Here is a 55337-nt window from a genome sequence, read left to right on the forward strand (position 1 = left end):
TACTAAACCATCATTGCTAGCAACTGAAAGGAGCGTGGCAATCTCAAGATTTTGGTCTGAGATTGCTTTGTCAAAATTTTCAATTTTTCCTCGCAATGACGACTTGGGTATCCGCACAACAAAGCTTTGAGTCACTTAGCGCATAACCACTCGCTACTAAGTTGCTTTAAAGCTTAATTAAGCATCGTGATGATGGTGTCCATGTCCAGGCCCTTCAACGCCTAAACTTGCTTCATATTCAAGAACCTATGATTGATGAAACGCCATGCCGGTATCAGTGACTATCCATCTTTCTAAAAACACGCGAAATCCTGCTTCTCTTCCCAGAAGAATTATTGAGTGATCCGTAGACACAGGTAATGGATGGCTCCAAAATGGTTTTTCTTGGCTTATATTTTCAAAAAATGTCTTAAGCTCATTAAAAGTTAGTCTTTGAGAAAAGTCAGTAGGATGATCAGTGATCGCATATGTATAACCACGTGTTTTATGTGCCATGGTATAACCCCAATGTATATCAAACTTGTCACCGGCTTTTACTTTATGAACATGATGGCACTTGCTTCCATCTCTCCAATCAAATGTTTTGTCAGATGAAAATTGTCACATTTCTGCATTAGTATAATTAACAGAATCTCTCTCATCTTCTTTTCCACCACTAAGAAGATGTCCCTTCTTTAATTGTTGGTGCACTTAGAGTATCATCAGGAAAGTCAACATCACCAGGAAAGGATTTTTTCCTCCTTCCATCTCATTTTTCTATGAGCTATCCTTTAACAGCTTTAATTCTTTGTAAACTCAAGCCATTGTCTTCGGTAAGGTTACTGCCCCATGATATGGGGTAATACCTAAGACATGCGAAAATTTCTTATCGTACTCTGCTTTATTAGGAGCTATTTTGTGATCAACTAGTTTTTCAGTCATAATTTACCTTTAATTTAAATTGTATTGCAATATATATAAAAATAGATTAAATAATAATCTATCTTTATAATTAACAATGCTTACTAAATTTTTAATACATTACAAGAAGTTATAAACCACTAAAGTGAAAAAATATTTGAGAATAAATAAAAAATGCTTTTCTTTCTTTTAAAAGAAGTTTAAATAATTAGTAGGTTTATGGAAGATATTGATATTTAGCAGAAAAAAATTTGAGGTTTGTGATTATAGTAAAGAATTAATTGATCGAATTAAATATTTAAATATTATAGTAGACTCAACTATATATAACAGAAATTGAAAAAGGTCTTTATTATACTCATAAATATCATACTGCTCAAATGTGTCAATCAGGGGAGCCTGATTATTCTCATCCTATAGAAGCTGCAATCATACTTGCAGATTTTACAGCTCTTGAAGCGCCTAAACTTTACAAATCATATATGATAAATATTGCCCTGCTTCATGATACTATAGAGGATACAATACTTACATATACTGATATTAGCAAAATTTTTGATAAGAATATTGTCGATAGCGTAGGACGTTTAACCAGAATTAAGCCGTACGGCAAAATTAGCTCCGGTGAAATGTTAAATTTACTAATCCAAGCACAAAGATATGATATCGCACTTATTAAAGTATTTGATCGCCTACATAATTTATAAACTATAAATGCTAAATCTACGGACAAGGCTTTAGAAACAGTAAAAGAAACTATAGCAAGCTTCTTACGCATAGCAAAAGAAATATTTCAAAAAGTCGGTTTACGCAATTTCTTTTTTCAACTTCAAAATAATACAAAATAAAAAAATAAATTAAATTTGTATCCAAGATAGAAGCCGTCTTTCATCTTAGATATTCATTATTTCAAACTTCTTCCTAAAGGAGTAGGCATATACTTTAGAAAAAAAGAAGTGTATATCAGCTAAAAACTATTTCAGCTTCACCGCTCTCTGCATGATAATGCATCTTATGATCACGTATTTGTATCTCTATTTTATCATTATCCTCAGTTATGATAATAGTATGCAAAGATTGATAGCCGTTTGGTTTAGGATTAAGAATATAATTTTTAAATTTATCCTTTTCATACTCATAAAGATCATGAACTACTTTTAAAGCTTTATAACATTTCTCTTCATCTATTACCACTATGCTTATCACAAAAATATCTGTTAATTCTTCTAACTTTATACCCTTACGATATAATTTATATAAAATTGATATTGGATGTTTGATCCTACCTGTTATTTGAGCAGCAATATCATGTTTAGATAAATTATGACTTAAATGTTTAATAACCCTTTGAAGCAAAACTACCTCTTTAATTTATACTAATTCAGTTAATAGTTATACTTACGAATAACTAAACACCAATTAAAGCAATAAACTTGATTAAGTTCTATTAATATTTCTAATTAATTTGCTATTTTTAGTAAATATTAATAAAACCCAGCTTTAGTTGATATTAATAGGAAAAATTAAGTTTGTGGCGAGCTTCGCGCTACCCGATTTTTTTTTAAAATAAGAATAGTAATTTTTCTAAAACCTTACTAATTTTAGTTAGCATAGTTTAACCGACCAAAAGCTAGAAATTGTTATTACTAATTTTTAAATTAAACGAATATATACATTATAGATTAACCTTGCCTATAACTGCAACAAGAAATCTATTCTTAATAATTAAAGCGTAAAACCGCTTTAAACCTTTTGATCATCCTATATAAGGCTGTTAACAAAATAACTTTAATTGATAATTAAAGAGATTTTTAAACAAAAATTAATAAGATTTTTACAGTAATAAATATATCCCTATTTCAAAAAAATCTTATAATTTGCAGTTAACAAAGAATTTAATGCGCTTTAAAATTATTTTGTTAACAGTCTCATAAGATAAACACCAAAGGTTGAATTATTATAATTAATTAAAAAATATTTGCAATCACTTATTGAAATAATTACAAGAAATTCTATATTTTATTTTTTGAGGAAGAGTTTTATTAAAAAGTTTATTTTCAAATTAAGCAAAGAATCGCTTTAAAACCCATTTGTTGCATAAATCAGTTTTTCAGTGCCCTACTCGACTTAATAATGTGTTGTACGGCACATTGTTAAAATCGTCATTGCGGAGCAGGCATTGCCTGCGTGGACCAGTTTCTTAATTGTCATCCTGCGCGAGCTTATAGCAGGATCCAGTTTAAAATACTAATATTATATTTTTAGTTGTTTTCTGGATACCATAGTCAAGCCACAATATGACATTGAACAGGTTTTGCAGTCCACGCAACAATGCCTCTTTACAATGAGGGGAACGAGCAATACAACAAAACGGGTTTATTAGATCTATTGCATAACCTATCTTATAAGAAATATAGACTTAGAAATCCATACCGCCCATACCTCCCATACCGCCACGCATTGGCATTGGCTCTGCCTTATCAGAAGGTTCATCAACAATTAAAGTTTCTGTGGTAATAATTAACGAAGCAACGGAAGCAGCATCTTGAAGCGCAGTACGCACTACTTTAGCCGGATCAATAATTCCTGCTTTAATCATATCAACATATTGCATATCTTGAGCATTAAAACCATAATTTTTATCCTTATGTTCTAGTAATTTACCAACTACTACGCCACCGTTTTCACCAGCATTTTCAACAATCTGTTTTAGCGGATCCTTTAAAGCTTCTATTACTATTTCAATACCTGCTTGTTGATCCTTATTCTCTACTTTAAGCTTTGTTAAAGGTTGTGATGCATGCAGTAATGTTACACCGCCACCGGCAACAACACCTTCCTCAACTGCCGCTCTTGTAGCAGCAAGTGCATCTTCAACACGATCTTTACGCTCTTTCACTTCAACTTCCGTAGCACCGCCAACCTTTAATACGGCAACACCACCGGAAAGTTTAGCTAAACGCTCTTGTAGTTTTTCTTTATCATAATCAGAAGTAGTTTCAGCTATTTGAGATTTAATTTGTAATACTCTATCTTCAATATTTTTCTTATCACCGTTACCGTCAACAATTACGGTATTTTCTTTAGAAATTGTTACTCTTTTTGCCGTCCCTAAACTCTTAATACTCACATTTTCAAGCTTCATACCTAAATCTTCAGTAATAAGCTCACCTTTAGTTAGGATAGCAATATCTTCCATCATTGCTTTTCTTCTATCACCAAAACCAGGAGCTTTTACTGCCGCAACTTTTAAACCACCACGTAATCTATTAACTACAAGCGTTGCAAGAGCTTCGCCCTCAACATCCTCAGCAATAATTAATAGCGGGCGTTGTGATTGTACTACAGCCTCAAGTATAGGTAACATCGGTTGTAAATTTGATAATTTTTTCTCAAATATTAAGATGAAAGGATTTTCAAGCTCAGCAACCATTTTCTCAGAATTCGTTACAAAATACGGTGATAGATAACCTCTATCAAACATCATACCTTTAACTACTTCAACATCGAAGCTAAAATTCTTTGCCTCTTCAACGGTTATCACACCTTCTTTACCGACTTCTTCCATTGCCTTAGCAATTTTCTCACCGATTTCCTTATCACCGTTTGAAGAGATAGTACCGACTTGTGCGATTTCCTCTTGGCTATTGATTTTGTGACTGGATTTTTTAATTTCTTCTACTACTGCGTTTACCGCTAAATCCATACCACGCTTTAAATCCATAGGATTATAACCGGCAGCTACTAGCTTATTACCCTCACGAGCCAAAGCTCTAGCAAGTACCGTAGCTGTAGTAGTACCATCACCGGCTACTTCTGCAGCTTTTGTAGCAGCTGATTTTAATAGCTGAGCTCCCGCATTTCTAATTTTATCTTTTAACTCGATCGATTTTGCAACCGTCACACCGTCTTTGGTAATTTTCGGTGAACCGAATGATTGCTCGATAAGTACATTTCTGCCTTTTGGACCTAAAGTAACTTTTACTGCATCTGCAAGTATATCAATGCCTTCTAGCATTTGCTCACGAGCTTTTGAGCCATGTGTAATAAGTTTTGTTGTCATATTTAATTTCTCCTTAAAACAAATAATTAATTAATAATACCAAATACGTCGCTTTCTTTCATAACGATCAGTTTTGTACCTTTAATTTCAATTTCGGTGCCTGCCCATTTACCGTATAAAACTTTATCGCCTACTTTTAGCTCTAAAGGATGAATTTCGCCTTTTTGATTACGAATACCATTACCTACGGCTACTATTTCACCTTGCATCGGCTTTTCTTTTGCAGTATCCGGAATAATAATTCCACCTTTAGTTTTTTCTTCTTGTTCGATAGGCTTTATTGCAATTCTATCATGTAATGGTTTAAAAGACATTTTAACCTCCAATTATTAAATCTTTAATATGTACATACTATATATATTTTATTTTTGTTAGTTCAAGGGGTAAGAATAAAAAATTTTTTATTAGAGGTCTATTCTTTCTCAAAATCCTCTAAACTAGTGCCGTGTTTAGTTTTATTTCAAATTCAAAGGGCAGAAAATTATTTCAAATACTGCTTTATATGAAGCTACAGTATATAATATAAAATAACTAGCCCATAAGATCAAAGCTACTATATCCTGAAATTTTACTTTTCCGCTTTTTAAAGAATTGTTTAATATATACAGAGCTGTACCATATAGATATAAAAGCGAAAAGTACTATTAATAAGCCATAAATAATTAATTATAGAATTTTTATTTATAACAATAGAAAATATTATAAAGGGTAAACTCCAAAAATTATAAGTAGATAAGCCGATGAAAATATAAATTGTTATTACTTGCAATAAAGTAAACTTTTGGCATTTATCTTTCTGTGCTTTAAATACCAAAAATGTTTGCAAAAAGCCTTGAATCCAACGTGATCTTTGATTTAGCAAATTACCTAAACTATTCGGAGCTTCTTCTAGAGTATATAGGAATCACGAATAGCTACTTTATAGTTCTGTGAGTCAATTCTTATACCAAGATCGGCATCTTCTGTTACATTATAAGCATCCCATATATCCACCAAGCTTATTTAATATATCCGTTTTAAAATGATTACTATTACTAATTGCTAGAGCTTTAAGTAGCTGTGCAGGTTTATCCTCAGCATCATATACTACTAGATACTCGCCACGTGAATATTCTAGAGCACAATTAAGGGCTTTCAGCTTGGTGTTTGGTAGACTTTTCGGAACAGATATAACATGAAAATAAGATGGTAAATTATATAATACTATTTCTTTAATCATTAGATAATCGTCATCTTCAATAATAATTTTAACGCCTAGCTTATCTTTTGAACAATTAATTAATGAAATATTTTTAATTATTGACCTTAACTTACTTAATTTTTTATATAACGATACTAAAACTGTATAAATCGGTAAAGCTTTCTCCTCATTTTGAAAAATTTGTGATTCCACCGAATGATTTTTAGTACTACTTGTTTTGTGAAGCGATTCCACCTCTGTCATCCCGCGGCTTGATCGCGGGATCCAGTTAAAAATACTAAAATATTAGTATTTTTAATTATTTTCTGAATACCGTGGTCAAACCACGGTATGACACCGAATACGCTTTTCAATCCATGCAACCCCACCGAAGGCGATTCTCTTACTGCCCTTATAAATAACAAAGATTTTAAAATATTGTGCAAACAATAGCTTATATTATTAGCAACATGAAATAAAACCGGCAGATAAATCAATGTGGCTATAAACACGACGAACAATATTATTATTTTATTGGTATAATTAATATTCTTAGCAATAATCGGTCCAACTTTAAATTCAAGAGCATATTTTGCTTTGATACTAGTTAAATGGGCGAAATTTTTTTCTAATAATTTATAAAAATAATATCTCTTGATCAGCATTATAGATCTAAAAATATTATTACTAAACAATATTTTTAGATCATTTATAGCAGTTATTGTATTACCGTGAACATCTTCATATATACAATAACCATTCATTACATAGGCTTGTATATAAGAAATATTGCTTATTAGCGGCAATATTCTATTTTCATATAATATATCAATCATTATCTCATTATCGATAATTGCTTCTTCGGTCATAGCTTTTAAACTATTAGTTTGTTTTTACCTAATAAGTTTTATCTCTGATTATTTGTAATATTATATCTTCATTTATACATCTAACCATGCTGAAAAACTTATACCTGATATTTTATATTTCTTATTTGAAAGACTGCGATCCCAAAAATAACCGATTTGAACAGTTAACAAGTTTCTATTCTATTTACCAAAATTAATTATCTTTGCAATTCCTAACTGCTCATAAACTGAACTATTATATACATAGCCATAATTTTGCCGAGTATGGTATTTTGTAAAACTTGTAAGCATTATGCCGTTTTAAAATTAATCCCTTCACAAGTAGAAAAATTATAATACATCTTCTTAGAACTAATATTAATTGAATGTCCAAAGCTAAATATATTTTGATTAAAAATAGTAACAGGACGGATATTTTTAGACATTCCCATTAGTAAAGATATCTCGCCTAAAAAATCTTCTTTAAGTTTTTTACTCTTACTCATTAAAATTTTAGGCTGAGCCACAATAACAAAATCTTATCTTCAAATAGCTTCAATTTATAGTAAATAGAAGTATCCGTGCTTATGTTTTTTTCATTCAAAAATTTATCTTCTTTGTACAAAAAATGTACTCCAATATTTTGATTATCAGTAATACCGTATTCTACAGTACTACTTACAAAGTGCTCATATTGATCAGAGGATAATTCTACTATCTTCTGCTCTAATCTTTTTATTTGTCGTAAGATTTTTGCATGCAGACTCGGCTGATCGCTTACTTTTTTGAGGCATCCCCATAGATAAGCTATTCTTGCTCTTATGTATAAAATGGCTTCTTCTCTTTGCTTTTTCTCATTTTTTGATATCTTATTAACTTTATTACCCCCTACAATATATCTATATCTTCCCTGCTCTAACAACCATACCGAAGCATGTACCTTATTAATATCAAAAATAATTATAAGGCATACTAGACAATAATATAATCTTAATACCATAGCCGCTTAAATTTAAAAAATACACTATAACGACAATTATAAATTAAGTAGAGAGCTAGGTTAAAAAATTTTTAATTGAAGTAGTATATGGAATACTTGTAGTAATGATTTTATAACTTAAAATTCATTCAAAGAGGGAAATATGAACGACCCAAAATATAGAACTATTACTTTTACTGAAGAAAGTAGAACAGCAAATATTAATATATCATCCGATAAAATAACCATTGGAGCTAATCAGCGTGTTAAGTTTGAAAGCCTAGGCAATGTTGCAGAATTAATCTTAGGACCACATAGTAGTGTTAAAGTAACAGATCTTAATCATAAGGTATTTATAAATAATACCAATCGAGATAAGATAATTATATTATCAGGTGAACATATTGCTTTTGATGATAATCCATACGCTTAATCAATACGTCATTCTGGAAGATTGGTTGCGTGGATACATGCACCATCATTGCGAGGAGTAAAGCGATGCAGCAATCCAGAGAAATAATAAAAAAATGCTATAAATTATTGCAATGACGGGAAAACTGATCTACTTAGCAACTTTCTAAGACCCAAGCAGTACCTGATTTTGTAGTTTAAATAATTCCGCAGCTCCGCCTCTAGCAAGTTTTAACATTGCTAAAAACTGCTCTTCGGAAAAAGGATTTTTCTCTGCTGTGCCTTGTACTTCGATTAAATTACCGTTACCTGCAAACACAAAATTACTATCCACGTCCGCATCACTATCTTCTAAATAATCCAAATCTAGTACCGCCTCACCTTTATATATACCACAAGAAATGGCTGCAATTTGACTAATTAACGGGTTCACCTTTAAAACTCTCTTTTTCATCAAGGACCTAATAGCTAGGTGCAATGCTACGTAGCTCCCTGTTATTGCTGCAGTTCTAGTACCGCCGTCAGCATTAATAACATCACAATCTATGATAATTTGCCTCTCGCCGAGTTTCTTCACGTCAATTACACATCGCATCGCCCTACCTATTAAACGCTGTATCTCTTGCGTTCTCCCGCCTTGTTTCCCGAGTGCCGTTTCTCTTTTAATACGCTGTGATGTAGAACCGGGAAGCATACCGTACTCGGCAGTAATCCAACCTTGATTTTGTCCCCTCAAGAATGGCGGTACGGTAGTTTCACAAGTAGCACTACACATGACATGTGTATTACCGATTTTAATAAGACATGAACCTTCCGCATGAATAAGCGGGGATAATTCTAATGAAATAGGACGTAATTGTTTGCTTTTTCTTCCTGACTGTCTCATAATACAATTTGTACTCCATAAGTAAAAATAAATAGTAGACGAAGTTTAATTTGGAAAAGAGCAAGGCGTTTCATATTTTGGGACCGCAGCGTACATACTAGTACGTGAGGATAAAAAAATACGAAACAACGACGCCAATTTTTCAAATTAAACGAGTATACCATTGAAAAAATTTTTATTATATCTATATATATCTCAAAAAAGAATATAAATATTATAAATATAAAGTAAATAATATGGTAGACGATAATATAGAAAATAATGAACAAACAATAAATGATATTGCTGAAGAGATAGTTGAAACGGCAAATCCGGAGATAACAGCGTTAAAAGCCGAGATTGAAGAGCTAAAAGATAAGCTAATAAGAACTACTGCCGAAATAGACAATACAAGAAAGCGTTTAGAAAAAGCACGTGACGAAACAAAAGATTATGCAATTGCTACATTTGCTAAAGAACTACTAAATGTTAGTGATAATCTTTCAAGAGCATTAGCACATAAACCGACAAATTCTGATGTAGAAGTCACAAATATTATTGCAGGCGTTCAGATGACTAAAGACGAGCTAGACAAAATCTTTCATAAACATCATATTGAAGAAATAAAGCCGGAAATAGGATCAATGTTCGACTATAATTTACATAATGCAATTGCGCAGATAGAACATCCTGATTATGCACCAAATAGTATTATTACTTTAATGCAATCAGGATATAAAATTAGAGATAGACTACTTCGTCCTGCTACCGTACAAGTAGTTAAAAAACCTTAATACTCGATCAACTTCAAAAATTGGCGTCGTCGTTTTACAAGAGCTTCAGTTCTCACGTATTAAGTACTGTGATCTTCGCCTTGTGAACTCCTAGCTCTTTTTGAAGTTGATCTTCGTATAGAAAATGAGGAAATATGAATAGAACCGTTATATTTTGGCTAGTTTTTTTAGGGCTTTTTATAATCGGTTTTATGCTAATTTCAGACGCAGTAAAACCATTTTTTATCGCATTTATAATATCTTACTTACTACAACCTGCTATAGGTTTTATCGAATCAAAATTTAAAATATCAAATAAATTTGCATCAAGCATAATTTATCTGATATTTTTGAGCATATTTTTCTTAAGCTTAACTATTTTAGTACCGATAACTTATGGGCAAATTTGTACTTTTATAAATAATATTCCAAAATATAACAATTATTTACAGGCAGAAATATTACCGCCTATAATGGTAAAAATTTATTCGATAGAACCTGATATTGCCGATAAAATCAAGAATTCTTTAAGCAATTTTATAAATAGTATATTTACTATACTTGGCAGTATTGCTAATAATTTTTGGCGTTATACTATAATAACTATTAACATATTTGTTTTATTTTTACTTATACCTATAATATTATTCTATTTCCTACGTGATTGGGCTAAAATTATTGCAAACATGAAATCATTATTACCTATAAAAACCCGACCGAAAATCCTTGAAATATTATCGGCAATTAATAATCTGTTATCTGCTTACATAAGAGGACAGCTAAATATTTGCTTATTATTATCTACTTATTATAGTATTGCATTTACCATAATAGGTATTGATCTCGCTCTTTTACTTGGCATTTTAACAGGATTTTTAGTTATTATTCCTTTCCTTGGTACTTTTATATCGTTTCTTTTAACTCTAATTATCGGCTATTTAACTTTTGGTGTAACTACCAAATTACTATATATAATGATAATTTATCTAGTTGGAAATATTTGCGAGTCTTATATTTTTACCCCTAAAATTATCGGTGATAAAATAGGGTTGCATCCTCTTTGGATTATATTCTCAATTTTTGCCTGCGGCAGTTTATTTGGAATTATTGGAATATTTTTTGCTATACCGATTGCAGGGATTACAAAAATTTTACTTTTGCATCTAATTAAATTTTATAAATCTAGCAAATTCTATCGAATAGACAGCTAAAAAATTCTTATAACAGTGCAACAATATATATTTCGTTTTACTACTTCTAATCAATATCATCCTGATGAATTTATTGTTTCTAGTTCTAACGATCAAGCTTATAATATTATAAAAAATTGGCAGTATGGCTTTGGTGTTAACCCTTATAAATTTACTTTATTAATTCAAGGACCTTCTTCGTCAGGCAAAACTTATTTAACCAAAATATGGCAAAATTTAAGCAATGCCTATATTATTAAAGATATTTTTTTTAATGAAGAAATTTCAGAAAAATATAATGCTTTCATCATTGAAGATATTGAAAACTGGCAAGAGCCGACATTACTTCATATATTTAATATTATTAACGAAAAACAAAAATATCTTTTACTTACCGCATCTGATAAAAACAGAAATTTTACTTTACCCGATTTATCTTCACGTATTAAATCAGTACTTAGTATTCTATTAAACTCACCTGACGATGAATTAATCAAAATTCTAATATTTAAGCATTTTGCTATTTCTTCGGTAACAATATCCGAACAAATAATAGATTTTCTTTTATTAAATTTGCCTAGGGAATATTCTAAAATTATAGAAATATTAGACAATATTAACTATTTTGCTTTAATTTCCAAAAGAAAAATAACAACTTCATTAGTCAAAGAAGTTTTAAATAAGTATGATCATAAAACATTGTAACTTTTTCCTTGACTTGAAATCTTCTCAATATAACCTTTCTATAAATTAACTGTTTAGACCACAAATTGTGTTGGGATACGAAAAAAACAAGAAAGTTTAAACAGAGAACAAAAACAGACTATAGGCATAGGCTTACTATCTATAGGTACTTTTGTAGAATATTTTGATCTCATGCTCTATGTACACATGGCGGTACTAATTAATGAGCTTTTCTTTCCGCAATATGATACTCATGTTAATCAACTTCCTGCAGTTTTTTCTTTTTGTTCTACTTTTATTTTTAGACCCTTAGGAGCTTTATTATTTGGCTGGACAGGAGATAATATAGGTTGGAAATCTACAATCATTATTACCACTATTTTAATATCATTTTCTTGCATCGTTATGGCTAATCTTCCTACTTATGCCCAAGTAGGTGCTAGTGCCGCCTGGATAGTAACAATATGCCATATAGTGCAAGGTATGTCATCCATGGGAGCAAGAGTAGGAGCAAAATTATATTTAACGGAATCTGTTGGAGTTCCTAAACACTTTCCTGCCGTAGCATTTGTAGGTAGGGGCGTGTGCTAGCTTAGGATTAACTGTGGCCCTTGGCGTAGCAACCTTAGTTACATTTTTGGCTAGATGCAGGAATTGCATTAATAGGTAGTGCTGCTAGGACTACTTTGCGAGAAACACCGGATTTTGTTGATGCTAAGCGTAGAATACAAGAAACGATAAAAGATAGTAATATAATTGATGTAGCAAAGATAAAAAATAATCCTGTATGGCAGGAAAAAGTTAATAAGAAGACTGATCTATTATTTTTTAATACAACTAGCACAACCAGTATGGTTTTATTTTGTTTATATTCATTGTAGTAATATACTTAAAGATTTGTTACACTATACCACTGAAGCAGTAATACATCAAAATTTCATTATTTCTATAGTAGAATTTTTTTTAACTTTTCTTCTATCTAGTCCATTAATATTAGAGAATACAATGCAAGGTTGGCAAATTCTCTTAATTCCACTAATTGTAGTTACTTTTTCTCCAAGTGAATTCCCGGCCAGTCCAATATTTTATAAAAGTTTTCCGGTTTTAAAACGATTTACCTATGCTAGCTTTATATATGCTTATTCAAGAGCTGCTATGTATGTAATTAGTTCTTTTGGGCTTGTTTATTTAACAGAACGTTTTAATAATTTAGGATTGTTGATGATAGCAATTCCTATTATTATAGGGTATAGCCTATCATATTTTAAAAAGCTAGAAGTTGAAGCAGGAAATTATTATTGAATATAAAAGGCGCAATGTGGCTTGCACCTTTTATATCAATTAAATTAGTTATATACTTTATCTTCTTCAGCTAATTCGGTTTTAATTCTTTCAAGCAGAGCAAAAACCTTACAATATTCTTCAAGCTTTTCGTTTATTTTTTGCAGCTCATCTAAAGTACTACTAAAATCTTCTTGTATTAAATAGTTTTCTACAGTTTTATTCTGCTCTAATGTTTTAAGCATAATATCTTGTAACAATTTATTATAGTGATTTTCTAACTTAGGTGTATTTGACATAATGATTAATAAATTACTTTGTATTTTAATTAATATATGAATTTTTTAATAATACAATCACTTTTAGTTAGTTTATGTTATTATTTATCTCTCTTTGCTCTATTAACACTAATTCATGATAAAGATTTACCTTAAATTTGCATTTTAAGTAATTTATATTAACAAATTTTATAATGTCACCCTAAAACAGATTAAAGGCATACAAATAGAGCGAATAAAATGGCAAGACCTATAGAAAACATAAATATGCACAATCACTAGAAAAAGATTTAGATATTGTAAAGGCATCATCCAATAATATAGACACAGTAATAATTTTTTTAGCTTTCTCAGGTGATTTAGCTCCTAAAGTCTGTATATTATGGACTCTATCAAAAAGTTATTATAAGTGCCGTATTATATCTTTTCTGTTTAATTAAGAGATTTAAGCTTTCTTCAGCAGTGATTTTCCCGTAAGGTTTAATTCTAGTTCGGTCTTCTACATATTTCGCTACCTCTGCTCCAAAAATGCCGTTAATCATTTCTTCAGTTAATTCTGTATCCTCAATAGTATCATGAAATAACGCAGCTTGTAGCATTATGGTCGTAAAAAGCTTAGGAACTTGCTTCAGCTACAAACTCCGCAAGCATAGTTGTCACCTCAATCGGATGGGAGTAATAAGGATCACCTAATTGACGCATTTGAGAACCATGATATTTGCGAGCGTAGTAAATGCCTTCTTTAACCTCCTCTATATCAATAGGATTTTTTACTTTAGTGTTTAAATTTTCGAGTTTATCAAGTAATTTTTTAGCGTAAACGTATACTTCAAACTTTTTTTCCCAGAGCCTATATCTTTCATAAAAGTTATTTTTTGTTAATAATAGTTGATTACAATTAAAGCAAAAATTAAAAAATTGCAATAACAAATGTTTTTTTAACTTTAAATAAATTAATAGCTTTTGGTTACATTCTATTTAAACAACTATCATTTTACTTTATTAGCTGCTTTAACTTCCATTTCCTCATGCAATTTATACTTTGCTATTTTTTTTGAAAATCTAGTCAAAATAACGGCAAAAGTAACAAATAATGTGGAAAAGAATTACAGTAGAATTCAGAAAGGTGCCGACAAGATAAATTTAAAGGCGAGCGAACTAGGCGATTAATATGTGAGCAAAGGCGATAGTACAAAATTCGCTTGTATCAAGCTTTATGAATTATGCTATATATGAAAGATTCTAAAAACTCGTATGGATCAGGAAATTTATTCAGTGTCATACCATGGCTTGTTGACCACGCTATAGCATTATTACGCGGATCGATTCCGCCTATGTCATCCTAGTTCGCTTGACCGCAGGTTCCAAAAACAATAGCCAAGTAATGTAGTAATTATTAATACGTAACTATGGCTAAAGCGAGATAAAAAAGATATAAACTGTCATACCGGGACTTGTTCCCGGTATCCAGACAACCTTAAAAAGTTTTGGATTCCGTGGTCAAGCCACGGGATGACAAATTAATAGCATACCATTTTTATTTAACCCTAGCTATATCAATCTCTAAATGGACAATCTCTTCTCGTTTTCTTCTTGTCAACGAATTAACATAAACTTTATTAGACTTCTTCAGAAATAAGGATTTAGAGAGGAATTTGAAAGAGACACTGCACTTTGAACCGGAGCGTACATACTAGTATGTGAGGATGAGTGGTAAGGATCGACGTACAAATTACCTCTAGAAGTAGAATTTCTGAAGAGGTCTATTGTATGACACTGAACGTGTTCCCTGATTTACACAATAAAAAACTATAACTATAAAGAACCTGGGAATTTAGAAAAAGTATTAAAAAATGCTAAAATTTAGTATTTTTGTACTGGATTATTTCGTCAATTACTTTGTAATTTTCTAGCAATGGCATTAAATTATTAACTAATATATACTTAGTTAGCATTGCACAAAGATACTGTTTTTCTTGATAGGTTTAACTATTGTAACATTTAAAACTGCAAAGCTTAAGTTTAAGCTTCATTCATTGTTTGATATTTTCGTTGAAATACTAAAAACTTTTGATTGGTGGGCGATGACGGACTCGAACCGCCGACACTCTCGGTGTAAACGAGATACTCTACCAGCTGAGCTAATCGCCCATATTTTTTATTAATTAGTAAAATAACATCATTTATAATTAATAAGAAGTATATAAATAATTTAGCGAAATTTTATTAGTTTTTGCTTTTAAATTACTATAAAGTGTTATTTACTTTCGTTCAAACTTTTTATTTGCCTTGATAGTCTGCTAATTTTTCTTGAGGCGGTATTTAATTTAATTATATTTTTTTTCACACCTTGCATTATCTTAGACTGAGCAATAGATAAAGCTATGTTAGCATTTTCTTTATTACCAAGACTGATTTCATGTACAACTTTCTTTATAAAAGTTTTTATTGCACTAGATCGTTTTTTATTGATTAGAGTTCTTTTTACTGTTTGTCTAGCAGCTTTTTTTGCTGAAGAATGATTAGCCATCACCGAGTCCCTTATATTTTAATTTTTAATTTCTTCATTAGCATCTTGTTGTATATTGCCTTTAGCATTAATATCTCTATCTACAAATTCAATATATGCTATCGGTGCTAAATCACCATAACGGAATCCGGCTTTTATTATTCTAGTATAACCGCCAGGTCTATCTTTATATCTGGTACCTAAAATATTTATAAGCTTTTCTACTGCTGTTTTATCTTTTATTTTTGATAAGACGCTTCTTCTTACCGTTAAATCAGCTTTTTTAGCTTTAGTAATTAGAGTTTCAATATAAGGTCTTAATTCCTTAGCTTTTGGTAAAGTAGTTTTAATTTGCTCATGAGTTACAAGTGCTACAGCCATATTAGCGAGCATTGCTTGCCGATGACTACTTGTTACATTTAACTTTCTGCCTTTAATTTTATGTCGCATTTTTTAGTCCTTAATTATAAGAATCTTCATAACGTTTAGATAATTCCTGAATATTTTCCGGTGGCCAATCCGGTATATCCATACCAAACCTTAAATTAAATTTTGCCAATATTTCTTTAATCTCATTTAAAGATTTTCTACCAAAATTTGGAGTTCTCAGCATATCGGATTCCGTTCTTTTTACTAGATCCCCTATATATATTATATTATCATTTTTCAAACAATTTGCCGATCTAACCGATAATTCCAATTCATCGACTCTCTTAAGTAAATAAGGTGAAAATGGTAAAGCATCAGTTTTAACTTGCTTATCTTCTTCCTGTTCTTCAAAAGAAATAAATAATTGTAATTGCTCCTGTAAAATACGTGCAGCTAAACCTACAGCCATTTCAGGTAATAAATCACCGTTAGTTTCTACCAACATAATTAATTTATCATAATCGGTAACCTGACCTACCCTAGTATTTTCTACCTTATAAGTAACACTCTTTACCGGATTAAATAAAGCATCTATAGCTATTTCACCAATAGGTAAATTATCCTCATAACTATTTGTGCTAAGTACATATCCTTTACCAACCTTGCAAGTTAATTCCATTTCAAGCTGCTTGTCCTTAGCTAGATCACAAATTACATGATCCGGATTCAGTATTTCTACATCATGACCTGTTTCAATCATACCGGCCGTTACAACACAAGGTCCTGTTGCTTTTAATTTCATGATACGTTTTTCCGCAACATGCATTTTTACTTCAATACCTTTAATGTTTAAAATCATTTCCGATACATCTTCTTTTACACCGGGTATAGAAGAAAATTCATGTTCTATAGCAGGGATCTTTATAGAAGTGATAGCTGCTCCTTGTAAAGAAGAAAGTAATACTCTTCTCATAGCATTACCGAGTGTTAAACCAAAACCTCTTTCTAAAGGTTCAACTACAATTTTAGCTTTATTATTGGTTTCTGGGAAATTTTCATAAGCGACTTTATTCGGCTTTATTAAAGTATTCCAATTTTTACTTAACGATAACATTTAATACCTATGATTCTCTTATACTCTTCTTCTTTTTGGCGGTCTTACTCCATTATGAGCAATTGACGATACATCTAAAATTGATGTAACCACAAAATTTTGTCCGAATAAAGCTCTCATGGCTGATTCACGCTGAGCCCCCGGTCCTCCAATCCTAATAGAAATAGTTTTTAGACCATATTCTTTTGCTTTTTCCGATGCTCTATCAATTGTTACTTGAGCTGCATAAGGCGTTGCTTTTCTTGCCCCTTTAAACCCATTACCTCCTGCCGATGCAGAAGAAATAGTATTACCTTGGATATCAGTAAATGTTACTATAGTATTATTAAATGATGCTCGGATATGCACAACACCAAGAGTGATAGTTTTTTTCTTTTTCTTAACTTTAACCGTCTGATTCATTATTTATACTCTATACTTAAACTATTATTTTACAGCTTTTTTCTTTCCGGCTATCGCAATAGCTTTACCTTTTCTAGTTCGAGCATTAGAATGCGTGTTCTGTCCTCTCACCGGCAACTTATGTATATGTCTAAGTCCTTGATAACATCTTATATCTTTCTTTTTCTTAATATTAAGCGTAACTTCTCGTCTTAAATCACCCTCAACTTTATACTCATTTTCAATAATATTGCGTAAGCTTATTAACTCTTGATCTGTCAATTCTTTTACTTTTTTATCTTTTGATATTTTTGTTTTATTACAGATCTCTGCTGCAATAGTAGGCCCAAGACCGTAAATGTAAGTTAAACTCACAACTAAACGTTTATTATCAGGAATATTAACACTTGCAATTCTTGCCACAAATAATCTCCAAAATTTTACTGGTAACTAAAAAATAATATAAAAATCTTTGATAAAGTCAATTTATTTTTAGTATTTTCTGTATATCAATTTCTATTTCTTGTTCATTTTTACTTCCATTAACTATATAAAAATTACCACTATTTTTATAATAATCTATTAACGGATATGTTTCTGTTTTATATACTTCAATTCTTTTTTTTATTACTTCTTCATTATCGTCTTTTCTATAATCAAATGTACTTGAACCACAAATATCACATACATTATCAGTTTTAGGCTGCAAGAAGTAACTATTATATATTTTACCACAATTTTTACAATTATATCTTCCTAAAATTCTTTTAATTAATAATTCATCTGAAACATCAAAATATATTATTTTAATTTTTTCTTTAATAAATGATTCAAAAAATTTTGCTTGCTCTAAATTACGCGGATATCCATCTAATATGTAGCCGTTTTTATATTCAGAGGATAATAAAAAATTTTTGATTACTTGATTAACTATTTCATTAGGGATAAGCTCCCCTTGCTTAACATAATTATTAATTAACTCTGCTTTACTAGTTGATGTTTTAATAATTGTTCTAAATATATCACCGATTGCTATATGTGGTAAATCAATTTTTTTAGCTATCTTTTTTCCTTGTGTTCCCTTTCCTGCTCCTGGAGGACCTAAAAAAATTACTACCACTATTTAAACTCATTTTTAATTTTTTAATTTTACTTTCTTCATTAAACCTTCATACTTACTACTAAATAAGTAAGTTTGAATCTGAGTCATAGTATCAAGTACCACGTTCACTACAATTAAAAAACTCGTACCTCCTAAAGAAAGAGAGATTACATATTTATTCATTAATAGCTCCGGAATTACACATATTACACTTAAATATATCCCACCTATAACCGTAAGCCTTGTAAGTATATAATCAAAATAATCAGACGTATTTTTTCCTGGCCTTTTACCTGGAATATAAGCACCGTATTTTCTTAAATTATTAGCAGTTTCTTCAGAATTAAATACTATTGCAGTATAAAAAAAACTAAAAAACATAATTAATGCTACATATAATAGAATATATACAGGTTTTCCATGCCCTAAGTAATAAGTAAGCATGCCCATAGTTTCTGCATTACTATCAGAAAAATTAGCAAGCGTAGCAGGAAATAGTAAAATTGAACTAGCAAATATTGGAGGTATTACACCAGAAGTATTTAACTTGAGCGGCATATGGGTTGCTTCGCCTCCATAAATTTTATTTCCTACTTGTCTTTTAGGATACTGCACCAATAACCTTCTTTGGGCTTTTTCAAAAAAAATAATTATAGCTATTAATACAACTACTCCAATACAAACAGCTATCGCTATTAAAGGCGATAATGCTCCTTTTCTTGATAATTCAAACATACTAATAATAGCACTAGGTACTCCCGAAATTATACCTATAAATATAATTAAAGACGTACCATTACCTATTCCGCGTTGTGTAATTTGTTCTCCTAACCACATTAATAGCATCGTGCCTACAACTAAAGTAATTACGGTTGTAACTCTAAAGAAAAAACCTGCTAAAATTACTACAGGACCGGTATTTGTTACAATCGATTCTAAACTTATAGCAACTCCATAAGCCTGAAAAGAAGCAAGCAGAACTGTTAAATATCTCGATAGCTGATTTACCTTTCTTTTGCCGACTTCCCCTTCTTTTTTTAAATTTTCTAAAGGTTTATATGCAACCGACATTAATTGGATAATAATTGAGGCGGTAATATACGGCATAATTGCTAAAGCAAAAATGGACATTCTACCTAGCGATCCTCCGGATAGCATATTAAACATTCCGAGTATTCCGGATTGATTCTTTGCAGCCACACTACTTAAAGCAATTGAATCTATACCAGGTATAGGTATAAAAGCCCCAAATCTACATACTATAAGAATGAGAATAGTAAAAACAATACGACTAACTAAATCATTACTGGATTTTTTAGAAAAATTCTGCCCCATATACTATAATAATTTTCCACCTACTTTCTCGATTAAATCCTTAGCTTTAGAAGAATAAGCATCTAATTTTAATGATAGAGGAGCAGCGAAATCATCACTACAAATAGATAATAATTTCACTAATTTCTTATTATTTTTATTATTAACTACTCCGGCTTCTACCAATTTTTCTTTCGTAATAGTATCATCAGCACTTAAACGCCCATCGGCTAATGCTTCTTCAATATTATAAATATTTATTATATTGTATTTTTTAGTTGAAATACAATTAAACCCTCTTTTAGGTAGTCTTTTGATCATAGGTGTTTGACCACCTTCAAAACCTTTTATTGCAACGCCGGATCTAGATTTTTGACCTTTAATTCCTCTACCGCCGGTTTTTCCTTTACCACTACCAATACCGCGTGCTATTCTTTTCTTATTTTTTTTAGCACCTATATTATTATATAATTCATTTAATTTCATTGAAAAACTCTAATTACATATCCTCTATTTTTAACAAATGCTTTACTTTTTCAACCATCCCTTTGATTGAATTAGTATTTGCAAGAATAACGCTCTTATTAATTTTGTTTAAACCAAGCCCAATTAATATCAATCTTTGATCATACTTACGACCTATAGCACTTTGCACTTGAGTAATTTTTATATTATTGATCTTATTATTCATAACTTCACCTTACTTACGCAACATTATTCATTAACTCGAATGTCAGCAGATTTTACAGATATTTCATTTACTTTTTTATCTCTTCTCATAGCAATAGACTTTGGTGATGCAAGTTTATTTAATGCATCAAATGTTGCAGAAATCATTGCGTAAACATTCGTTGAACCTATTGATTTAGCAACAATATCATGAACGCCTAAAGAGTCAAAAATTGCTCTCATAGATCCTCCGGCTATAACACCTGTACCTGCTTTAGCTCTTCTTAAAATCACTTTAGCAGCTCCACTTTTACCAACAACATCATGGTGAATAGTCCTATTTTGATATAACGGCACTTTCATCATTCTCTTTTTAGCGGCTTGTTTTGCCTTTCCTCGAGCCTCATTTACTTCTTTAGCTTTTCCGTGCCCTGCTCCGACTCTGCCGGCTTTATCACCGACAACTACATAAGCAGAAAAAGCAAAGCTTCTACCGCCTTTTACTACTTTTGTAACTCTATTTACATCAACTAAAACTTCACTTAAAGTCTCGTCATTTTTTTTAACTTTAGACATTACTACAACCTTATAACCTAAAATTTTATTTTCTCTCTAGCTGCATCAGCTAGAGCTTTTACAATACCGTGATACTTATATCCGCCTCTATCAAACACTACGTCTTTTATCCCTGCAGAATCAGCTTTTTTTGCTATTTCTTCGCCTACTTTGATAGCATTTTCAATATTACAATGAGATTTTTTTAATTTTTTTATTTTCTCATCTAAAGTTGAAGCAGAAGCAATCGTTATAGACTTAGAATCATCAATAATTTGTGCATATATATGTCTACCTGACTTAAATATTGATAATCTAACTCTATTAGATGTTTTAAATATTTTATGTCTTATTCTACTTTTTCTTTTTTCAAATTTTAGCTTAGCACTACGCATATTTAACTCTTAAATTTAATTTTTCTTACCTTCTTTACGTGGTATAAATTGATTTTCAAATTTAATTCCTTTTCCTTTATAAGGCTCGGGTGGTCTCTGTTTTATAATAATTGAAGCAAATTGTCCTAACTTTTCTTTATCTGTTCCCTCAAGAATAATAATATTTTGCTTAGGCATCTCTATTTTAATATCTGAAGGTATTTCAATTTTTGTATTATGGCTTTTAGCAAGCATTAAATTTAAATATTTACCTTTTACCATCGCCCTGTAACCAACTCCGTTAATTTCGAGTTTAAGCTTAAAACCTTCTTTAACGCCGGTAACCATATTGGATATTATGCTTCTTGCAGTACCCCACATAGCACGTGCATTTTTATTTGCGGCTAAAGGTTTTACTAAAAGCTTATTTTCTGCCAATGAAATTGCTATATTACCTTTAAAAGTTTTTGATAATTCGCCTTTAGGTCCGGATATTTTTACTTCTAAATCATTTAAACCAATTTTTACACCTTCAGGTATAGTAACCGGCAATTTTCCAACACGTGACATTTTTTTACCTTAAAATACTTTACAAATTACTTCGCCGCCAACATTTTTAATATGAGCTTCTCTATCAGACATAACACCGTAAGGAGTAGAAAGAATATATATACCCATATTATTATAATATCCTTTCAAATCTTTAATAGCAGAATATACTCTTTTTCCAGGCTTTGATACTCTATGAATTTCGCATATAGAAGCATCGCCATTAACAGAGTATTTTAAAGCTACCTCAGTATAACTAATATTATTTTTGTGAGTAGTTATATAATCTTTTATATAACCTTCTTTTTGCAAAACATCTAAAATTGAAGTTTTAATTTTAGAACAAGGAAAAGAAACACTTATCAATTTGCTTTTATAAGCATTTCTAATTCTAGTTAACATATCTGCTACATTATCTGTCATTGACATATGATTTACCTATTGACTTTTACCAACTTGACTTAACTACACCAGGAACTAAGCCTCTGCCTATTAATTCTCTAAGCTTATTCCTCGATATACCAAACTTTCTTGTAACACCTCTTGGTCTACCTGTAAGCTCACATCTATTTCTTATTCTAGTAGATGATGAATTTCTAGGTAATTGTGCAAGTGACATTACCAAAGAAAAACGCTCTTCTAATGAAATATTTTTATCATAAATTTTACTTTTTAGTGCTAAACGTTTATTATGTAAACTTTGTGATTTTTTTTTCCTACTTTCGTTCTTTTTTATAGAACTTACTTTTGCCATTATATATACCCTAAAAATTAATTATAAAAAGGTAAATTAAACCCTGATAACAAAAATTTACTTTCTTGATCTGTTTTAGCAGATGTAACGATTGTAATATCCATACCCCTTATTATATCGATTTTATCATAATTAATTTCAGGGAAAACTATCTGCTCTTTTAATCCAAAAGTAAAATTCCCTTTACCATCAAAACTTTTATAAGAAAAACCGCGAAATTCCTTAACACGGGGTAATGCAACAATTACTAACCTCTCTAAAAAATCATACATTCTATCTTTACGTAATGTAACCTTGCAACCTATTTTCATATTTGCACGTAACTTAAAAGTTGCAATAGATTTTCTTGCTAACGTTACAACCGGCTTCTGACCGGAAATCAAAGTAAGATCATTTACTGCATTATTAATTACTTTAGAATCGGCTGTTGCTTCCCCTACTCCCATATTTATAACAATTTTCTTAATTTGCGGTATTTCGTGTTTATTTTTATAAGAAAAATTTTTTTGTAAGTTTTCAATAATTTTTTGCTGATATAATTCTTTAAATCTTAACATTATTTACCTTCCTTACCGATAATTTCCCCTGATTTCTTTGCTACTCTAACCTTAGAACCGTCTTCTAAGAATTTAAAAGCTACCTTGGTAGGGTTACCGGTTTTTGGATCAATGTGTGCAATATTTGAGATATGTACAGGTAATTCTTTAGTTATTATCCCGCCTTCACTCATTTGATTAGATTTAGTATGCTTTTTTACTAAATTTACTCCAGAAACAATTACTTTACTGTCCTCCGGGAAAACTTTTAATATTTTACCTTTTTTTCCTTTGTACTTTCCGGTAATAACAACAACTTCATCACCTTTTTTTACTTTTAATTTAATCATTTATAATACTTCCTCTGCAAGCGACATTATTCTAACATATTTTTTCGCTCTAAGTTCTCTTGTAACAGGACCGAAAACTCTAGTACCGATAGGTTCATCTTGTTTATTCAAAAGCACTAATGCGTTTTTATCAAATTTTATTGTACTACCGTCAGGTCTTACTACCCCAGTCTTTGTACGAACAATCACGCCTTTATAAACATCACCCTTTTTAACCTTACCGCCGGGTATAGCGTCTTTAACAGATACAACTATAACATCACCCAGCTTTGCCACCATATGGTGAGAGCCACCTAAAACTTTAATACACATAACTTTTTTAGCACCGGAATTATCTGCAACTTCCAAGATGCTCTGCATTTGAATCATAAACTACTTCCAATTTTTTATACACGAGCAATAAAATAAATAATCTACCTTATAAAGTCAAAGATTAAAAAACTTTATTCCCCATTTACCACTAACCATGTTTTGGTTTTTGAGATAGGACGACTTTCAATTATACTAACTTTATCTCCTTCTTGATATTTATTTTCTGAATCATGAGCAGCATATTTTTTAGATACTTTCACGAATTTTTTATAAATAGGATGCTTAAACTTTCTTTCTACTTTTACTGTAACCGTCTTATCAGCTTTTGAACTTATAACCACGCCTTGTAACATTCTTTTCGGCATTTTAATATTCCTCACTATTAGCTCTTTTTGTTAATTCAGTTTTAATACGTGCTATAGACTTTTTGACTAACGAAAACCTACTAGTATTTTTTAACTCACCTAAAGCTTGTTGAAATCTTAAATTAAACAATTCTTTTTTTAAAAGATTAAGGTTTTTATAAAGCTCTTCTATTGTTTCAGTAGATAACTTACTTCTTAATAATTTTAAATCATTCATAACGTCTCACTATCCTTGTTCTAACAGGTAATTTTGCACTTGCAAGCTCCAAAGCTCTAAGTGCAACATTTTCTTCTACCCCTTCAATTTCAAACATAATTCTTCCAGGCGAAACTCTAACTGCAAAAAATTCAGGAGAACCTTTACCTTTACCCATTCTTACTTCAGCAGGCTTTTTAGAAACGGGGACATCTGGAAAAATGCGAATCCATAATCTTCCTTGCCTTTTCATACATCTAGTAGCAGCTTTTCTTCCTGCTTCTATTTGTCTTGCAGTAACACGCCAACCGTCTATAGATTTTAGACCAAATGATCCAAAAGCAAGCGTCGTACCTGCTTTTGCTTTTGAAGCAACTCTACCCTTATGAGTTTTTCTAAATTTTTGTTTTTTGGGAGCTAACATTTTAATACTTAAAATTAATTATATCTTTTATTTTCTGTACCTTTATAAATCCACACTTTAACCCCTATAACTCCATAAGTAGTTATAGCCTCAGCTGTTGAATAATCAATATCAGCTCTTAAAGTATGTAACGGCATTCTTCCTTCTATATACCATTCGGTTCTAGCAATTTCAGCACCTCCAAGTCGTCCTGAACAACTAACCCTGATACCTTGTCCACCTTGTTTAAATGAAGCCTGAATTGCTGTTTTCATGGCTTTTCTAAAAGAAACTCTTTTTTCAAGCTGTAGTGCTATAGTTTGAGCTACTATAGCAGCATCTATATTAAATTTTCTGACTTCGTGAATATTTATATAAACTTCTTTTAAAAAAGTCATTTTCTCGATAGCTTTTTTTAGCTTATCAATTTCACTACCATTTCTACCGATAATGAGATTTGGTTTTTTGGCATTAATATTAATTATAATACTTTTATTAGAAGGGCGTTCAATTAAAACTCTGCTAATTTGAGCTTGATTAAAACCCTTATTTATTAAACCCCTAATTTTTAAATCTTGTATAAAAAGAGTTTTATAATGTTTTTCTGCATATAACACGGAATCCCAACCTTTAATTAAAGTCGGTCCAACTCTAAAACCATGTGCACAAACTTTCTGCCCCATTTTAATTATCCTCTTTTTCTGTAACAGTTATATAAAGATTACTAAAAAACTTATTTATTCTAGTTGCTCTTCCTTTGGCTCTTGGCATAACTCTTTTCATTACTAAAGCCTTACCTACAGTCGCTTTAGTAATAACCAATCTATCTATATCTAGACCTAAATTATTTTCAGCATTTGCAACAGCAGATTGTAAACAATCTTTTACAACTTTTGCAATTCTTTTAGGAGAAAAAGTTAATTGTACCAATGCTTCAGATACTTTCATATTTCTAATAAAGGCGGCAACTAAATTGAGCTTCCTTGAACTTACTCTAATAGATTTAGCTTGTGCCGTAGCAAAATTCTTATTTTCCTGTACCATATAAATCTTTACTTTCTTTTGACTTTTTTATCTGCTCCATGACCGTGAAATGTTCTAGTAGGAGCAAACTCACCTAATTTTCTTCCAACCATTTCTTCATTTACAGAAACCGGAATAAATTTATTGCCATTATGAACAGAAAAGGTAAACCCTACAAAAATAGGTAAAATCGTTGATCTTCTAGACCAAGTTTTAATCATTTCAGATTTACCTGATTCCATTAATTTTTGAACTTTCTTTATTAAATAACCGTCTACAAAAGGCCCTTTCCATATTGAACGTGCCATACTAATACCTAATTAATTTAAAATCTATTTTCTTTTCTTTACGATAAATTTTGAAGTACGTTTATTTTTACGTGTCTTCTTACCCTTTGTTGGGAATCCCCAAGGAGTAACAGGATGACGACCTCCTGAAGTTTTACCTTCACCACCGCCATGGGGGTGATCTACAGGATTCATTGCTACACCTCTAACATGCGGTCTCCAACCTAGCCATCTATTTCTACCTGCTTTGCCTAAATTAATATTTTTTTGATCTGGGTTAGATATACTACCTATAGTAGCTTTACAATCTAAAGGTACTAACCTAAATTCACCTGATCTTAATTTAATCTGAGCATATCCTGAATCTTTACCCACTAGATCCACTGAAGTACCTGCAGACCTTGCAATTTGCCCGCCCTTACCGACTTTCATTTCAACATTATGTAAAGTAGTACCGATAGGAATGAATTTTAAAGGTAAACAATTTCCTATTTTTATATCAGCATCTTGACTTGATATTACTCTATCACCTACAGATAATTTTTGCGGTGCTAGAATATAAGAATATTCCCCATCTTCATATTTTATTAAAGCAATAAAAGCAGTTCTATTAGGGTCATACTCTATTCTTTCAACAATAGCAGAAATATCGATTTTATTTCTTTTAAAATCAATAATACGATATAATTTTTTGTGTCCTCCACCTCTGTGCCAAGAAGTAATTCTACCTTGATTATTGCGTCCACCGGTTTTAGATATACCTTTGGTCAAAGATTTTAAAGGTCTGCCTTTCCATAAACTAGTTTTATCAACTTGAACTAACTCTCTAAGAGAAGGAGTAATTGGATTAAAGTTTTTTAAAGCCATTTATTTAATTCCTCCGGCAAAATCGATATTACAGTCTTTTTCTAATGTAACAATAGCTTTCTTTCTATTAATTTGAGTCCCTACAATTCCTTTAAATCTTTTCTTCTTACCTTTAACGTTTAAAATATTAACTTTTTTTACTTTTACTTTAAATATTTCTTCTATAGCCTTTTTAACGGTAAGTTTTTCAGCAAATTTATCTACATAAAAAGCGTATTTATTTTGTTCCGAAAGGGTTGTAGTTTTTTCTGTAATAATAGGTTTTCTAATTAAATCGTAGTATTTATAAGAACTCATCTTAACCTCTGTTCTAAAACGCTCACTGCTTCTTGTGATAATAGGACATATTCATGTCGTATTATATCATAAACATTTGCTCCTATTTGTGGAACAATCATAGTATTATAAATATTTTTTGCAGCTAAAGAAAAATTAATATCTACTTCATTTCCGTCTATTACAAAGAAACTTTTCCCTTGAAATTTGTTTAATATATTTACAAGAGCAGAAGTTTTAGGCTTATCTAGCTTTAAAGAATCTATTACTAATAATTTTCCTTCAGCGCATTTCTCGGATAAAGCATGAATTAAACCAAGTTTTCGTACCTTTTTAGGTAATTTTGTTGCATGACTACGTACTCTAGGTCCATGAGCTACACCACCACCACGCATCTGTACCGATCTAAGGGAACCTTGTCTTGCATTACCTGTACCTTTTTGCTTAAAAGGTTTTTTTGTGGTTCCTAATACTTCTGATACTGTTTTAGTTTTGTGGTTACCGGACATTGCCTTAGCTCTCTGCCAATCAATAACCTGCTTTATTATATCATCTCTGATAAATTCAACAGCAAATATATCTTCATTTAAGCTAATCTCACCAACTTCTTCATGAGCAAGACTTAATATTTTAGTTTTCATCTTTATTTAACCTTATACAGTCTTATATAAAACTTTTATATAAATAATATTGCATGGCGTTTTGTTAATTTGATAATCTTTAAACCTCAACAAACATGTCTAAATATCTATTATACAGTTATTGCAATCTTTTTTATTGCATCTTTTACTGAAAGATACGAATTTTTGTGACCGGGTATACTACCCTGAATCATAATAAGCTTACGCTCTTTATCAACGGCAAATATTTTCAAATTTTGAATAGTAACTTGGTTACATCCCATATGACCGGCCATCTTTTTGCCTTTGAAAACCTTTCCTGGATCTTGTCTTTGTCCTGTAGAACCATGTGAACGATGGGATATCGAAACACCGTGAGAAGCTTCAAGACCTCTAAAATTATGTCTTTTCATACTACCGGCAAATCCTTTACCTATAGTAGTCGCCGTTATATCCACAAATTGTCCTGCCTTAAAATGGTCTACTTCTAGACTTGCTGCTATATCAATAAAATTCTCTTCAGAAATTCTAAATTCTTTTAATTTAGTTTTAGGAGCTACTTTAGCATTAGCAAAAACTTGTTTCATAGGTTTAGTTACTCTAGATATTTTTTTATCTTTTACACCTATAACCAAAGCATTATATCCATGTTTTTCTAGAGTTTTATGTCCTACTACTTGACAATCATCAACTTTTACTAATGTTAAAGAAATTCTTTCGCCTGTATCATTAAAAACACTAGTCATCCCAATTTTTTGAGCAATTATACCGGTTCTCATTTATTCTCCACTCTCTAATTCAATCACTACATCAACACCTGCTGCTAAATCAATTTTACTTAAAGCATCGACAACCGCCGGATTCGGATCACCTATAACTAATAATCTTTTATGCTTTCTAATTTCAAATTGCTCTCTTGACTTCTTATGTACATGAGGAGACCTATTTACGGTAAATCTTCCAATTTTTCTAGGTAAAGGAATAGGACCATTAATGTTAGCAAACGTTCTTTTTACAGCACTAACTATCTCTTTTGTAGCTTGATCAAGACTACGGTGATCAAATGATTTTAAACGAATTTTGATTTTATTTTTCATTCAGTAAACCTAATATTTAAACAGCAAGATATTTTTTAGACATCTTTCCAAACTTTACTTCTAGAGATAATTTGTATGTTGATCTGGTACTCAAATCCTCACGTCTGTTAATACGCTGTGGTTCTGCATTCCGTACCTCCTTCAAATTCTTTTCTATCAGCCGGTTCGAAAAAATGTCTATTACATCTTAAAATATAAATACCTATTATTTTTTAATAATAGGTATTTATAAAATCAATTAATTATTTATTTTAGTTACTACGCCGGCACCCACTGTTCTACCACCTTCACGTATAGAGAATTTCAATCCTTCCTGCATCGCAATTGGTTTAATTAATTCCACTGTAAAAGTAGCATTATCTCCAGGCATAACCATTTGCTTATCAGCAGGCAATTTTATTGTACCGGTAACGTCTGTTGTTCTAAAATAGAACTGCGGACGATAGTCATTAGTAAATGGGGTATGACGTCCACCTTCTTCTTTACTAAGCACATATACTTCAGCTTCAAACTTATCATGCGGTTTTATGCTGCCAGGTTTTGCGAGAACTTGTCCTCTTTCAACTTCTTCTCTTTTTGTACCGCGTAGTAATATACCGACATTATCTCCGGCTTGTCCTTCATCAAGTAATTTTCTGAACATTTCTACACCGGTACAGGTAGTTTTTTGCGTATCTTTTAGACCGACTATTTCAATTTCCTCACCTACCTTAATTATTCCTGACTCTACTCTACCAGTTACAACAGTACCTCTTCCTGAAATAGAGAATACATCTTCTATCGGCATTAAGAAAGGTTTATCTGTAGCTCTTACAGGCTGCGGTATATAGCTATCTACTGCATCCATTAACTCATTAATAGCTTTTTCACCTTCAGGCTTCCCTTCTAAAGCTTGAAGTGCAGAACCTTTAATAATAGGTATTTCATCACCTGGAAAACCATATTTTGATAATAATTCCCTTACTTCCATCTCTACTAGTTCTAATAGATCAGGATCATCCACCATATCTACTTTATTTAAGAATACTACCATAGCAGGTACACCTACCTGTTTTGCTAGTAATATATGCTCTCTAGTTTGCGGCATAGGACCATCAGCAGCAGAAACTACTAATATTGCACCGTCCATCTGAGCGGCACCAGTTATCATGTTCTTTACATAGTCAGCGTGTCCCGGACAATCTACGTGTGCATAGTGTCTATTTTTAGTCTCATATTCTACGTGTGCAGTAGAAATAGTTATACCTCTTTCTTTTTCTTCAGGAGCAGCATCAATTTGATCATACGCTGTAGCTTGTGCTCCACCTGTCTTAGCAAGTACTATAGTTATAGCTGCCGTTAAGGAAGTTTTACCGTGATCTACGTGACCGATCGTACCTATATTAACGTGCGGTTTAGTTCGTTCAAATTTTGCTTTTGCCATATTATTACTCTCTACAATTTTTTAGGTTTAATACAAGTTAATTTTTTATAAGTACATTTTTTTGCTAAATTTATTTGTTACCACTATCTCTGGAGCGGGTGATGGGAATCGAACCCACACAGCCAGCTTGGAAGGCTGGAACTCTACCATTGAGCTACACCCGCATTGTAGCACTATTAATAAAATAATTTCAAAGTTATTTTGTTAACAGTGCTATATCAATTTTATTCAGATTTATAAATATACACAACTATGTTTTATTTTTAAATAAAATGATATGCTTCCCTGAACCATTTAAGTGGTGGAGGGAGAAGGATTCGAACCTTCGAACGCTTACGCGGGCAGATTTACAGTCTGCTGCCATTGACCACTCGGCCACCCCTCCTACAAGAACTTTACTGTATTAAATAGACTAATTCACTGTAAAATACAATATATAATTAGTATTAGGACTTAATAAAACTCCTTGCCGAATCATCAAATAAACAAATGGCAGCTTGCACATTTATTTATTGTAACTTTCTATAATAAATAGTAGTTTCTGTCAAGAACAAATTACTGACAGTTTTCAATAAGATGCAAAATAAAAAACTTGATTCTAAAAATTGTTATTATATGTATGGGAAACATCCTGTATTTTCTGCTCTAAATAATCCAAAACGTCAAATTGACAATATTTTATGCACTAGGGAAATTTTTGATACAAACAAAAAATTAATAGCTACTAGATCTTATGAAATTGTTAATAACGATATTTTATCTAAATTACTGGAAAACCAAACACATCAAGGAATAGCTGCAAAAATTAGACCAATTTTTTCTTACAATTTAGAGGACATAGATATAACAAATCCAAAATGTAAAATTGTGATTCTTGATCAAATAACAGATACACAAAATATTGGAGCAATTATTCGTAGTGCCGCTGCTTTTGATATAAATGCTATAATATTACCTCAAGATAATTCTCCGAATGAAAGCGGCGGCATTGCTAAAGCGGCTTGCGGTACTTTAGAATTAATACCTATAATTAAAGTTACTAACTTACGCTCATGTATGAATTATCTTAAAAAACACGGCTTTTGGATTATAGGTCTAACAGGTTCTGCAAATGACTACTTTACCGATAAATTAATTTCCGACAAAATAGTATTGGTATTTGGCTCAGAAGATAAAGGCATACGAAGATTAGTCGCAGAAACATGTGATTATTTAGCCAAAATCCCTATTTCTCAGAGAGTAGAAAGTCTTAATGTATCAAATGCCGCTTCTATAATTTTTTATTCATTACATAAATAGTATTTTAAATATTGTATTTACTTCGATATAAATATTTAGTCTACTAAAATTAAAGTCATAAACTTTTATTATATCAATTAATTTGAGAGAAAAGTCATGAAAAAGGGACAAAATGAACAAATTATCGAGAGTTTTGAAAAACAATTAGACATATTTATAAATGCACTGACAGAAAAAGAGATAACAACAGCTATATTAAACGATTTTTTTGATAAAGTGATCAATAACCTCAAGAATGAAAGATTAATTAATGATAATATATTTGACATATATCAAGGTAAAGCAGTAATTACTAAACCTATATATTCCGATTATATAGCATCTTCCGAACCTAAATATAACGAACATTGGCAAAAATTTTATAGTTTTAATCGTAATCTTATGATAGAAAACACATTAATATTTATTGCTAAGAATCTAAAAAAAGCTTCTTTAACAGACAAATTATATTATAGCTTTGCTAAATTAGCCCAGCAATTAGACTTGAATGCAGTAAGTGATCATTTTATGAAAAAAATAGATAATTATATAACATTTAACAATTTATGAAAAATTACAGAACCGAAAGTGATTCTTTTGGAGAAATTCAAATAGAAGAAAAATTTTATTGGGGGGCTCAAACTCAAAGATCTTTAGAAAATTTTAAAATAGGCAAGCAAAAAATGCCTAAAATTTTAATTCGTGCTCTTGCTATTTTAAAAAAATGTGCAGCACAGGTTAATCATGAGTTTGGTGATTTAGAAGCTAAAATTGCTATAAGTATAGATAAAGCCACGGATAGAATCTTAGAAGGCGAATTTGAGGATAATTTTCCTTTAGTAGTTTGGCAAACAGGTTCAGGAACGCAAACAAACATGAATATGAACGAGGTTATTGCCTCTATTGCCAACGAAGAATTAACAGGCAAGAAAGGCGGCAAATCTCCAGTACATCCTAACGATCATGTTAATAAAGGACAATCATCCAACGACTCTTTTCCAACCGCTATGCATATAGCAACCGTACTTGCAACTAAACAGCAACTGATACCAGCTCTGAATAATATACTTACCTCTTTGCAGGATAAGTCAAAAGATTGGAACAAAATCATAAAAATAGGACGTACCCACTTGCAGGATGCAACTCCTTTAACTCTTAAACAGGAATTCTCCGGATATATTACACAAATAGAGTATGCTTTAGAACGCATAGAAAATGCACTACAAAAAGTTTATCTACTTGCCCAAGGAGGAACAGCAGTTGGTACAGGTATTAACTCAAAAATAGGCTTTGATATAAAATTTGCCGAGAAAGTGGCAGAGTTTACTAAACAACCCTTTAAGACGGCTCCTAATAAATTTGAAAATCTAGCTGCTCACGACGCACTAGTAGAATTTTCAGGAACTCTTAATACTATAGCAGTTAGCTTAATGAAAATAGCAAATGATATAAGACTGCTCGGCTCCGGTCCAAGATGCGGTCTTGGTGAGCTACATTTACCTGAAAATGAACCTGGTTCTTCTATTATGCCCGGTAAAGTAAACCCTACACAAGTCGAAGCTTTAACAATGGTGTGCAGTCAGGTGATGGGAAATCATGTTACGGTTACTATTGCCGGCTCAAACGGACATCTTGAACTTAACGTATTTAAACCCGTAATAATATACAATATCCTACAATCTATAGAGCTGTTATCCGATAGCGTAAATAGCTTTGTTACTCACTGTGTTAAAGGATTAGAACCCAATATAGCACGCATTAATAATTTACGTGATAAATCTCTAATGCTTGTTACAGCTCTTAATCCGCATATAGGCTATGATAATGCCGCAAAAATTGCTAAAGAAGCACATAAACACGGGATCACTTTAAAAGAAGCAGCTAAAAAACTCAATCTTCTATCGGAAGCAGAATTTGATAAAATAGTAGTACCTGAAAAAATGGTTGACCAATCTTAGATTTATATAAAGATATTAATTTAAACTATTAATGTTACTGTACAAAATCTTATAAATAGGATAATATTAAATTAGTCTATTTATTATATTACTTATGTGAAACAAAATTTATCTAATCAAATTAACCTACTCGAAGCAAAAACTCATTTTTCTGATCTAATACAGCGTGTACAAGATGGAGAGCAAATTATCATTTGTAAGCATAATACGCCGGTTGCAAAAATTATAACTCAAAAACCTAAAATGGATAATATAACAGAGCAAATACGAGAATTCCGCAAAAGCAAAACATTAGCTCCTTATACTATTAACGAGCTTAGAGATGAAGGTAGAAAATGGTGAATTCTAAACCGTTTATAGCCGATTGCTCCATAACTGTCTCATGGTTCTTTTATGATGAACGTGATAAATATTCAGATTTTACATTAGATTATTGTTATAAGTTTAGAGTGATAGTACCGCCCTCTTTGGAGACTTGAAGTAACTAATGTAATATTAATAGCAGAAAAACGTGCTAGAATAAAATCAGTAGAGGTTATTAAAATTATAGATTTTTTAAACTCTCTTCCCCCTTAATATATCAAATTTAAATTTTTCCATACATGAAATTATACAAACTGCAAGAACCAACAATCTTACTGCATATGATACAACTTATTTATTAACTACCATGTATGAAGGACTTCCTATGGCCACTAACGATAAAGCATTAATCAAAGCATGTCATAATAATGGCATTCACTATAAAAGAAAATAATCCACATTTTTCATAAAAAGTTTATGGAAATTTTTAAATCTTTTATTATACTTAAACATTAATTATATAAAATATAAAGAGTATCATGGTTTTAAATATCAAAGCTCCTGAAAATATAGTATTAAAGCCGACCATTACAGTTTTCGGCATTGGGGGTGCAGGTAGTAATGCAGTAAATAATATGATTAGTGCTAATCTGCAAGGTGCTAATTTTGTAGTAGCTAATACTGATGCACAATCGCTTGAACATTCTTTATGCACTAACAAAATACAACTCGGTGTTTCTACGACTAGAGGTCTTGGGGCAGGAGCTTCTCCTGAGGTTGGAGCACTTGCTGCTCAAGAATCAGAAAGCGAAATTCGTAGTTACCTAGAAAATAGCAATATGGTATTTATTACGGCAGGTATGGGCGGTGGTACAGGTACCGGTTCTGCACCGGTTATTGCACGCATTGCTAAAGAACTAGGCATCCTTACGGTTGGGGTAGTAACTAAACCTTTCCATTTTGAAGGCGGTCATCGTATGAAAACTGCCGATAAAGGACTTATTGAATTACAGCAATTCGTTGATACTTTAATTGTAATACCGAACCAAAATCTATTCCGTATTGCTAATGAACAAACGACGTTTGCCGATGCTTTCAAAATGGCAGATGACGTATTACATGCAGGCGTTAGAGGAGTAACGGATTTGATGATTATGCCGGGACTTATTAATCTTGATTTTGCCGATATTAAAGCAGTAATGAGCGAAATGGGTAAAGCAATGATGGGTACAGGTGAAGCTAGTGGCGAAGATAGAGCTATTAAAGCGGCAGAATCTGCAATTTCAAATCCACTGCTAGATCATAGCTCAATGTGCGGTGCAAGAGGTGTATTAATCAATATTACCGGCGGTTCCGACATGACCTTATTTGAAGTTGACAACGCTGCTAATAGAATTAGAGAAGAAGTAGATAACCTTGATGCTAATATTATTTTCGGTTCAACATTTAATCCGGAATTAAAAGGAATTATCAGAGTATCAGTTGTTGCTACCGGTATTGATGCCGCTAAAGTATCGACATATAAACCCGCAATAGCTGAAACTACCAATATAGTTCCTGAGGAAACTTATAATAAAGCTATAGCACAACCTACACAAATAGAAGAAATTCCTGATTTTAACAGCTACAGTACCGAAAATATTGAAATTACCGACTCTCCAATAAATCAAAATTTTATCGGGAATGAAAAAGAGCTAGGATTACATGCCAATACTTTCAACAAATCTGAAGATGACTCACCCAAACCATCATTTTTAGGGAAAATATGGGGTTCTCTGCGTGCTTCAAATAATCAAACTTTAGAACGCAAAAACGTTGTTGTTAGTACTCTAGATCAAGATAATAAAGAGTCTGATATTCATGACATACCGGCTTTTTTAAGAAAGAAACGGGATTAGATTAGAAAATGAATATAATTTCAGAACAGCATAAAAAAAAATTATTAGAAATAACTAAAAATTTTCCTGCAGATACTGCATCACTAATAAATTATGTAGATAAAACATTTAAATGTCACATTCATGATTTATCTTTATCGGATCAAAAAGATTGAAAGTTTTTTATAGCAAAAAGCTTTGCAAATCAAATTGATGTTTGTAAAACTAAAGAACATACTCAAAATTTTTTACAAGAGTTACACGAGCTATGGGAAGATTTATTTGAAGAGATATTGGAAAATAAGCCTGTATATAGTTTAGACATTGACAGAACAACATACTATGCCGCATTAGATTTTACAGAATTAAATCAAAATAATATGCTGAATACAAGATTTAGCGAGACCTCCCTTGATTTTCATTTAATAGAAACACTACCTAACTTTTCTAGTGACAAACAAAAATATAAGGCTGAACTAACCTTTACAGAATTAAAACAAAATAATTTTGCAAAAATATATTTGGAAAAACAGCAATATAACTCTCAAAGTATTCTTATTTCAAATATACAAAATAATCACAATAATTACATATTATTTCCTAAGATTATAAACCTTGAAGAACAAGTTACCATAGATATATTAAATAATTTATTATTAGGTGCTTATAATAAATGTAATTTTTTTGAATCCAATAACGGATCAGAAATATATTTTAGATTATCTAATAATGAAAGTTTTTAGTTTAAATAATCAGCCTATATTAAAAGAAAATAAATTTGAAAATTCTATATTATTTTTAAGTACAAAAATAAACGAAAATGGTGATGTTGACTATAGTAAAGGCTTTAGTACTGATATAGCCGATGGTAAAATAAATTCTTCTTATATAACTCCTCTAGGCAAGATAATGGATTCTAATTAAAAATAATCATATGCCAAATAAAATTATACTATTTCTTATATCATGTTTTTTAAATACTGATTTATTAGCCGATACCGATAGATATTGCACCCTATCTATCCTACGCCACTTGAAAATCAAAAGCGTTATGTAATCCATTTACCTACAGAGTCCAATGAAGAAAAGCTAAAAGTAGAATTGCAAGCAACAAAAAATGCAATGCAAGATTGTAATCGTGTTTGGTTTGGTGGTAAGCTGGAAACAAAAACTTTAGAAGGATGGGAATATAATTATTATATAATCGATCAAGTTAGCGATCACTCTGCTAGTACAATGATAGCATGCCCAAACGTAAAAGCAACCATACCAACCGGTTAGTGTATTTTGAGGTGATGAAACATTTTTAAGATATAATAGCAAACTACCTATCGTAGTATATGCTCCAAAAGATGTTGCACTATATTACGTTATTTGGCATCAAAATGATACAATCAATTCTGCACAGGAAGAATAGGACCATACTATTCTTCAAAAAAATTTAATATACTATATGACATTTAACGTCATCGCGAGCAGTAGTAAACTGCGTGGCAATCCAGAAAAAACAATCAAAAATTCTGTAAATCAGAATTTTTTACTAGATTGCTTCGTTGAAACTTGCAGTTGCTTCTCGCAATGACGAAGACTAACCTATACAACAAGGTCTGTAGTCGCGCGCAGTTAGCATACTACATTACTCAAAATCTTCCTCTACAGCTTTAACTTCTTGCACTTCCGGTACAAAATGTTTAAGCATGGACTCAATACCTTTTTTTAAGGTGATAGTGGAACTAGGACATCCAAGGCATGCACCACGAAGTGCTAATTTAACTACACCGTTTTCAAAGCCTTTATATATTATGTCGCCACCGTCTTGTGCAACAGATGGACGCACCCTAGTTTCAATAATCTCTACGATTTGCTTCTCTATTTCCGAAAGCCCATCAAGATTATGATTTACATTATCTGCTTTGGTGTTTTTTTCAAATACAGGCAAGCCTGAAACAAAATGATCCATAATAACCATTAAAATTTCAGGCTTTATAACTTGCCAATTACCTTCATCTTGTTTAGTTACTGTTATAAAATCACTACCGAAAAACACTGATTTTACATTATTAATATGAAATAATGATTCTGCAAGTTTGCTTCTTCCTTTTACTTCAGCAAGCTCACTAAAAAATACCGGCTGATCACTACTTATTTCCTGCCCTGGGAAAAATGTTATTGCATCCGGATTTGGAGTATCTTCAGTTTGAATAAACATAATTAAAGCACACTAATAAATTTGTTGATTATTATAAATTGATAGTACTATTTTTACAATATATTTGTATTTAGGCATTTTTGCATGACTCTCAAAAGCCGTATATGTCATTCCTGTGGTAGCAGGAATCCAATACTACCTATCCACGTCATTGCGAGAAGGCATTTATGCCGATGAAGCAATATCATGCAATTTAAGAGAGATTCCCGCTTTTAGTTAGGAATAACATAAGGCGGCAAATATCTAATTAATATATAAGCCGGTATAAAACAAAACCCTGCTACAATAAAGAAATAAGTCCAGCCTAAATAAGTAGCTGCATAGCCTGAAATACTACCAAACAATATGGTACTAATATAAGCAATAGAAGTAATTAAAGCAATTTGGGTTATACAATATTTAGAACTACAGCATCTTAATTGGTAAGCAAAAAACGGTGACATAGTTAAGCCCTTGGTAAATTCTTGCAAAAAGACCGCTATATACAAACTTGTAATATCTCGATTATAAAAATAGAGAAATAAAAAAGATAGGTTAGATAAAGCATGATATATTAATGCTCTTTTAAGTAAATAAGAATATTCATATTTTCGGCACAAAACCCCACCTATAAAACCTCCAAGAATTGTAGCACACATACCGAAAGCTTTATATCCAAGAGCTAAATCTTTCTTCGTATACCCAATATCGAGATAAAACATATTCGGCATAATTGACAAAAAATTATCTTGAAGACGATATAGAAGCATAAAACTAACAATTATTAGCCATTTAGGTTTCTTGACAAAATCATAAAAAGCATGCCAAAATCTATCAAAATCATTAATAATTATCTTATCTTTAAATTTAAGCGGATAGATTATAATTAATAGTAATGACGGTATACATAAAATTGCCATAGTACGATAAACATCTTGCCAGGATATGATAGTAGATAAATATAATGCTCCTGAACCTGCTATAAGTATACCTATTCTAAAGCCTGTAGTACAAGCTGCCTCACTTATGCCCCAATTTTTATTTGTAATCAGTAACATCTGTGATGATTGAAGTAACATATCATAAATGGACAAAAAAAATGCCACAGCTACTAAGCATAAAGCAAATGGTATAAAATGAGTGTTAGGGTTAAAATTTGTTAGAACATATACACAAAAAATACAACTAACCAAAGCAATAATTAAACAATATTTATATCCCCGCTTACTTAAAGGAGCAAAACTTACTTTTTCAAGCAAAGGACCCCATAAAAATTTAAATATATGAATAAAATTCACTAAACTAAAAAGCCCGATAGTGATTTTATCAAAACCGGATTCTCGAAGCCAAAAAGAAAGAGTTGAACCGGTAAGTAAATAAATTAAACCTCCGGGAAAAGAAATGATTAATATAAAGAAAATATTAGATATATATTGAAATCGTGAAAAATTTAAACTTATGAATTCATCCTCCTTTAAAATATACGAATGTCATTTCTGCGAAGGCATTGCCCGCATGGATATCTAATCGTCATTGCGAGCAGCCATAAGGCTGCGTGGCAATCTCATGAGATAATAATAAACTCTTGAGATTGCTTCGTCAATTACTTATGTAATTTCCTCGCAATGATATAAATGACGTAAACCTAAACTACGATAGTTTCTTTCTTTTATTACCGTAGCTGTTACCATCAAAGGTTCTTTTACGGCTACTATCAAAAGCATTAAACTTTTTACCGTCACCGCCGGCTCTTTTACCGAATGATTTTTTACGATTATTTTTGTCACTTCTAAACTCACTACGTGGCGTAGATTCTCCTTTATTTACTAGACGATCAATTGCATGCCATCTAATAACATCATCAGGAGAAATAAAAGACAACGCATGTCCGGTAGCCCCTGCTCTACCCGTTCTACCTATCCTATGTAAATAATCTTCAGGACACATAGGTAAATCATAATTAATAACATGCTGTGTATGAGGAATATCAAGCCCACGAGCCGCTACATCAGTTGCTACCATTATTCTATGGTTTGACTTACGAAATGATAAAATTACTCTTGCACGTTGACGCTGACTTAAATCACCGTGTATAGCTTCTGCTGTATGATTTTCATATTTCAACATTTTAGCTAATTGATCGGCAGAGCGTTTAGTCTTCACAAAAATAATGACCGATCCTTCCCTATTACCAAGTTGTTTAGTTAATTCACTAAATTTTTCTTTATTAGAAACATGCATTGATTCCTGTTTTATTTCTACAGCTGCTTTATTAGTAGCACCTACCGTAATACGTACCGGATTGTTTAGATATTTTTGAGAAACAGCAATAATATGTTTTGGCATAGTAGCGGAAAACATTAAAACTTGTCTTTTTTCCGGTAAAAATTTATTGATTTCTTCTAATTGTTCTTTCATCCCCATATCAAGCATTCTATCCATTTCGTCAAGTACGGTTATGCCTATACGATCAATTTTTAGACTTCCCCTATTTAAGTGATCGATAATACGCCCCGGCGTACCGATAATCACTTTTGGATTCTTTTTTAATTGCATAAATTGTTTAGGCATCAGTTCACCACCTATCAAAACTGCACTATTAATTTTATAGGATGTAGTTACTTTATTTAAAGTACTGTGTATTTGCATTGCTAATTCTCTAGTCGGGACAAGAATTAAAGCAGTAGTTTTATTTTTAATAAATGAATCAATTAACGGCAATAAATAAGCAAGAGTTTTGCCTGAACCTGTTTGGCTAGAAGCGAGTATGTCCGATCCCGCCATTGCAACTGGAATCGATTGCTTTTGTATTTCAGTCGGCTCAGTTATATTCATTGTCTCGAGAGCAATAATTAATTCTTCAGATAAATTAAAATTTTTCATTATATAATCCAATATAGTTTTAAATCAAAATATGCACATTATTGATTAGACCTCTTAACATAACTCATTTCTTAAAGATATATGAGACATCGACGCTGCTCTCTCATCCCTACATACTTAACTATGTACGCTGCGTAGAGTAGCAGTTCTTATTCCCTTTATAAGATAAGTGATGCAAGAAGTCTATTGTATAAAAAATAAGTTATAGTAAATTAAAATAACGCCTTATATAATTATCCTGAATCAAAAAATATGCTTAAGCTAGATTACAAAACACCAACTAAATATATAAAATGATAATGAATAATGAAACTATTTTAGAATCTTATTCAAGCCAGAATAATATTATTAGATTTAGGGCACTTTCATGCCCTTTAGTAAAAATAATTTATTATACTTAAAATTATATAGGTTATTATAAGACAAAAACAAAATATTTACTATTTTGATAAAGATGACTAGGCTACCCTAAATTATAAACAATTTTGGATAACTGCTTTTGGTATTATAAATATATTTATTTAATTCTGAGGTTAACAGCATAGGCTTTTCCTTGCTTTTCTTCAAGATCAAAAATTACATCTTGTCCTTCTTCAAGACTATGTAAACCTGCTGCGTCTACGGCTGATTTGTGTACAAACACATCTTTACCGCCATTTTCCTGTTCAATAAATCCAAAATTCTTCGTAGAATTATACCACTTAACTTTACCTACTATATTTGTAGCCATAAAAACCTTTATTAGATAGAAATTACTTATTTGAACTTAACACACGCTTATAATAACTAAAACTTAAATTTTACTTTAAGCCTTACTTAAATATAAGAGCCGATAAAAATTCATTATGCAAAACTACCTTACCTTGCGGCATTTGTCAATAAACATGTCCATAATATGCAAGAGAAAGTATTACTTTCTGAAACTAATCTATTATATTATTACTATTTTGTCACTATTTAAGTTAATTATCTAATAAATTAATGAGTAAACTAACGATTTTAAAGGTGCTTAATAACTTTTTCATATCAGACTAATATATTAACGATAAAAGTACTTGCTTTTTGGTATTTTTTTTATTAATCTGTCCACTTAGCAAATAGCAACCTTAATATCCACAGCTGCCCGCGTGATGGAATGGTAGACATAACGGACTTAAAATCCGTGGAGCGTAAGCTCTTGCCGGTTCAAGTCCGGCCGCGGGTACCATTCACCATTTTTAGGCAAATTCACCAATATATCAAACGGCGAACACAGCATACATAAAATCAAACTTTTCAGGTTTCAATATCAAGTTCCCAAATATTAAATTTACTAAACGTCTTTTTTCGCTCACGCTGGAACTTTTAAATATCTTATAGGCACTTGAGGCTGTTGATATCAAGGAAACCTGTAGCGATAACCGAAATTAATGCGTAGCTGTGACCCTAATGTATTAATTCGCATCGCAACTAGATATTATGAGCGAGACTGATTTAGAGATTGCCGCAAAAAACTAACCACCAAGCCAATGCTATTTAATATGTTTGCGTTAGCTGAACATTTGCATAAGACAATTGTCGGAATCAAGCAAATGACAATAAACGAATAGCATCACTGCCTTGCTTATTTTAGACTAAAAAAATCTAGCAAACAGAATGATTGAAAAGGCAATAAGTAAAAGCTTTTCAGCGTTTTTACTTAATAATACATACGCTTTAATAAATGTTTATTATATTGTGCTTCAGAATTTGTAGGATCAAATTCAATTGCTTTATTATAAGACTCAAGAACTAAATTGTATTTACCTAGTAAATAGAAAAAGCCGTATTTTGAGTAAGATAGATTTATTAAATATATACCTCCCCCCTATAAATTACTTTTCTCACATGATAATTAAACGCTATCATTAATATATAAGCTAATTTTAAAGAGTGAAAAATATAAAGAAGAAGAAATTTTAACCTCTGAGTCTTGTATTGATGAAGAGGAAGAAAAGAAATTAAAAGGTCAAAATGCAAGGAAAGAGCTTAAGTTAATACTAATAACTCTTGGAATAGTTTTGACTAGTTTTTTAACTTTCTGTTATTTCTTTTTTAACTATATAGAAGAAAAAGCAGCAGAATATAAACTACAACAAGAAGCAGAAGCAAAAAAGTTAGATAAAGCTGAATGATGCAAGCTATAATATTTCAGCAATTCTCAAATAATCTTGAGGGGTAAGATTTTCAGCGCGATAATTATCATTGATTTTCAACTGAGTTAATACTTCATGTATATTAGGTACAAGATTTTTCAGTGATGATTTAATCATTTTCCGTCGTCCTGCAAAAGCAAGCTTTGTTATTTGCTCAACTTTATTTATCAGAGCAATAGACGGCGGATTTTCTAAAGGTATTAGTTTAACTATCGCAGAATATACTTTAGGAGGTGGATAGAAAGCAGTTGGCGCTACGTCAAAGTACTTTTCCACTTTAGCTATTAGCTGACATATTACCGATAATCTGCCATATGCTTTAGTCGAGGGCATAGCACAAATACGTTCTACTACTTCCTTTTGTAACATTAGCGTCATACTAGTAATTAGCCGCGCTTCTTTCAGCCATCTAATCACTAACTCAGTACCTATATGATACGGTAAATTAGAGATTATAGTTACTTTATAGTCAATTGATTTGGACTCGCCTATATCGTTACTCGTCACTCTCCTATTAGCTATAGGCTTCGCTTCTAGCTGCTTGTATGCAAATCCAACTGAATTGACTATATCATAGCTTAAATCGGTTAAATTTATTTTAAGAGCATCTTGTTTAATAATATTTAGATTAGGATAATATTCTTTAATCTCATTAAGGAGCGGGAGGCATCTCTCATCTGTTTCTATAACAGTTAAGGATTCAGGATTTTTCTGCAATATTGACCTAGTTAATCCTCCTGTGCCGGGCCCTATTTCTAATACTCGGCTATTTTCTGCCAGGTTACTTGCACGTACGATTTTATCACATAGACTACTGTCAAAAATAAAATTTTGTCCGTGCTTTTTAAGAGGATTAACTTGATGTAAAGCTGCGTGTTTTGCAATTGAAGGGAGCATAGGGTATGTCATTCCAGCGTAGGCGGGAATCCAGTAAAACATATAAAAACTTGTTTTTATATGTTTGTTTTTATCAAATATAATTCTGTATTAATAATCAAGGTTATTTTTCTGGATTCCCGCTTTCGCGGGAATTACATAGAATAACACACACTAAGACGGCAGCATTATTTTTATAGCTGCTTTCTTACGCATATTTTCAAACATTTTTTGTGCTTTTTGCGAAATCTTTTTATTGGTTAGGAAATTTACTACATAATTATTTTCATCTTCATTAACATTTAAGATTTTTTTGCTGCACACTAATGTTATTTCAAATTTGTTATTTACTTTAAAAACATTACTTGCTTTATCAGGAGTTAAGTCCTTTACAATAGTTTGTTTTACGCCTTCTATCTTGCTAAGCTTATCGGTAATAATTTGCATAGTAGCAAAATTATCATAAAGCGATTTTTTAACATCCGCACATTTTTTTAGTCGATTTTTCAAATTATTCATCTGCGTAAACGCTTTATTGCCACCATCTTTAGATGTAAATACTTGCATTAAAATTTCTACGTCTTTTTGATCGCTAGATAAAATTGCGACATCTATTTCTTTATTACTTACTTGTACCGATCTTGATAGACTTGATAAAATATTCATTTTAATCAACTCAGATTTAATTTGGGAAATAAAACTATCAGGATTAACCGATCTGCTTTTTAGATACTGAAGAAGAGAACCGTGAGGCATTTTATTACGATCTTCAATAAACTTAATAGCGTTATCTATCTCTTCTTGCGGGATTTCTCTATCTCCTGCATATTGAAAAAGCAAAGATTCGTCAATTAAGCTCTTGAGTGCTAAGTCACTCAGCTGCTTATCTTGAGCAGGCGTTAGACTTTCAACATTATTTAGTACCATAATCATTTTTTTTCTAGCACGAAACTCATTAAGAGTAACAGGTTCATCATTTACGGATGCTACTATACTCGGTAATGATGCTTGTGCTACATTAAAAGTAAAAAAAACGGTAATGATTAATAATAATTTTCTCATGTGATACTCTGAATAAGTGACCAGTAAGTAAACGAAGTTTTATTTGGAAAAGAGCAATGAGTCTATAGATCAAGGAGCGGAGCGTACATTTAGTACGTGAGCACCACAGAACTTATAAAACGACGTAGCCAATTTTTCAAATAAAACGAGTATACTCACATGTTTAAAACTTTTAAACCGATAGAAATAGTCGGCGAAGAGGTAGTCTTTTGGATTCCTCTACTTCCATCGGCTAGATAATCGGAATAAATCTTTGCAGTAATTCTAACACAATCTTTAGCATATGTCATCCTAATAGTTCGAGTCAGTAAATTTGAAGATCGTCTAGAGAGATCAATGCATGCACCAAAGCCTATAGTCCAATTTCCCGCTAGCTGATAATTTATGTCTCCATAAAATTGTCGTACTCTATTATTTGAAACCTTCATACTTTCTACGGAATAATATTTGTTAAGCTTGATAAGCTGAATAAAACTACCTAGAAAGTTAATCTTATCATAGTTAAATTTTCCTCCCACTTCATCTCTAATAGGTCTGAAATATCTATCTTTCCGAAAGCTATAAAACACTTCTAAATTATTAGAAATATTACCTAGTATCTGCCCTACATTTTCCGTATCATCAGCCGGCAAATCTATACTATATCTTGTATTACGGGAGTGTCCTAAAAATAATTTTAAATAATTTTCTTCTTTAGCAATACTAGTATTTAAGCCGTAACTTAATCTATTACCGAAATCATGGCAATCAATACCACTATAACGGTTGGATAAAAAGATATTTTTTTCGGATAATTCATATTTAGCAGGATCAATTATAACAAATTTTTTATCTTTCTTAGATAGTTTACGTCCCATAGTAAAAGAAACTACCGGCTCAATAAGTAAATTTATCGTTTTTGTTATATTGCCTACTAATGGATAACGCCATAAAGTTTGCAATTCCGGTATATTCCTGTGAAATGATTTACTTTCTCTCGGCTTATCTACATAAGCCCGTCTAGCAAGATAAAAATCGCCTCTATCTTTAGCAGCAAAATCAAAAATTTGTCCTGAAGCAGTCAGCACATTATGCATAAAGGATAGTTGCAAAGAGGTTCTAGCAACTTGTTTTCCTATTCTTTCTTTGTACATTAACGTATTATTTTCAACAACGATATGGCTGTTGTCATTATCATTCAAATTTATCACGTTTTTTGTATTGATTTTTGGTAATACTAGAGGATCGGTATATTTACGATCATTACTACCTAAGCCTTGAAAACTTAATCCTTCCGCCGAAAAATAATCAGCCTCATGAATTTTATTTAAGAATATTTTAGAAGTTAAATATGAAGCGTAGTTATTATAATAATTTTTTAAATAAGCTTTATCCGATGTACGCTCCACCCTGAAACCGTAATCATAAACTTTATCGGTACTAATAAAATTACCGCTTGCTATATAATGATAAGAAGAAACTTTTTTATTTTTCACTACACTTCCGTCTTTTTCTAAAAAATACGGTAATTTACCGTAACTAACTTGAAAATTCATATTATCGTTATCATTCAGGCGATAACGTGCTTCTAGCTCATAAGTTTGATATTTACTAAAAATTCTTGGAGTGAGAGTAAAATCCATATTAGGTTTTGCACGTAGATATAGGGGGATGCCAAACCCTTTATTTTTGAAGTCAGGTACCAATAATCCGGAATTTGCAGGGGCCGTAGGAGTCGGATGGAAAAAATACGGTAAGTAAAAAATCGGTACACCGTATACTTCAAAAAACACGTTTTTATAAACTACTCTATGCTCTGCGGAATGAATATAAGCATCCTTAGCAGCAATTTGCCAAATAGGGTTTCTATTACACGTGACATCACAAGGGGTAAACTCAGCATGGTGCAGCTTAAGATTATTTTCATCGATTCTTTTGGCAAGTTTAGCAATTAAAAGATTATTATCACCGGAAAGCAAAATGAATCCCGATATGATACCTTTCTTAAATTCATCTTTTAAAACCGCTTTGTCTCCCTCTATTATCCGATTTTGTTTATCCTTAATTCGCATATTACCTTCTACCCATAAAATATCGTTTTCTATATCATAAAGTAAATTATCTGCCGTTAATAAATACTCATCTGTGATAATTCTTATATTACCTTTAGCATATATCAAATCCTGATTTTCATTATACTCTACGAAGTCAGCTATAATATTGCTTATTTTAATATTTTGACCATTCTTAGAAAGAGCGGCAAAACTTACCAAAGAAAATATTATGATAATAAGCAAACATATTATTCGCAGTAGCATTTATATTAATAAATATATTTTAATAGTAAAAAATAATAGCAAGCTATTAGCAATATATCAAATAATAAAAAATTTTGCTTGCTCTTTTGTAGTGCAAGGTTATTCTATGGAGATGATAACCGTCATTGCAAGGAGATGCATAGCATCGACGTGGCAATCTCATGAAAAGTAGGATAAACTCCTAAGATTGCTTCGTCAAAACTTATAGTTTCTCCTCGTAATGACGAATAATGTGTTACCCTCAACGCAAAAAAAACAAGTACTAATAAAATGCTAGACAATTTCACTGCGCATCAAGCAACCAAAGAGTTTTCAGTTAGTGAGATTTCTAATAAAATCAAAGAGCTATTAGAAAATAATTTTGGCTATATTAAGGTAAAAGGCGAAATTTCAGGCTTAAAAATAGCAAGCTCAGGTCATGCTTATTTTAACTTAAAAGAAAATACCGCCATTTTAGCCTGTACTTGCTGGCGTCCTATTCTTGCTAAAATCAAATTTCCTTTAAATGACGGCATGGAAGTAGTAATTAGCGGTAAACTCTCAAGTTATGCAGGTAATTCACGTTATCAATTATCGGTAGATAATTTGCAACCCACAGGGCTTGGAGCTATGCTGCAAATTCTAAATGAGCGTAAAGCAAGGCTCGAGAAAGAAGGCTTATTTAATAAAATACGTATTCCTATACCCTTTTTACCTGATAAAATAGGCGTTATCACTTCAATAACCGGTGCTGTTATTAAAGATATTATTCATCGTATTCGCGAACGTTTTCCGACTCGGATAATAATATGGCCGGTTAGCGTACAAGGCGAAAATTCCAGCAATGAAATTGCTGAAGCAATTGAAGGATTTAACAATTTAGAAGCGGTAAATAAACCACGTGTTATAATTGTTGCTAGAGGGGGCGGTTCTATAGAAGATCTTTGGTCATTTAACGATGAGATATTAGTACGTGCTGCTTATAACTCAAAAATTCCTATTATTTCCGCAGTAGGTCATGAAGTGGATTATACTTTAATAGATTTAGCAGCCGATAAAAGAGCTCCAACACCGACTGCTGCCGCAGAATTTGCCGTACCGGTACGATCTATTTTAAATAATACGCTACAATCTTATGAAAAAATATTATTGAATAATACTAGCCGGTTAATTAAATATCACGAACAAAATATAGTCAATTACAATAAAATACACAGATATCTTTCTCACTATATAAATAATAGGCAGCAATTACTGGACGAAACCGGTTTTAATTTACTAGATGCTTTACCGTGCTTTATTGAACTACAAGAAACAAAGATTAAATCTTTTTCTAAAGAAAGAGTTAACCCTGCTAAAATAATCAATTACAAAACATTAGAATTAACACATCAAACAGCTTATCTATCAAAATCGACAAATAATACTTTGAAAAACTTTGAGTATAAATTAGAATTAAATAGTACGTTACTTGCAAGCCTTGATTATCACAACGTATTAAAACGAGGTTTTGCTATAGTTAAAGGAGAAACGGGTAATTTTTTATCTTCTAAAATTACTGCTGCGAATGAAAAAATTTTTAATATTAAATTTTCTGACGGTGAAATTAAAGTAGTTCGTGATTAAAGGCTTTGGTTTTTATCGTCATTGCGAGCAGCCGTAGGCTGTGTGGCAATCTCATGAAATAATGATAAGCTCCTGACTGAGATTGCTTCGTCGCATTACTGCGTAATTCTTCTCGCAATGACGACTCGGATGTCCACGCAACAATACCTCCTCGCAATGACGATAAAATATTGCTACGGGATAACATTTTAATTCTAAAAAATACAGACCATGAAAATTTTAAAGCTTTTTATTTTTATACTTCTCATTTCTAAAAATGTGTATGCCTTAAGCATAGGCACGAACGAACAACAAGTAATTTTAGAATGCGAAGGAACAGCTGATAAAACAACTTTGATAAATACATGGTATGTAAATGAGCCTTATCAATACTTAATTGCTGCTTCAAACGGTCATACTACCGTTCCCGGTATGGATATAGAATTAATTAACACTATTGCTGCAAAAATAGGTATCAATATTGAGTACAATCAAGATAGCTGGTATCAAGATCAATTAGATATTCAAAGCAGCAATGCCGACATGACAGCAGGAGCTACTTATACTACTGAGAGGAGTTGCAATGGTTATTATTCACAAAATTGAGCCTCTAAGTTTTTTGGGCCCGTTTTTTGCTTTCACTACAGCTAATTGCAGTGCAATATTACGAGATTTTATTATAAAAGAAAATTCAATTAAGAGGATACCAAGAGGAGTTAGTATTGAAATCACTGTATTATGGGGTATAGCTTTTAGCGTATTATTAGATATGTACAGTAGTAATCCAAATTATCATACAATAAAATATTCAATGAGTATAGTAATTTCCGGAGCATTTATTACTAGTCTCTTAGTTTATCATTTTGGTTTTCTTGAGTGGCGATCCCGGAATGACAAATTAGAAGATATAGAAAAACAAACATGAAGATAGCTACTTGGAATATTAATTCCATAAAAACAAGACTTAATTTATTGCGTAATTTTTTATTTAAAGAAAATCCGGATATTGTATTATTGCAAGAAATAAAATGCGAAACCGCAAAATTTCCTTTTGATGCATTATCCGATCTACCTTATAATTCTTATGTTCACGGACAAAAATCATATAACGGAGTTGCTATAATTTCAAAATTTCCTGCCGATGAAATAATTAAGGATTTTCCGAATAATAACTGCAGTGATCAAACAAGATTCTTAGAAATAAAATTATCATTACCTATAGGGTTTTGTAATATAATCTCGCTCTATGCTCCTAACGGTTCATTTGTCGGTAGCGATAAATTTGTAGCAAAACTAGCATTTTATGATAATTTTATCAATTATCTATCAACTAAAAAATCTTTTGACGAAAAAACTATCATAGGCGGTGATTTCAATATTGCACCGTTCGATATAGACGTATATTCACCTAAGCTACTGGCTGAAACCACTTGTTTTACTGAGGTTGAACAAAAAAAATTACGCACTATTCTAAATTCCGGATTTGAGGATTTGTACAGATTAATGCATCCGAGTAAACAAGAATTTTCATGGTGGGATTATAGAGCCGGATGTTTTGAACAAAATAAAGGTATGAGGATTGATATGATTCTTGGTTGTAATAATACTATTGACTATTTAGAAAATTGCTATATGGATTATAATTTAAGGACTCAAGAAAAACCTTCAGATCATATACCGGTAATTGCGAGTTTTAAGGGATAGTCAATGTGGAATGTTGCTATCTTAGGATGCCGTATGTCATTCCTGCGTAGGCGGGGATTCCAAAAAATAGCTTTAATATTGATATATGAGTTACATAATTTGATAAAATAACCATATAAAAACAAGTTTTTATATGATTTTAATGGATTCCCGCCTACGCAGGAATGATATAGACCACTTTTTAAAAATAAATATATGTCTTCAAAATTCATGACATTTTACGAAAAATATATGACGATTGTCGGTACAATCGGCAATTTTATGTTTTATGTACAGGCTCATAAGATTTTCACCTGCCAATCTTCAGCTTCTGTTTCTATGCCCGCCTTTACTATAAGTGCTATTGCTCTTTGTAGTTGGCTTATATACGGCATATTAATAAAAAATACACCTATTATAATAGCAAATATAGTAGGTTTTATCGGGGCATTATTAGTTCTCTTAACCATAATAATATATTAATAATGACTAAGAAAATCATTACTTTAGTTGGTCGTCCGAATGTAGGCAAATCAACGCTTTTCAATAGATTAAGCATACGTAACAAAGCTATTGTTCACGATTTGCCAGGCGTCACTAGAGATAGAAAATATACAGACGGCAAAATCGGCTCTTTTGAATTTTTGTTAATTGATACCCCAGGACTTGATGAGAATCCTAATAGTATGGGGGAGAGGTTAATGGAGCAGACTACTAAAGCAATTTTAGAGGCAGATTTAATTTGCTTTATGGTTGACGGTAGAAGCGGAATATTACCTGATGATAAGCTACTTAGTAGTTTTGTTAGAAAATATAATAAGCCTGCTATATTGGTAGTTAATAAATGCGAGAAAGCTTTTGATTTTGATAAAGAATACTACAAATTAGGGTTTGATAGTATGATAACTATCTCTGCCGAGCATGGCACAGGCTTAATTGATTTATATGACGAAATTATTGCCAAGTTACCTGAAACAGAATCAATCGAGACAAATATAGCCGATCCAATTCAAGGAGATTGTTTGCAGATAGTAGTTAGTGGCAGACCTAACGCTGGAAAATCTACTTTTATAAACGCTCTTATTAATGATGAAAGATTATTAACCGGTCCTGAAGCCGGCATTACTCGTGAATCAATTGAAATTGATTGGCAATATAAAAATAATCATATTAAATTGATTGATACGGCAGGACTCCGCAAGAAATCTACTATTACAGAGTCTTTAGAAAAATTATCGGCATCGGATACTATTAACAGTATTAAATTTGCTAATACCGTAATCTTAATGATTGATGCTTTAGCTCCTTTAAAACAGCAAGATTTAAATATTGCAAGCCATGTGGTAAATGAAGGAAGAAGTATAGTTATAGTAGTGAATAAATGGGATTTAGTTAAAGAATCCGAAAAAGAAGCATTTCAGGAAGAATTTTATTATCAGATAAATACTCATCTACCTCAGGCTAAAGGTATCCCCGTTCTATTCATTTCAGCAATAAATAAACAAAATACTGAACAAGTGCTAGATGCTTGTCTTAAAATTTATAAAATTTGGAATAAGAAAATAACTACTAGCAAATTAAATGAATGGCTTAATTTTACTACGGGAGCACATCCGCTGCCTTTACAAAAAGGCGGCAGAAGAGTGCGTGTAAAATATATGACTCAAACCAAAACCCGCCCCCCTACTTTCAAGCTATTCTCTAATAATCCGGAAAAAATTACCGATAGCTATACTAGGTATTTAGTAAACAATATGCGTGAGGCTTTTGACATGCCGGGCGTTCCTATTAGATTCATTTACGCAAAAACTAAAAACCCGTATGTGTAGTTTAAAATTAATTAATAACAGTTTAGTTATTAGCACCGAAAAATCTAAACTAGATATATTACTAGATAATATTACTGATTACATCATGAATTATTAAGTAATGATAAGATTAAAGGTAATGAAATATGGTAACTTATATACTTTAACCAAGCTGTAAATTAGATAAGTTCGCTATTCCAACTACACTTATTTTTTCTGTTTTTTTTATATGTATTATTCCCGGCGGTAACAATATGTAAATGTTCTAACTGCAAATCGGCAAGAACGGTATGCATTGATTTAGTAATACTAGGAGCATCAGCATTTTTTACTTCAAAGCCGTATTTCTTACAATAATTAATAAATCTAATTCTACTCCTGTTTGCGTTCGCCAAAAAAAATACTCTGCATCCATTTTAAATTTACGTATTAACTCCTCTATTACAAACCCTTCAAATGAAAGACCGCGTTTTGGGTGAACATACCAATCATGTCCGTGAATCCCTAATAATGCATGTAGTATTCCGCTATCTCGTATATAGACTTTCGGTGCTTTCACTTGACGTTTTGAGATATTTTCATACCAAGGTTTTAATAACCGAATCATAAAAGTTTGCTCTAATATTTCAGTATAACGTTTGATAGTTATATCCGTTAAACCGAGCGACCTTTCAAGCTCACTATAATTTAATAATTGCCTATGATTATGAGCAAGCATCATCCATAACTGCCTCATTACATGTGCATTAAGAGACATTCCTAAACTAGGCAAATCACGCTCGATAAAACTAGTGATGTAGCTATTACGCCATCTAAGACTTTGGACATAATTTTTTGCTAAATATGATTTAGGAAAACCACCTCTTAACCATAACTCCCTAAAATCATTTATCTCTATTAAATTGAACGGAGTAAGCTCCATATATTCAATACGGCCGGCTAATGATTCTGAAGATTGTCGCAATCATTCTCCAGAAGCACTACCTAATATTAAAAATTTTTTGTTTGAATAGTCAGCAAGAACTCTTAAATAAGGGAAAATTTCAGGTTGTCTTTGAATTTCATCAATTACTATTAAACCGTTTAAAGGCTCAAGAGTTGTTTTAAGATTCTTAAATTGATCTAAGTGAGCTGTGGATCCTCAAGGTCAAAAAAATAGCTCTTTTCATCTTCTTTAAGCTGTTTAATATAAGCGTGCGCTAAAGTAGTTTTACCACATTGCCTTGGACCAAGAATGGCACAAATAGGGAATATCTCAAGGGCACCTGTGATATGTGTTAAATAATAATGTCTTTCTATCATCCTTGTAATTTCATAATGACACTTTGAATTTACAATATAATTTTAATCAAATAATAGCAAGATGTTTCTAGCTCCTGTGCACTTTTGATTAATGATTATAATTAGATCTTTTTAAGCGAAAATTAATAAGATTTTTGAAGGAATAGTTATGCATATTGCAAAAAAATTTGATAATTTCCAGCTAAAAAGAGCCATAATTATGATTATTCTATTAAAAGTGCACAGGACTTAGGCTCCTCTACCGGATTTTCCTATCTCTCTTTGTCTTTCTTCTAATACCTTACTTGTATGCGGTCCTACCACTTCTTTATCTTTACTAAATTTACTTTTTTCTAAATTAACTATAGTTTCTGCTACTACTCCTAGCACTTTTGGATCTGATAATAATTTTAACGCCAGCAATATAATTTTACCGTATTCATGTTTGCTAAATTTATCGGCAATTTGAATTAATTCAGGTGCATGTTTACCGGCTATCTTTACTAATTTTTCACCGTCTAATTTTAGACCCTTAGTATTTTATTTCAAAACTCATCTACAACCGGTCCTAAACTACTTGCATGTTTTGTTAATAGTTCAGAAGGGTCTTTTTCAATTATTTTGCTTATTTCCGGATTATGGTTTTTAATTTGTATCAAAGGACTAATCAATTCCTTTACCTCTTTTATATCTTTTCTTCTTTTCATTTCTCTTCCTTTGGAAGTAGCTTAATTAACTGAAATTTTTGTATTATATCAGCAACTTTATCGCTATCGGAAAGAGCGAGGCTTGCAAGTTTAGTAATTGACGGCAGAGCATCTTTTAAAAAAGGCGTAGATGCATCTAATGCCTTATGTATAAACTCCAGATCTTTCCCTTGCGATTCTATTCTTTCCATTACTTTAGGATGTTTTAAAACATCTAATATGTCCTATTTATTACTATCTAAATATCACGGTAATTCTTTTTCTAAAACAGGAGATAAATTATCAATAATTTTTTTGGCATTTGCAACTCACTCTACTATTTGAGGTTTTTTGCCTTTTAATAACTCTTTTTTAGTTTCAGTATCTAACCCTTCCATATTTAGGTTAATTTTAGTCCAACGCTGATTTTCTTTAAGCTGACTACAAGCTTTTATAACTAAAGGAGTACTTTCAATTAATTTTTCGCTAGAATTTACAAGTA

The 55337-nt window shown here is 31.5% G+C and carries 73 protein-coding genes, 4 tRNA genes and 7 pseudogenes; 28 read left to right on the forward strand and 56 right to left on the reverse strand.

Going from position 1 to position 55337, the window contains the following annotated elements; genetic code table 11:
• Positions 1-5 precede the first annotated feature (5 nt).
• The 3 genes and pseudogenes from ACPKKV_RS06380 to ACPKKV_RS06390 form a co-directional block, all read right to left on the reverse strand.
• Positions 6-122 (reverse strand): annotated as a pseudogene (locus ACPKKV_RS06380) (zinc ABC transporter substrate-binding protein); the annotation flags it as partial.
• A 124-nt stretch (positions 123-246) separates the two neighbouring features.
• Positions 247-516: pseudogene (locus ACPKKV_RS06385) on the reverse strand (lytic polysaccharide monooxygenase); the annotation flags it as partial.
• 279 nt (positions 517-795) lie between these two features.
• The gene (locus ACPKKV_RS06390; RefSeq protein ID WP_392506755.1) at positions 796-921 is read right to left on the reverse strand and encodes a hypothetical protein; all 126 of its coding nucleotides are present in this window, start codon (positions 919-921) and stop codon (positions 796-798) included.
• A 359-nt stretch (positions 922-1280) separates the two neighbouring features.
• On the opposite strand from ACPKKV_RS06390, the gene ACPKKV_RS06395 reads away from it, so the two are divergent.
• Entirely contained in the window at positions 1281-1607 is a 327-nt protein-coding gene (locus tag ACPKKV_RS06395; protein ID WP_392506756.1) for a hypothetical protein, read from the forward strand.
• A 256-nt stretch (positions 1608-1863) separates the two neighbouring features.
• Here the strand turns inward: ACPKKV_RS06395 and ACPKKV_RS06400 are convergent, their stop codons facing one another.
• The 6 genes and pseudogenes from ACPKKV_RS06400 to ACPKKV_RS06425 all read right to left on the reverse strand — a co-directional run bounded on the left by ACPKKV_RS06400 (position 1864) and on the right by ACPKKV_RS06425 (position 7616).
• Positions 1864-2256 (reverse strand): RelA/SpoT-related domain-containing protein, encoded by a 393-nt coding sequence (locus ACPKKV_RS06400; RefSeq protein WP_392506757.1) that lies wholly within the window; start codon positions 2254-2256, stop codon positions 1864-1866.
• Positions 2257-3319: 1063 nt separating this feature from the next.
• Positions 3320-4963 (reverse strand): chaperonin GroEL, encoded by a 1644-nt coding sequence (gene groL, locus ACPKKV_RS06405; protein ID WP_392506758.1) that lies wholly within the window; start codon positions 4961-4963, stop codon positions 3320-3322.
• A 26-nt stretch (positions 4964-4989) separates the two neighbouring features.
• Positions 4990-5277, reverse strand: coding sequence for a co-chaperone GroES (locus tag ACPKKV_RS06410; RefSeq protein ID WP_392506759.1), 288 nt, complete (start codon positions 5275-5277; stop codon positions 4990-4992).
• Between the two features lie 656 nt (positions 5278-5933).
• Positions 5934-6407 (reverse strand): glycosyltransferase family protein, encoded by a 474-nt coding sequence (locus ACPKKV_RS06415; RefSeq protein ID WP_392506965.1) that lies wholly within the window; start codon positions 6405-6407, stop codon positions 5934-5936.
• A complete protein-coding gene (locus ACPKKV_RS06420; protein WP_392506966.1) occupies positions 6404-7012 on the reverse strand; it encodes a hypothetical protein in 609 nt (202 codons plus the stop codon). Before ACPKKV_RS06420 ends, ACPKKV_RS06415 begins: the two co-directional genes overlap by 4 nt.
• Before the next feature lie 72 nt (positions 7013-7084).
• A pseudogene (locus ACPKKV_RS06425) lies at positions 7085-7616 on the reverse strand (hypothetical protein).
• A gap of 517 nt (positions 7617-8133) precedes the next feature.
• Here ACPKKV_RS06425 and ACPKKV_RS06430 point away from each other — a divergent pair.
• Positions 8134-8403 (forward strand): hypothetical protein, encoded by a 270-nt coding sequence (locus ACPKKV_RS06430; protein WP_392506760.1) that lies wholly within the window; start codon positions 8134-8136, stop codon positions 8401-8403.
• A gap of 144 nt (positions 8404-8547) precedes the next feature.
• Here the strand turns inward: ACPKKV_RS06430 and rph are convergent, their stop codons facing one another.
• On the reverse strand, positions 8548-9267 hold the full coding sequence (rph, locus tag ACPKKV_RS06435; RefSeq protein WP_392506761.1) for a ribonuclease PH: 720 nt from the start codon (positions 9265-9267) through the stop codon (positions 8548-8550).
• Between the two features lie 236 nt (positions 9268-9503).
• On the opposite strand from rph, the gene grpE reads away from it, so the two are divergent.
• The 6 genes from grpE (at position 9504) to ACPKKV_RS06465 (ending at position 13195) form a co-directional block, all read left to right on the forward strand.
• A complete protein-coding gene (grpE, locus tag ACPKKV_RS06440; RefSeq protein WP_392506762.1) occupies positions 9504-10040 on the forward strand; it encodes a nucleotide exchange factor GrpE in 537 nt (178 codons plus the stop codon).
• 134 nt (positions 10041-10174) lie between these two features.
• Positions 10175-11230 carry an AI-2E family transporter gene (locus ACPKKV_RS06445; protein WP_392506763.1) on the forward strand — a complete coding sequence of 352 codons (1056 nt, stop codon included), beginning with the start codon at positions 10175-10177 and terminating at the stop codon, positions 11228-11230.
• Between the two features lie 15 nt (positions 11231-11245).
• Positions 11246-11914 (forward strand): HdaA/DnaA family protein, encoded by a 669-nt coding sequence (locus ACPKKV_RS06450; protein WP_392506764.1) that lies wholly within the window; start codon positions 11246-11248, stop codon positions 11912-11914.
• 186 nt (positions 11915-12100) lie between these two features.
• On the forward strand, positions 12101-12484 hold the full coding sequence (locus ACPKKV_RS06455) for an MFS transporter (RefSeq protein ID WP_392506765.1): 384 nt from the start codon (positions 12101-12103) through the stop codon (positions 12482-12484).
• A gap of 95 nt (positions 12485-12579) precedes the next feature.
• Complete coding sequence (locus ACPKKV_RS06460) at positions 12580-12774, forward strand: hypothetical protein (RefSeq protein ID WP_392506766.1); 195 nt, start codon at positions 12580-12582, stop codon at positions 12772-12774.
• A 16-nt stretch (positions 12775-12790) separates the two neighbouring features.
• Complete coding sequence (locus ACPKKV_RS06465; protein WP_392506767.1) at positions 12791-13195, forward strand: MFS type sugar transporter; 405 nt, start codon at positions 12791-12793, stop codon at positions 13193-13195.
• Between the two features lie 44 nt (positions 13196-13239).
• Here the strand turns inward: ACPKKV_RS06465 and ACPKKV_RS06470 are convergent, their stop codons facing one another.
• The 34 genes and pseudogenes from ACPKKV_RS06470 to ACPKKV_RS06635 all read right to left on the reverse strand — a co-directional run bounded on the left by ACPKKV_RS06470 (position 13240) and on the right by ACPKKV_RS06635 (position 31282).
• Complete coding sequence (locus ACPKKV_RS06470; RefSeq protein WP_392506769.1) at positions 13240-13473, reverse strand: hypothetical protein; 234 nt, start codon at positions 13471-13473, stop codon at positions 13240-13242.
• 229 nt (positions 13474-13702) lie between these two features.
• Positions 13703-14154 (reverse strand): annotated as a pseudogene (locus ACPKKV_RS06475) (HD domain-containing protein).
• 1373 nt (positions 14155-15527) lie between these two features.
• Positions 15528-15603: transfer RNA gene (locus tag ACPKKV_RS06480), tRNA-Val, on the reverse strand.
• A 106-nt stretch (positions 15604-15709) separates the two neighbouring features.
• Positions 15710-15982, reverse strand: coding sequence for a 30S ribosomal protein S20 (gene rpsT, locus ACPKKV_RS06485; protein WP_392506771.1), 273 nt, complete (start codon positions 15980-15982; stop codon positions 15710-15712).
• An 18-nt stretch (positions 15983-16000) separates the two neighbouring features.
• A complete protein-coding gene (gene rplQ, locus ACPKKV_RS06490; RefSeq protein ID WP_103897619.1) occupies positions 16001-16411 on the reverse strand; it encodes a 50S ribosomal protein L17 in 411 nt (136 codons plus the stop codon).
• A gap of 10 nt (positions 16412-16421) precedes the next feature.
• The gene (locus ACPKKV_RS06495; protein WP_392506773.1) at positions 16422-17444 is read right to left on the reverse strand and encodes a DNA-directed RNA polymerase subunit alpha; all 1023 of its coding nucleotides are present in this window, start codon (positions 17442-17444) and stop codon (positions 16422-16424) included.
• 18 nt (positions 17445-17462) lie between these two features.
• Positions 17463-17846, reverse strand: a complete 384-nt coding sequence (gene rpsK / locus ACPKKV_RS06500) for a 30S ribosomal protein S11 (RefSeq protein ID WP_008580920.1) — start codon at positions 17844-17846, stop codon at positions 17463-17465.
• 24 nt (positions 17847-17870) lie between these two features.
• The gene (gene rpsM / locus ACPKKV_RS06505) at positions 17871-18248 is read right to left on the reverse strand and encodes a 30S ribosomal protein S13 (protein ID WP_392506774.1); all 378 of its coding nucleotides are present in this window, start codon (positions 18246-18248) and stop codon (positions 17871-17873) included.
• 58 nt (positions 18249-18306) lie between these two features.
• A complete protein-coding gene (locus ACPKKV_RS06510) occupies positions 18307-18945 on the reverse strand; it encodes an adenylate kinase (RefSeq protein ID WP_392506775.1) in 639 nt (212 codons plus the stop codon).
• Positions 18946-18960: 15 nt separating this feature from the next.
• The gene (gene secY / locus ACPKKV_RS06515; RefSeq protein ID WP_392506776.1) at positions 18961-20262 is read right to left on the reverse strand and encodes a preprotein translocase subunit SecY; all 1302 of its coding nucleotides are present in this window, start codon (positions 20260-20262) and stop codon (positions 18961-18963) included.
• A 3-nt stretch (positions 20263-20265) separates the two neighbouring features.
• Positions 20266-20727: a 50S ribosomal protein L15 gene (gene rplO, locus ACPKKV_RS06520; RefSeq protein ID WP_392506777.1), complete on the reverse strand. Its 462-nt coding sequence runs from the start codon at positions 20725-20727 to the stop codon at positions 20266-20268.
• Between the two features lie 13 nt (positions 20728-20740).
• Entirely contained in the window at positions 20741-20932 is a 192-nt protein-coding gene (rpmD, locus tag ACPKKV_RS06525; protein WP_392506778.1) for a 50S ribosomal protein L30, read from the reverse strand.
• Positions 20933-20955: 23 nt separating this feature from the next.
• Complete coding sequence (rpsE, locus tag ACPKKV_RS06530; protein ID WP_392506779.1) at positions 20956-21486, reverse strand: 30S ribosomal protein S5; 531 nt, start codon at positions 21484-21486, stop codon at positions 20956-20958.
• Between the two features lie 17 nt (positions 21487-21503).
• Complete coding sequence (gene rplR / locus ACPKKV_RS06535) at positions 21504-21860, reverse strand: 50S ribosomal protein L18 (RefSeq protein ID WP_392506780.1); 357 nt, start codon at positions 21858-21860, stop codon at positions 21504-21506.
• A 15-nt stretch (positions 21861-21875) separates the two neighbouring features.
• Positions 21876-22409 (reverse strand): 50S ribosomal protein L6, encoded by a 534-nt coding sequence (gene rplF / locus ACPKKV_RS06540; protein WP_392506781.1) that lies wholly within the window; start codon positions 22407-22409, stop codon positions 21876-21878.
• A 9-nt stretch (positions 22410-22418) separates the two neighbouring features.
• Positions 22419-22817, reverse strand: a complete 399-nt coding sequence (gene rpsH, locus ACPKKV_RS06545; protein WP_392506782.1) for a 30S ribosomal protein S8 — start codon at positions 22815-22817, stop codon at positions 22419-22421.
• A gap of 19 nt (positions 22818-22836) precedes the next feature.
• Positions 22837-23142 (reverse strand): 30S ribosomal protein S14, encoded by a 306-nt coding sequence (gene rpsN / locus ACPKKV_RS06550; RefSeq protein ID WP_008580947.1) that lies wholly within the window; start codon positions 23140-23142, stop codon positions 22837-22839.
• Between the two features lie 17 nt (positions 23143-23159).
• Complete coding sequence (gene rplE / locus ACPKKV_RS06555) at positions 23160-23699, reverse strand: 50S ribosomal protein L5 (protein ID WP_392506783.1); 540 nt, start codon at positions 23697-23699, stop codon at positions 23160-23162.
• Positions 23699-24028, reverse strand: a complete 330-nt coding sequence (gene rplX, locus ACPKKV_RS06560; protein WP_392506784.1) for a 50S ribosomal protein L24 — start codon at positions 24026-24028, stop codon at positions 23699-23701. Before rplX ends, rplE begins: the two co-directional genes overlap by 1 nt.
• Positions 24029-24397: a 50S ribosomal protein L14 gene (gene rplN, locus ACPKKV_RS06565; protein ID WP_014014630.1), complete on the reverse strand. Its 369-nt coding sequence runs from the start codon at positions 24395-24397 to the stop codon at positions 24029-24031. It abuts the gene before it with no gap.
• Positions 24398-24471: 74 nt separating this feature from the next.
• Positions 24472-24705, reverse strand: coding sequence for a 30S ribosomal protein S17 (gene rpsQ / locus ACPKKV_RS06570; RefSeq protein ID WP_392506881.1), 234 nt, complete (start codon positions 24703-24705; stop codon positions 24472-24474).
• Between the two features lies 1 nt (position 24706).
• Positions 24707-24922, reverse strand: a complete 216-nt coding sequence (gene rpmC, locus ACPKKV_RS06575) for a 50S ribosomal protein L29 (protein ID WP_017442483.1) — start codon at positions 24920-24922, stop codon at positions 24707-24709.
• On the reverse strand, positions 24915-25325 hold the full coding sequence (gene rplP / locus ACPKKV_RS06580) for a 50S ribosomal protein L16 (RefSeq protein ID WP_392506785.1): 411 nt from the start codon (positions 25323-25325) through the stop codon (positions 24915-24917). The genes rpmC and rplP overlap by 8 nt, the downstream gene beginning before the upstream one ends.
• Positions 25326-25339: 14 nt before the next feature.
• A complete protein-coding gene (gene rpsC / locus ACPKKV_RS06585) occupies positions 25340-25987 on the reverse strand; it encodes a 30S ribosomal protein S3 (protein ID WP_392506787.1) in 648 nt (215 codons plus the stop codon).
• Between the two features lies 1 nt (position 25988).
• On the reverse strand, positions 25989-26348 hold the full coding sequence (gene rplV, locus ACPKKV_RS06590) for a 50S ribosomal protein L22 (RefSeq protein WP_004997796.1): 360 nt from the start codon (positions 26346-26348) through the stop codon (positions 25989-25991).
• Positions 26349-26356: 8 nt separating this feature from the next.
• Positions 26357-26635 carry a 30S ribosomal protein S19 gene (rpsS, locus tag ACPKKV_RS06595; RefSeq protein ID WP_008580964.1) on the reverse strand — a complete coding sequence of 93 codons (279 nt, stop codon included), beginning with the start codon at positions 26633-26635 and terminating at the stop codon, positions 26357-26359.
• Positions 26636-26659: 24 nt separating this feature from the next.
• Positions 26660-27481: a 50S ribosomal protein L2 gene (rplB, locus tag ACPKKV_RS06600; protein WP_017442486.1), complete on the reverse strand. Its 822-nt coding sequence runs from the start codon at positions 27479-27481 to the stop codon at positions 26660-26662.
• Positions 27482-27778 carry a 50S ribosomal protein L23 gene (gene rplW, locus ACPKKV_RS06605; protein ID WP_392506789.1) on the reverse strand — a complete coding sequence of 99 codons (297 nt, stop codon included), beginning with the start codon at positions 27776-27778 and terminating at the stop codon, positions 27482-27484.
• A complete protein-coding gene (gene rplD / locus ACPKKV_RS06610; RefSeq protein ID WP_392506790.1) occupies positions 27775-28398 on the reverse strand; it encodes a 50S ribosomal protein L4 in 624 nt (207 codons plus the stop codon). The genes rplW and rplD overlap by 4 nt, the downstream gene beginning before the upstream one ends.
• A 110-nt stretch (positions 28399-28508) precedes the next feature.
• On the reverse strand, positions 28509-29156 hold the full coding sequence (rplC, locus tag ACPKKV_RS06615) for a 50S ribosomal protein L3 (RefSeq protein WP_392506791.1): 648 nt from the start codon (positions 29154-29156) through the stop codon (positions 28509-28511).
• Positions 29157-29474, reverse strand: coding sequence for a 30S ribosomal protein S10 (rpsJ, locus tag ACPKKV_RS06620; protein ID WP_392506792.1), 318 nt, complete (start codon positions 29472-29474; stop codon positions 29157-29159).
• A gap of 238 nt (positions 29475-29712) precedes the next feature.
• Entirely contained in the window at positions 29713-30897 is a 1185-nt protein-coding gene (gene tuf / locus ACPKKV_RS06625; protein ID WP_017442489.1) for an elongation factor Tu, read from the reverse strand.
• A 90-nt stretch (positions 30898-30987) separates the two neighbouring features.
• Positions 30988-31061: transfer RNA gene (locus ACPKKV_RS06630), tRNA-Gly, on the reverse strand.
• Positions 31062-31196: 135 nt separating this feature from the next.
• Positions 31197-31282, reverse strand: a tRNA-Tyr gene (locus ACPKKV_RS06635).
• Between the two features lie 191 nt (positions 31283-31473).
• Between ACPKKV_RS06635 and rlmB the strand changes: the two genes are divergently transcribed.
• The 11 genes and pseudogenes from rlmB to ACPKKV_RS06690 all read left to right on the forward strand — a co-directional run.
• Entirely contained in the window at positions 31474-32196 is a 723-nt protein-coding gene (rlmB, locus tag ACPKKV_RS06640; RefSeq protein WP_392506794.1) for a 23S rRNA (guanosine(2251)-2'-O)-methyltransferase RlmB, read from the forward strand.
• A 96-nt stretch (positions 32197-32292) separates the two neighbouring features.
• On the forward strand, positions 32293-32745 hold the full coding sequence (locus tag ACPKKV_RS06645; protein ID WP_392506795.1) for a hypothetical protein: 453 nt from the start codon (positions 32293-32295) through the stop codon (positions 32743-32745).
• Positions 32742-34133 (forward strand): class II fumarate hydratase, encoded by a 1392-nt coding sequence (gene fumC / locus ACPKKV_RS06650; protein WP_392506796.1) that lies wholly within the window; start codon positions 32742-32744, stop codon positions 34131-34133. The genes ACPKKV_RS06645 and fumC overlap by 4 nt, the downstream gene beginning before the upstream one ends.
• A 96-nt stretch (positions 34134-34229) precedes the next feature.
• The gene (locus tag ACPKKV_RS06655; RefSeq protein ID WP_392506797.1) at positions 34230-34475 is read left to right on the forward strand and encodes a type II toxin-antitoxin system Phd/YefM family antitoxin; all 246 of its coding nucleotides are present in this window, start codon (positions 34230-34232) and stop codon (positions 34473-34475) included.
• Positions 34469-34798 (forward strand): annotated as a pseudogene (locus tag ACPKKV_RS06660) (type II toxin-antitoxin system VapC family toxin). Before ACPKKV_RS06655 ends, ACPKKV_RS06660 begins: the two are co-directional and overlap by 7 nt.
• A 177-nt stretch (positions 34799-34975) precedes the next feature.
• Entirely contained in the window at positions 34976-36334 is a 1359-nt protein-coding gene (gene ftsZ, locus ACPKKV_RS06665; protein WP_392506798.1) for a cell division protein FtsZ, read from the forward strand.
• Positions 36335-36342: 8 nt separating this feature from the next.
• Complete coding sequence (locus ACPKKV_RS06670) at positions 36343-36489, forward strand: hypothetical protein (RefSeq protein WP_392506800.1); 147 nt, start codon at positions 36343-36345, stop codon at positions 36487-36489.
• A 204-nt stretch (positions 36490-36693) separates the two neighbouring features.
• A complete protein-coding gene (locus ACPKKV_RS06675) occupies positions 36694-37056 on the forward strand; it encodes a hypothetical protein (RefSeq protein ID WP_424492217.1) in 363 nt (120 codons plus the stop codon).
• Positions 37043-37237 carry a hypothetical protein gene (locus ACPKKV_RS06680; protein ID WP_392506802.1) on the forward strand — a complete coding sequence of 65 codons (195 nt, stop codon included), beginning with the start codon at positions 37043-37045 and terminating at the stop codon, positions 37235-37237. The genes ACPKKV_RS06675 and ACPKKV_RS06680 overlap by 14 nt, the downstream gene beginning before the upstream one ends.
• A gap of 84 nt (positions 37238-37321) precedes the next feature.
• A complete protein-coding gene (locus ACPKKV_RS06685) occupies positions 37322-37594 on the forward strand; it encodes an ecotin family protein (RefSeq protein ID WP_392506804.1) in 273 nt (90 codons plus the stop codon).
• A 25-nt stretch (positions 37595-37619) separates the two neighbouring features.
• Positions 37620-37730 (forward strand): annotated as a pseudogene (locus ACPKKV_RS06690) (ecotin family protein); the annotation flags it as partial.
• A gap of 219 nt (positions 37731-37949) precedes the next feature.
• Here ACPKKV_RS06690 and ACPKKV_RS06695 read toward each other — a convergent pair.
• The 4 genes from ACPKKV_RS06695 to ACPKKV_RS06710 form a co-directional block, all read right to left on the reverse strand.
• A complete protein-coding gene (locus tag ACPKKV_RS06695; RefSeq protein ID WP_392506805.1) occupies positions 37950-38522 on the reverse strand; it encodes a NifU family protein in 573 nt (190 codons plus the stop codon).
• Between the two features lie 212 nt (positions 38523-38734).
• Entirely contained in the window at positions 38735-39961 is a 1227-nt protein-coding gene (locus ACPKKV_RS06700) for an MFS transporter (protein WP_392506883.1), read from the reverse strand.
• A 190-nt stretch (positions 39962-40151) separates the two neighbouring features.
• Entirely contained in the window at positions 40152-41384 is a 1233-nt protein-coding gene (locus ACPKKV_RS06705) for a DEAD/DEAH box helicase (protein WP_392506807.1), read from the reverse strand.
• 517 nt (positions 41385-41901) lie between these two features.
• Positions 41902-42114 (reverse strand): cold-shock protein, encoded by a 213-nt coding sequence (locus ACPKKV_RS06710; protein ID WP_008579233.1) that lies wholly within the window; start codon positions 42112-42114, stop codon positions 41902-41904.
• Between the two features lie 391 nt (positions 42115-42505).
• Between ACPKKV_RS06710 and ACPKKV_RS06715 the strand changes: the two genes are divergently transcribed.
• A tRNA-Leu gene (locus ACPKKV_RS06715) sits at positions 42506-42591 on the forward strand.
• 471 nt (positions 42592-43062) lie between these two features.
• On the opposite strand, the gene ACPKKV_RS06720 is transcribed toward ACPKKV_RS06715, so the two are convergent.
• Positions 43063-43221 carry a tetratricopeptide repeat protein gene (locus tag ACPKKV_RS06720; RefSeq protein WP_392506884.1) on the reverse strand — a complete coding sequence of 53 codons (159 nt, stop codon included), beginning with the start codon at positions 43219-43221 and terminating at the stop codon, positions 43063-43065.
• Positions 43222-43285: 64 nt separating this feature from the next.
• Between ACPKKV_RS06720 and ACPKKV_RS06725 the strand changes: the two genes are divergently transcribed.
• A complete protein-coding gene (locus tag ACPKKV_RS06725) occupies positions 43286-43537 on the forward strand; it encodes an RP671a family tick cell line-upregulated protein (RefSeq protein ID WP_392506886.1) in 252 nt (83 codons plus the stop codon).
• Between the two features lie 6 nt (positions 43538-43543).
• Here the strand turns inward: ACPKKV_RS06725 and rsmA are convergent, their stop codons facing one another.
• From rsmA to ACPKKV_RS06740, 3 genes are all read right to left on the reverse strand, one after another.
• A complete protein-coding gene (rsmA, locus tag ACPKKV_RS06730; RefSeq protein WP_392506808.1) occupies positions 43544-44455 on the reverse strand; it encodes a 16S rRNA (adenine(1518)-N(6)/adenine(1519)-N(6))-dimethyltransferase RsmA in 912 nt (303 codons plus the stop codon).
• 153 nt (positions 44456-44608) lie between these two features.
• Entirely contained in the window at positions 44609-45496 is an 888-nt protein-coding gene (locus tag ACPKKV_RS06735; RefSeq protein ID WP_392506809.1) for a SurA N-terminal domain-containing protein, read from the reverse strand.
• 155 nt (positions 45497-45651) lie between these two features.
• Positions 45652-47793: an LPS-assembly protein LptD gene (locus tag ACPKKV_RS06740; RefSeq protein WP_392506811.1), complete on the reverse strand. Its 2142-nt coding sequence runs from the start codon at positions 47791-47793 to the stop codon at positions 45652-45654.
• Between ACPKKV_RS06740 and ACPKKV_RS06745 the strand changes: the two genes are divergently transcribed.
• The 7 genes from ACPKKV_RS06745 (at position 47759) to der (ending at position 52889) form a co-directional block, all read left to right on the forward strand.
• The gene (locus tag ACPKKV_RS06745) at positions 47759-47965 is read left to right on the forward strand and encodes a hypothetical protein (RefSeq protein WP_392506812.1); all 207 of its coding nucleotides are present in this window, start codon (positions 47759-47761) and stop codon (positions 47963-47965) included. The genes ACPKKV_RS06740 and ACPKKV_RS06745 overlap by 35 nt on opposite strands.
• Positions 47966-48063: 98 nt before the next feature.
• Positions 48064-49398: an exodeoxyribonuclease VII large subunit gene (xseA, locus tag ACPKKV_RS06750; protein WP_392506813.1), complete on the forward strand. Its 1335-nt coding sequence runs from the start codon at positions 48064-48066 to the stop codon at positions 49396-49398.
• A 210-nt stretch (positions 49399-49608) separates the two neighbouring features.
• Positions 49609-49983 carry a transporter substrate-binding domain-containing protein gene (locus ACPKKV_RS06755; protein WP_392506814.1) on the forward strand — a complete coding sequence of 125 codons (375 nt, stop codon included), beginning with the start codon at positions 49609-49611 and terminating at the stop codon, positions 49981-49983.
• Positions 49961-50302 (forward strand): hypothetical protein, encoded by a 342-nt coding sequence (locus tag ACPKKV_RS06760; protein WP_392506815.1) that lies wholly within the window; start codon positions 49961-49963, stop codon positions 50300-50302. Before ACPKKV_RS06755 ends, ACPKKV_RS06760 begins: the two co-directional genes overlap by 23 nt.
• Complete coding sequence (gene xth, locus ACPKKV_RS06765; RefSeq protein WP_392506816.1) at positions 50299-51081, forward strand: exodeoxyribonuclease III; 783 nt, start codon at positions 50299-50301, stop codon at positions 51079-51081. Before ACPKKV_RS06760 ends, xth begins: the two co-directional genes overlap by 4 nt.
• A gap of 195 nt (positions 51082-51276) precedes the next feature.
• Positions 51277-51543: a SemiSWEET family transporter gene (locus ACPKKV_RS06770; RefSeq protein WP_392506817.1), complete on the forward strand. Its 267-nt coding sequence runs from the start codon at positions 51277-51279 to the stop codon at positions 51541-51543.
• 2 nt (positions 51544-51545) lie between these two features.
• Positions 51546-52889, forward strand: a complete 1344-nt coding sequence (gene der / locus ACPKKV_RS06775) for a ribosome biogenesis GTPase Der (protein WP_392506818.1) — start codon at positions 51546-51548, stop codon at positions 52887-52889.
• Positions 52890-53031: 142 nt separating this feature from the next.
• On the opposite strand, the pseudogene ACPKKV_RS06780 reads toward der, so the two are convergent.
• From ACPKKV_RS06780 to ACPKKV_RS06795, 4 genes and pseudogenes are all read right to left on the reverse strand, one after another.
• Positions 53032-54170, reverse strand: a pseudogene (locus ACPKKV_RS06780) (ATP-binding protein).
• A 228-nt stretch (positions 54171-54398) separates the two neighbouring features.
• Positions 54399-54572: a hypothetical protein gene (locus ACPKKV_RS06785; RefSeq protein ID WP_392506819.1), complete on the reverse strand. Its 174-nt coding sequence runs from the start codon at positions 54570-54572 to the stop codon at positions 54399-54401.
• A gap of 122 nt (positions 54573-54694) precedes the next feature.
• Complete coding sequence (locus ACPKKV_RS06790; protein ID WP_392506820.1) at positions 54695-54856, reverse strand: hypothetical protein; 162 nt, start codon at positions 54854-54856, stop codon at positions 54695-54697.
• On the reverse strand, positions 54853-55047 hold the full coding sequence (locus ACPKKV_RS06795) for a hypothetical protein (RefSeq protein WP_392506821.1): 195 nt from the start codon (positions 55045-55047) through the stop codon (positions 54853-54855). Before ACPKKV_RS06795 ends, ACPKKV_RS06790 begins: the two co-directional genes overlap by 4 nt.
• Between the last annotated feature and the right edge of the window lie 290 nt (positions 55048-55337).

Source organism: Rickettsia finnyi (assembly GCF_049668125.1).
Taxonomy (GTDB): domain Bacteria; phylum Pseudomonadota; class Alphaproteobacteria; order Rickettsiales; family Rickettsiaceae; genus Rickettsia; species Rickettsia kotlanii.

Excerpts from the sequence above, each read along its gene's own strand:
- ACPKKV_RS06390 (WP_392506755.1), bottom strand. The coding sequence starts at position 921 with ATGACTGAAAAACTAGTTGATCACAAAATAGCTCCTAATAAAGCAGAG.
- ACPKKV_RS06395 (WP_392506756.1), top strand. The coding sequence starts at position 1,281 with ATGTGTCAATCAGGGGAGCCTGATTATTCTCATCCTATAGAAGCTGCA.
- groL (WP_392506758.1), bottom strand. The coding sequence starts at position 4,963 with ATGACAACAAAACTTATTACACATGGCTCAAAAGCTCGTGAGCAAATG.
- ACPKKV_RS06410 (WP_392506759.1), bottom strand. The coding sequence starts at position 5,277 with ATGTCTTTTAAACCATTACATGATAGAATTGCAATAAAGCCTATCGAA.
- ACPKKV_RS06415 (WP_392506965.1), bottom strand. The coding sequence starts at position 6,407 with ATGACAGAGGTGGAATCGCTTCACAAAACAAGTAGTACTAAAAATCAT.
- ACPKKV_RS06420 (WP_392506966.1), bottom strand. The coding sequence starts at position 7,012 with ATGACCGAAGAAGCAATTATCGATAATGAGATAATGATTGATATATTA.
- ACPKKV_RS06430 (WP_392506760.1), top strand. The coding sequence starts at position 8,134 with ATGAACGACCCAAAATATAGAACTATTACTTTTACTGAAGAAAGTAGA.
- rph (WP_392506761.1), bottom strand. The coding sequence starts at position 9,267 with ATGAGACAGTCAGGAAGAAAAAGCAAACAATTACGTCCTATTTCATTA.
- grpE (WP_392506762.1), top strand. The coding sequence starts at position 9,504 with ATGGTAGACGATAATATAGAAAATAATGAACAAACAATAAATGATATT.
- ACPKKV_RS06445 (WP_392506763.1), top strand. The coding sequence starts at position 10,175 with ATGAATAGAACCGTTATATTTTGGCTAGTTTTTTTAGGGCTTTTTATA.
- ACPKKV_RS06455 (WP_392506765.1), top strand. The coding sequence starts at position 12,101 with ATGGCGGTACTAATTAATGAGCTTTTCTTTCCGCAATATGATACTCAT.
- ACPKKV_RS06470 (WP_392506769.1), bottom strand. The coding sequence starts at position 13,473 with ATGTCAAATACACCTAAGTTAGAAAATCACTATAATAAATTGTTACAA.
- rpsT (WP_392506771.1), bottom strand. The coding sequence starts at position 15,982 with ATGGCTAATCATTCTTCAGCAAAAAAAGCTGCTAGACAAACAGTAAAA.
- rplQ (WP_103897619.1), bottom strand. The coding sequence starts at position 16,411 with ATGCGACATAAAATTAAAGGCAGAAAGTTAAATGTAACAAGTAGTCAT.
- ACPKKV_RS06495 (WP_392506773.1), bottom strand. The coding sequence starts at position 17,444 with ATGTTATCGTTAAGTAAAAATTGGAATACTTTAATAAAGCCGAATAAA.
- rpsK (WP_008580920.1), bottom strand. The coding sequence starts at position 17,846 with ATGAATCAGACGGTTAAAGTTAAGAAAAAGAAAAAAACTATCACTCTT.
- secY (WP_392506776.1), bottom strand. The coding sequence starts at position 20,262 with ATGGGGCAGAATTTTTCTAAAAAATCCAGTAATGATTTAGTTAGTCGT.
- rplO (WP_392506777.1), bottom strand. The coding sequence starts at position 20,727 with ATGAAATTAAATGAATTATATAATAATATAGGTGCTAAAAAAAATAAG.
- rpmD (WP_392506778.1), bottom strand. The coding sequence starts at position 20,932 with ATGAATAATAAGATCAATAATATAAAAATTACTCAAGTGCAAAGTGCT.
- rpsE (WP_392506779.1), bottom strand. The coding sequence starts at position 21,486 with ATGTCTAAAGTTAAAAAAAATGACGAGACTTTAAGTGAAGTTTTAGTT.
- rplR (WP_392506780.1), bottom strand. The coding sequence starts at position 21,860 with ATGCGTAGTGCTAAGCTAAAATTTGAAAAAAGAAAAAGTAGAATAAGA.
- rplF (WP_392506781.1), bottom strand. The coding sequence starts at position 22,409 with ATGTCACGTGTTGGAAAATTGCCGGTTACTATACCTGAAGGTGTAAAA.
- rpsH (WP_392506782.1), bottom strand. The coding sequence starts at position 22,817 with ATGTCAATGACAGATAATGTAGCAGATATGTTAACTAGAATTAGAAAT.
- rpsN (WP_008580947.1), bottom strand. The coding sequence starts at position 23,142 with ATGGCAAAAGTAAGTTCTATAAAAAAGAACGAAAGTAGGAAAAAAAAA.
- rplE (WP_392506783.1), bottom strand. The coding sequence starts at position 23,699 with ATGTTAAGATTTAAAGAATTATATCAGCAAAAAATTATTGAAAACTTA.
- rplX (WP_392506784.1), bottom strand. The coding sequence starts at position 24,028 with ATGATTAAATTAAAAGTAAAAAAAGGTGATGAAGTTGTTGTTATTACC.
- rplN (WP_014014630.1), bottom strand. The coding sequence starts at position 24,397 with ATGATTCAAATGCAGAGCATCTTGGAAGTTGCAGATAATTCCGGTGCT.
- rpsQ (WP_392506881.1), bottom strand. The coding sequence starts at position 24,705 with ATGCCGAAAAGAATGTTACAAGGCGTGGTTATAAGTTCAAAAGCTGAT.
- rpmC (WP_017442483.1), bottom strand. The coding sequence starts at position 24,922 with ATGAATGATTTAAAATTATTAAGAAGTAAGTTATCTACTGAAACAATA.
- rplP (WP_392506785.1), bottom strand. The coding sequence starts at position 25,325 with ATGTTAGCTCCCAAAAAACAAAAATTTAGAAAAACTCATAAGGGTAGA.
- rpsC (WP_392506787.1), bottom strand. The coding sequence starts at position 25,987 with ATGGGGCAGAAAGTTTGTGCACATGGTTTTAGAGTTGGACCGACTTTA.
- rplV (WP_004997796.1), bottom strand. The coding sequence starts at position 26,348 with ATGGTACAGGAAAATAAGAATTTTGCTACGGCACAAGCTAAATCTATT.
- rpsS (WP_008580964.1), bottom strand. The coding sequence starts at position 26,635 with ATGGCACGTTCAATATGGAAAGGGCCTTTTGTAGACGGTTATTTAATA.
- rplB (WP_017442486.1), bottom strand. The coding sequence starts at position 27,481 with ATGGCTTTAAAAAACTTTAATCCAATTACTCCTTCTCTTAGAGAGTTA.
- rplW (WP_392506789.1), bottom strand. The coding sequence starts at position 27,778 with ATGAGTTCTTATAAATACTACGATTTAATTAGAAAACCTATTATTACA.
- rplD (WP_392506790.1), bottom strand. The coding sequence starts at position 28,398 with ATGAAAACTAAAATATTAAGTCTTGCTCATGAAGAAGTTGGTGAGATT.
- rplC (WP_392506791.1), bottom strand. The coding sequence starts at position 29,156 with ATGAGAACCGGTATAATTGCTCAAAAAATTGGGATGACTAGTGTTTTT.
- rpsJ (WP_392506792.1), bottom strand. The coding sequence starts at position 29,474 with ATGAAAAATAAAATCAAAATTCGTTTAAAATCATTTGATCACCGTAGT.
- tuf (WP_017442489.1), bottom strand. The coding sequence starts at position 30,897 with ATGGCAAAAGCAAAATTTGAACGAACTAAACCGCACGTTAATATAGGT.
- rlmB (WP_392506794.1), top strand. The coding sequence starts at position 31,474 with ATGCAAAATAAAAAACTTGATTCTAAAAATTGTTATTATATGTATGGG.
- ACPKKV_RS06645 (WP_392506795.1), top strand. The coding sequence starts at position 32,293 with ATGAAAAAGGGACAAAATGAACAAATTATCGAGAGTTTTGAAAAACAA.
- fumC (WP_392506796.1), top strand. The coding sequence starts at position 32,742 with ATGAAAAATTACAGAACCGAAAGTGATTCTTTTGGAGAAATTCAAATA.
- ftsZ (WP_392506798.1), top strand. The coding sequence starts at position 34,976 with ATGGTTTTAAATATCAAAGCTCCTGAAAATATAGTATTAAAGCCGACC.
- ACPKKV_RS06670 (WP_392506800.1), top strand. The coding sequence starts at position 36,343 with ATGAATATAATTTCAGAACAGCATAAAAAAAAATTATTAGAAATAACT.
- ACPKKV_RS06675 (WP_424492217.1), top strand. The coding sequence starts at position 36,694 with ATGCTGAATACAAGATTTAGCGAGACCTCCCTTGATTTTCATTTAATA.
- ACPKKV_RS06680 (WP_392506802.1), top strand. The coding sequence starts at position 37,043 with ATGAAAGTTTTTAGTTTAAATAATCAGCCTATATTAAAAGAAAATAAA.
- ACPKKV_RS06695 (WP_392506805.1), bottom strand. The coding sequence starts at position 38,522 with ATGTTTATTCAAACTGAAGATACTCCAAATCCGGATGCAATAACATTT.
- ACPKKV_RS06705 (WP_392506807.1), bottom strand. The coding sequence starts at position 41,384 with ATGAAAAATTTTAATTTATCTGAAGAATTAATTATTGCTCTCGAGACA.
- ACPKKV_RS06710 (WP_008579233.1), bottom strand. The coding sequence starts at position 42,114 with ATGGCTACAAATATAGTAGGTAAAGTTAAGTGGTATAATTCTACGAAG.
- rsmA (WP_392506808.1), bottom strand. The coding sequence starts at position 44,455 with ATGCTCCCTTCAATTGCAAAACACGCAGCTTTACATCAAGTTAATCCT.
- ACPKKV_RS06735 (WP_392506809.1), bottom strand. The coding sequence starts at position 45,496 with ATGAGAAAATTATTATTAATCATTACCGTTTTTTTTACTTTTAATGTA.
- ACPKKV_RS06745 (WP_392506812.1), top strand. The coding sequence starts at position 47,759 with ATGATAATAAGCAAACATATTATTCGCAGTAGCATTTATATTAATAAA.
- ACPKKV_RS06740 (WP_392506811.1), bottom strand. The coding sequence starts at position 47,793 with ATGCTACTGCGAATAATATGTTTGCTTATTATCATAATATTTTCTTTG.
- xseA (WP_392506813.1), top strand. The coding sequence starts at position 48,064 with ATGCTAGACAATTTCACTGCGCATCAAGCAACCAAAGAGTTTTCAGTT.
- ACPKKV_RS06755 (WP_392506814.1), top strand. The coding sequence starts at position 49,609 with ATGAAAATTTTAAAGCTTTTTATTTTTATACTTCTCATTTCTAAAAAT.
- ACPKKV_RS06760 (WP_392506815.1), top strand. The coding sequence starts at position 49,961 with ATGGTTATTATTCACAAAATTGAGCCTCTAAGTTTTTTGGGCCCGTTT.
- xth (WP_392506816.1), top strand. The coding sequence starts at position 50,299 with ATGAAGATAGCTACTTGGAATATTAATTCCATAAAAACAAGACTTAAT.
- ACPKKV_RS06770 (WP_392506817.1), top strand. The coding sequence starts at position 51,277 with ATGTCTTCAAAATTCATGACATTTTACGAAAAATATATGACGATTGTC.
- der (WP_392506818.1), top strand. The coding sequence starts at position 51,546 with ATGACTAAGAAAATCATTACTTTAGTTGGTCGTCCGAATGTAGGCAAA.
- ACPKKV_RS06790 (WP_392506820.1), bottom strand. The coding sequence starts at position 54,856 with ATGAAAAGAAGAAAAGATATAAAAGAGGTAAAGGAATTGATTAGTCCT.
- ACPKKV_RS06795 (WP_392506821.1), bottom strand. The coding sequence starts at position 55,047 with ATGGAAAGAATAGAATCGCAAGGGAAAGATCTGGAGTTTATACATAAG.